The 53630-nt window shown below is 58.3% G+C and carries 45 protein-coding genes and 1 riboswitch (1 of these 46 cut by a window edge); of the genes, 22 read left to right on the forward strand and 23 right to left on the reverse strand.

The window, feature by feature from the left end; all coding sequences use genetic code 11:
* Together glyQ and glyS are read left to right on the forward strand one after the other, a co-directional pair.
* A protein-coding gene (glyQ, locus tag F3J36_RS22595) for a glycine--tRNA ligase subunit alpha (protein ID WP_021506863.1) crosses the window boundary here: on the forward strand, positions 1-296 show its end. The gene continues 616 nt to the left of window position 1, outside the view; the window shows 296 of its 912 coding nt (coding positions 617-912); its start codon lies off the left edge, out of view; its stop codon occupies positions 294-296.
* 9 nt (positions 297-305) lie between these two features.
* A complete protein-coding gene (gene glyS / locus F3J36_RS22600; RefSeq protein ID WP_058781907.1) occupies positions 306-2375 on the forward strand; it encodes a glycine--tRNA ligase subunit beta in 2070 nt (689 codons plus the stop codon).
* A gap of 53 nt (positions 2376-2428) precedes the next feature.
* On the opposite strand, the gene selB is transcribed toward glyS, so the two are convergent.
* From selB to fdnG, 7 genes are all read right to left on the reverse strand, one after another.
* Positions 2429-4282, reverse strand: a complete 1854-nt coding sequence (gene selB, locus F3J36_RS22605) for a selenocysteine-specific translation elongation factor (protein ID WP_166720640.1) — start codon at positions 4280-4282, stop codon at positions 2429-2431.
* Positions 4279-5658, reverse strand: a complete 1380-nt coding sequence (gene selA / locus F3J36_RS22610; protein ID WP_166720641.1) for an L-seryl-tRNA(Sec) selenium transferase — start codon at positions 5656-5658, stop codon at positions 4279-4281. The genes selB and selA overlap by 4 nt, the downstream gene beginning before the upstream one ends.
* Before the next feature lie 8 nt (positions 5659-5666).
* The gene (locus F3J36_RS22615) at positions 5667-6278 is read right to left on the reverse strand and encodes a glutathione S-transferase (RefSeq protein WP_021506859.1); all 612 of its coding nucleotides are present in this window, start codon (positions 6276-6278) and stop codon (positions 5667-5669) included.
* A 131-nt stretch (positions 6279-6409) separates the two neighbouring features.
* Positions 6410-7336 (reverse strand): formate dehydrogenase accessory protein FdhE, encoded by a 927-nt coding sequence (gene fdhE, locus F3J36_RS22620; protein ID WP_166720642.1) that lies wholly within the window; start codon positions 7334-7336, stop codon positions 6410-6412.
* Complete coding sequence (fdoI, locus tag F3J36_RS22625; protein WP_031279592.1) at positions 7336-7977, reverse strand: formate dehydrogenase cytochrome b556 subunit; 642 nt, start codon at positions 7975-7977, stop codon at positions 7336-7338. Before fdoI ends, fdhE begins: the two co-directional genes overlap by 1 nt.
* A complete protein-coding gene (fdxH, locus tag F3J36_RS22630) occupies positions 7977-8876 on the reverse strand; it encodes a formate dehydrogenase subunit beta (RefSeq protein WP_021506856.1) in 900 nt (299 codons plus the stop codon). The genes fdoI and fdxH overlap by 1 nt, the downstream gene beginning before the upstream one ends.
* Before the next feature lie 12 nt (positions 8877-8888).
* Positions 8889-11936 (reverse strand): formate dehydrogenase-N subunit alpha, encoded by a 3048-nt coding sequence (gene fdnG, locus F3J36_RS22635; protein ID WP_081049407.1) that lies wholly within the window; start codon positions 11934-11936, stop codon positions 8889-8891.
* A gap of 143 nt (positions 11937-12079) precedes the next feature.
* Between fdnG and fdhD the strand changes: the two genes are divergently transcribed.
* Together fdhD and F3J36_RS22645 are read left to right on the forward strand one after the other, a co-directional pair.
* Positions 12080-12910 carry a formate dehydrogenase accessory sulfurtransferase FdhD gene (gene fdhD / locus F3J36_RS22640; protein WP_088516186.1) on the forward strand — a complete coding sequence of 277 codons (831 nt, stop codon included), beginning with the start codon at positions 12080-12082 and terminating at the stop codon, positions 12908-12910.
* 204 nt (positions 12911-13114) lie between these two features.
* The gene (locus tag F3J36_RS22645) at positions 13115-14230 is read left to right on the forward strand and encodes a glycosyltransferase family 9 protein (RefSeq protein WP_166720643.1); all 1116 of its coding nucleotides are present in this window, start codon (positions 13115-13117) and stop codon (positions 14228-14230) included.
* 51 nt (positions 14231-14281) lie between these two features.
* Here F3J36_RS22645 and F3J36_RS22650 read toward each other — a convergent pair whose 3' ends face one another.
* Positions 14282-15055, reverse strand: a complete 774-nt coding sequence (locus F3J36_RS22650) for a DeoR/GlpR family DNA-binding transcription regulator (protein WP_088516188.1) — start codon at positions 15053-15055, stop codon at positions 14282-14284.
* Positions 15056-15228: 173 nt separating this feature from the next.
* Here F3J36_RS22650 and F3J36_RS22655 point away from each other — a divergent pair, with 173 nt between their 5' ends.
* On the forward strand, positions 15229-16569 hold the full coding sequence (locus F3J36_RS22655; RefSeq protein WP_166720644.1) for an aspartate aminotransferase family protein: 1341 nt from the start codon (positions 15229-15231) through the stop codon (positions 16567-16569).
* 92 nt (positions 16570-16661) lie between these two features.
* Here the strand turns inward: F3J36_RS22655 and alsE are convergent, their stop codons facing one another.
* The 4 genes from alsE to F3J36_RS22675 are packed head-to-tail and all read right to left on the reverse strand — an operon-like array spanning position 16662 to position 19416.
* Positions 16662-17342, reverse strand: coding sequence for a D-allulose 6-phosphate 3-epimerase (gene alsE / locus F3J36_RS22660; protein ID WP_021506849.1), 681 nt, complete (start codon positions 17340-17342; stop codon positions 16662-16664).
* Positions 17343-17391: 49 nt separating this feature from the next.
* Positions 17392-18654 (reverse strand): PTS ascorbate transporter subunit IIC, encoded by a 1263-nt coding sequence (locus F3J36_RS22665; protein WP_058758148.1) that lies wholly within the window; start codon positions 18652-18654, stop codon positions 17392-17394.
* A 35-nt stretch (positions 18655-18689) separates the two neighbouring features.
* On the reverse strand, positions 18690-18956 hold the full coding sequence (locus tag F3J36_RS22670; protein ID WP_021313417.1) for a PTS sugar transporter subunit IIB: 267 nt from the start codon (positions 18954-18956) through the stop codon (positions 18690-18692).
* 19 nt (positions 18957-18975) lie between these two features.
* Positions 18976-19416: a PTS sugar transporter subunit IIA gene (locus F3J36_RS22675; protein ID WP_021506847.1), complete on the reverse strand. Its 441-nt coding sequence runs from the start codon at positions 19414-19416 to the stop codon at positions 18976-18978.
* Between the two features lie 312 nt (positions 19417-19728).
* Here F3J36_RS22675 and F3J36_RS22680 point away from each other — a divergent pair, with 312 nt between their 5' ends.
* From F3J36_RS22680 to F3J36_RS22690, 3 genes are all read left to right on the forward strand, one after another.
* A complete protein-coding gene (locus F3J36_RS22680; protein WP_021506846.1) occupies positions 19729-20754 on the forward strand; it encodes a LacI family DNA-binding transcriptional regulator in 1026 nt (341 codons plus the stop codon).
* A 158-nt stretch (positions 20755-20912) separates the two neighbouring features.
* A complete protein-coding gene (gene sodA / locus F3J36_RS22685; RefSeq protein WP_021506845.1) occupies positions 20913-21530 on the forward strand; it encodes a superoxide dismutase [Mn] in 618 nt (205 codons plus the stop codon).
* A gap of 177 nt (positions 21531-21707) precedes the next feature.
* Complete coding sequence (locus F3J36_RS22690; RefSeq protein ID WP_166720645.1) at positions 21708-22670, forward strand: VirK/YbjX family protein; 963 nt, start codon at positions 21708-21710, stop codon at positions 22668-22670.
* A gap of 6 nt (positions 22671-22676) precedes the next feature.
* Here F3J36_RS22690 and F3J36_RS22695 read toward each other — a convergent pair whose 3' ends face one another.
* The 6 genes from F3J36_RS22695 to priA all read right to left on the reverse strand — a co-directional run bounded on the left by F3J36_RS22695 (position 22677) and on the right by priA (position 29665).
* Positions 22677-23039: a YibL family ribosome-associated protein gene (locus F3J36_RS22695; RefSeq protein WP_021506843.1), complete on the reverse strand. Its 363-nt coding sequence runs from the start codon at positions 23037-23039 to the stop codon at positions 22677-22679.
* 148 nt (positions 23040-23187) lie between these two features.
* Positions 23188-24522, reverse strand: a complete 1335-nt coding sequence (gene hslU / locus F3J36_RS22700) for an HslU--HslV peptidase ATPase subunit (RefSeq protein ID WP_021506842.1) — start codon at positions 24520-24522, stop codon at positions 23188-23190.
* Positions 24523-24533: 11 nt separating this feature from the next.
* Positions 24534-25064: an ATP-dependent protease subunit HslV gene (gene hslV / locus F3J36_RS22705; RefSeq protein ID WP_031279590.1), complete on the reverse strand. Its 531-nt coding sequence runs from the start codon at positions 25062-25064 to the stop codon at positions 24534-24536.
* A 142-nt stretch (positions 25065-25206) separates the two neighbouring features.
* Positions 25207-26109: a cell division protein FtsN gene (gene ftsN, locus F3J36_RS22710; RefSeq protein WP_072209006.1), complete on the reverse strand. Its 903-nt coding sequence runs from the start codon at positions 26107-26109 to the stop codon at positions 25207-25209.
* Positions 26110-26262: 153 nt separating this feature from the next.
* Positions 26263-27300 (reverse strand): DNA-binding transcriptional regulator CytR, encoded by a 1038-nt coding sequence (gene cytR, locus F3J36_RS22715; RefSeq protein ID WP_166720646.1) that lies wholly within the window; start codon positions 27298-27300, stop codon positions 26263-26265.
* A gap of 166 nt (positions 27301-27466) precedes the next feature.
* Positions 27467-29665: a primosomal protein N' gene (gene priA / locus F3J36_RS22720; RefSeq protein WP_058770775.1), complete on the reverse strand. Its 2199-nt coding sequence runs from the start codon at positions 29663-29665 to the stop codon at positions 27467-27469.
* A 276-nt stretch (positions 29666-29941) separates the two neighbouring features.
* On the opposite strand from priA, the gene rpmE reads away from it, so the two are divergent.
* Entirely contained in the window at positions 29942-30157 is a 216-nt protein-coding gene (rpmE, locus tag F3J36_RS22725; RefSeq protein WP_021506837.1) for a 50S ribosomal protein L31, read from the forward strand.
* A 77-nt stretch (positions 30158-30234) separates the two neighbouring features.
* Here rpmE and metJ read toward each other — a convergent pair whose 3' ends face one another.
* Positions 30235-30552, reverse strand: coding sequence for a met regulon transcriptional regulator MetJ (gene metJ, locus F3J36_RS22730; protein WP_007885403.1), 318 nt, complete (start codon positions 30550-30552; stop codon positions 30235-30237).
* Between the two features lie 279 nt (positions 30553-30831).
* Here metJ and metB point away from each other — a divergent pair, with 279 nt between their 5' ends.
* The 3 genes from metB to metF all read left to right on the forward strand — a co-directional run bounded on the left by metB (position 30832) and on the right by metF (position 35538).
* On the forward strand, positions 30832-31992 hold the full coding sequence (gene metB / locus F3J36_RS22735; RefSeq protein WP_021506836.1) for a cystathionine gamma-synthase: 1161 nt from the start codon (positions 30832-30834) through the stop codon (positions 31990-31992).
* 2 nt (positions 31993-31994) lie between these two features.
* Positions 31995-34427 carry a bifunctional aspartate kinase/homoserine dehydrogenase II gene (locus tag F3J36_RS22740; RefSeq protein ID WP_166720647.1) on the forward strand — a complete coding sequence of 811 codons (2433 nt, stop codon included), beginning with the start codon at positions 31995-31997 and terminating at the stop codon, positions 34425-34427.
* Positions 34428-34641: 214 nt separating this feature from the next.
* Positions 34642-35538 carry a methylenetetrahydrofolate reductase gene (metF, locus tag F3J36_RS22745; protein WP_021506834.1) on the forward strand — a complete coding sequence of 299 codons (897 nt, stop codon included), beginning with the start codon at positions 34642-34644 and terminating at the stop codon, positions 35536-35538.
* A gap of 67 nt (positions 35539-35605) precedes the next feature.
* On the opposite strand, the gene ppc is transcribed toward metF, so the two are convergent.
* Positions 35606-38257, reverse strand: coding sequence for a phosphoenolpyruvate carboxylase (ppc, locus tag F3J36_RS22750; RefSeq protein WP_031279588.1), 2652 nt, complete (start codon positions 38255-38257; stop codon positions 35606-35608).
* A gap of 249 nt (positions 38258-38506) precedes the next feature.
* The gene (gene argE, locus F3J36_RS22755) at positions 38507-39655 is read right to left on the reverse strand and encodes an acetylornithine deacetylase (RefSeq protein WP_021506832.1); all 1149 of its coding nucleotides are present in this window, start codon (positions 39653-39655) and stop codon (positions 38507-38509) included.
* 167 nt (positions 39656-39822) lie between these two features.
* Between argE and argC the strand changes: the two genes are divergently transcribed.
* The 6 genes from argC (at position 39823) to oxyR (ending at position 46497) form a co-directional block, all read left to right on the forward strand.
* Complete coding sequence (argC, locus tag F3J36_RS22760; RefSeq protein ID WP_058758139.1) at positions 39823-40827, forward strand: N-acetyl-gamma-glutamyl-phosphate reductase; 1005 nt, start codon at positions 39823-39825, stop codon at positions 40825-40827.
* 18 nt (positions 40828-40845) lie between these two features.
* Complete coding sequence (gene argB / locus F3J36_RS22765; RefSeq protein WP_021506830.1) at positions 40846-41622, forward strand: acetylglutamate kinase; 777 nt, start codon at positions 40846-40848, stop codon at positions 41620-41622.
* A 14-nt stretch (positions 41623-41636) separates the two neighbouring features.
* Positions 41637-42854, forward strand: coding sequence for an argininosuccinate synthase (locus tag F3J36_RS22770; protein ID WP_021506829.1), 1218 nt, complete (start codon positions 41637-41639; stop codon positions 42852-42854).
* Positions 42855-42929: 75 nt separating this feature from the next.
* The gene (gene argH, locus F3J36_RS22775) at positions 42930-44309 is read left to right on the forward strand and encodes an argininosuccinate lyase (protein WP_104094280.1); all 1380 of its coding nucleotides are present in this window, start codon (positions 42930-42932) and stop codon (positions 44307-44309) included.
* 100 nt (positions 44310-44409) lie between these two features.
* The gene (locus F3J36_RS22780) at positions 44410-45285 is read left to right on the forward strand and encodes an Ig-like domain-containing protein (RefSeq protein ID WP_166720648.1); all 876 of its coding nucleotides are present in this window, start codon (positions 44410-44412) and stop codon (positions 45283-45285) included.
* Between the two features lie 294 nt (positions 45286-45579).
* The gene (gene oxyR, locus F3J36_RS22785; protein ID WP_021506826.1) at positions 45580-46497 is read left to right on the forward strand and encodes a DNA-binding transcriptional regulator OxyR; all 918 of its coding nucleotides are present in this window, start codon (positions 45580-45582) and stop codon (positions 46495-46497) included.
* Here the strand turns inward: oxyR and sthA are convergent.
* Entirely contained in the window at positions 46480-47880 is a 1401-nt protein-coding gene (sthA, locus tag F3J36_RS22790) for a Si-specific NAD(P)(+) transhydrogenase (RefSeq protein ID WP_021506825.1), read from the reverse strand. The genes oxyR and sthA overlap by 18 nt on opposite strands.
* 193 nt (positions 47881-48073) lie before the next feature.
* On the opposite strand from sthA, the gene fabR reads away from it, so the two are divergent.
* Both fabR and F3J36_RS22800 read left to right on the forward strand, forming a co-directional pair.
* Positions 48074-48718, forward strand: coding sequence for an HTH-type transcriptional repressor FabR (gene fabR, locus F3J36_RS22795; RefSeq protein WP_031279587.1), 645 nt, complete (start codon positions 48074-48076; stop codon positions 48716-48718).
* Between the two features lie 18 nt (positions 48719-48736).
* Positions 48737-49093, forward strand: coding sequence for a YijD family membrane protein (locus F3J36_RS22800; RefSeq protein ID WP_021506823.1), 357 nt, complete (start codon positions 48737-48739; stop codon positions 49091-49093).
* Positions 49094-49127: 34 nt separating this feature from the next.
* On the opposite strand, the gene trmA is transcribed toward F3J36_RS22800, so the two are convergent.
* Positions 49128-50231, reverse strand: coding sequence for a tRNA (uridine(54)-C5)-methyltransferase TrmA (gene trmA, locus F3J36_RS22805; RefSeq protein ID WP_058775573.1), 1104 nt, complete (start codon positions 50229-50231; stop codon positions 49128-49130).
* Positions 50232-50343: 112 nt separating this feature from the next.
* A riboswitch (cobalamin riboswitch) is annotated at positions 50344-50525 on the forward strand.
* A gap of 68 nt (positions 50526-50593) precedes the next feature.
* Here trmA and btuB point away from each other — a divergent pair.
* A complete protein-coding gene (gene btuB / locus F3J36_RS22810) occupies positions 50594-52474 on the forward strand; it encodes a TonB-dependent vitamin B12 receptor BtuB (protein WP_150059713.1) in 1881 nt (626 codons plus the stop codon).
* The gene (gene murI, locus F3J36_RS22815; protein WP_141496793.1) at positions 52419-53270 is read left to right on the forward strand and encodes a glutamate racemase; all 852 of its coding nucleotides are present in this window, start codon (positions 52419-52421) and stop codon (positions 53268-53270) included. Before btuB ends, murI begins: the two co-directional genes overlap by 56 nt.
* The last annotated feature ends 360 nt before the right edge of the window (positions 53271-53630 follow it).

The raw sequence follows: 53630 nt of genomic DNA on the forward strand, positions 1-53630 counted from the left end.
AGTCGACCTATAACTTTGAGTACGCCGACGTCGATTTCCTGTTCAGCTGCTTCGAGCAGTATGAAAAAGAGGCACAGCAGCTGCTGGCGCTGGAAAAACCGCTGCCGCTGCCGGCTTATGAGCGCATTCTCAAAGCCGCGCACAGCTTCAACCTGCTTGATGCGCGCAAAGCGATCTCGGTAACCGAGCGCCAGCGCTATATCCTGCGTATTCGCACCCTGACGAAAGCCGTGGCGGAAGCCTATTATGCCTCCCGCGAGGCGCTCGGCTTCCCTATGTGCAACCGTAATAAGTAAGAGGCAGCCATGACCGATAAAACTTTCCTGGTGGAAATTGGCACCGAAGAGTTGCCTCCGAAAGCCCTGCGCAGCCTGGCAGAAGCCTTTGCTGCGCACTTTACCGCTGAGCTCGACAGCGCCGGTCTGGCGCATGGCGACGTCAGCTGGTTTGCGGCACCGCGCCGTCTGGCGCTGAAGGTGGCACAGCTGGCGGCCGCGCAGCCCGATCGCGAAGTAGAAAAGCGTGGCCCGGCCGTCGCTGCGGCGTTTGATGCCGAAGGCAAGCCGACTAAAGCGGCAGAAGGCTGGGCACGTGGCAACGGCATCACCGTAGAGCAGGCTGAGCGTCTCAGCACTGATAAAGGCGAGTGGCTGGTGCATCGTGCTGCGGTAAAAGGCGAAAGCGCGCAGGCGCTGCTGCCGGCGATGGTCGCGACCGCGCTGAGCAAGCTGCCGATTCCAAAACTGATGCGCTGGGGCGCCAGCGACGTGCAGTTCGTGCGTCCGGTGCACACCGTGACGCTGCTGCTGGGTGATGAGCTGATTCCGGCCACCATCCTCGGTATTCAGTCCGATCGCGTTATTCGCGGCCATCGCTTCATGGGCGAGCCGGAGTTGACGCTGGACAATGCCGATCAGTATCCGCAGCTGCTGCAGGAGCGCGGTAAAGTGATCGCCGATTACGCCACGCGTAAAGCCAAAATCAAAGCCGATGCCGAAGCCGCCGCGCAGCAGCTGGGTGGTAAAGCCGACCTGAGCGACAGCCTGCTGGAAGAGGTGGCTTCGCTGGTGGAGTGGCCGGTGGTACTGACGGCGAAGTTTGAAGAGAAGTTCCTCGCGGTACCGGCTGAAGCGCTGGTGTACACCATGAAAGGGGATCAGAAATACTTCCCGGTTTACGCCGAAGACGGCCAACTGCTGCCCAACTTCATCTTCGTCACTAACATTGAATCGCGCGATCCGCAGCAGATCATTGCCGGTAATGAAAAAGTGGTGCGTCCGCGTCTGGCCGATGCCGAGTTCTTCTTCAACACCGACCGCAAAAAGCGTCTGGAAGATAACCTGCCGCGTCTGGAAACCGTGCTGTTCCAGAAAGAGCTGGGTACGCTGCGTGACAAAACCGACCGTATTCAGGCGCTGGCCGGCTGGATTGCCGCGCAGATTGGCGCTGATGTCAATCACGCCACGCGCGCTGGCCTGCTGTCGAAGTGCGACCTGATGACCAATATGGTGTTCGAGTTCACTGACACCCAGGGTGTGATGGGCATGCACTACGCGCGCCACGATGGTGAAGCGGAAGATGTGGCGGTCGCACTTAACGAGCAGTACCAGCCGCGTTTCGCCGGTGACGATCTGCCGTCCAGCCCGGTGGCCTGTGCCGTGGCGATTGCCGACAAAATGGATACCCTGGCCGGTATCTTCGGCATCGGACAGCATCCGAAAGGCGATAAAGACCCGTTTGCGCTGCGTCGTGCCGCGCTGGGCGTGCTGCGTATCATCGTTGAGAAGAACCTGCCGCTCGATCTGCAAACCCTGACGGAAGAAGCGGTGCGCCTGTACGGTAGCAAGCTGAGCAACGCCAACGTGGTTGATGATGTCATCGACTTCATGCTGGGCCGTTTCCGCGCCTGGTATCAGGAAGAGGGCCACAGCGTTGACACCATTCAGGCGGTGCTGGCGCGTCGTCCAACCCGTCCGGCCGATTTCGATGCACGTATGAAGGCGGTTTCGCACTTCCGTACGCTGGAAGCGGCTTCGGCGCTGGCGGCGGCTAACAAGCGCGTGTCGAATATCCTGGCGAAAGCCACCGAAACCCTGAACGACAGCGTGCAGGCATCCCTGCTGAAAGAGAACGCTGAAATTCAGCTGGCGACCTTTGTCACCGCGCTGGGCGACAAGCTGCAGCCGTACTTTGCGGAAGGCCGCTATCAGGATGCCCTGGTGGAGCTGGCACAACTGCGCGAAGCGGTGGATAACTTCTTCGACAACGTCATGGTGAATGCCGATGACGAAGCGGTGCGTATCAATCGCCTGACGCTGCTGGCGCAACTGCGCGAGCTGTTCCTGCAGGTGGCGGACATTTCGCTGCTGCAGTAAGCGATGGGCAGAAGTGAACCGAAGGGACGAGCAATCGTCCCTTTTTTTTTGTTTCAGGCGGCAGAAGGAGTGAACAGGCGCGCGTCGCGCAGCAGGTGATCGTTACCGCGACGGCGGGTAAAGCCGCTGCGGTCAAAGAATTCCAGAATCTGCACCGCGACTTTGCGGCCGGTACCCAGCTGGTTGCGGAAGTCGGCGGCGCTGGTGCTGCCTCCGGCGGCCGCGCGCTGACGAATCAGATCGGCGAAGATCTGGATCTGCGCGCTGCGGTAGTAGCGATCGCGCACGATCGCTGTGATATGGCCGAGACGCGCCGCGGTGAGCAATAAACCGCGAATCTGCTCTTCATCCTGCTGCAGCGCATCGGCAATGTCGCGCACCCACAGCGGCTGGTCGCTGAATAGCGGCTCGACCTGCTGCCACAGCGTGGCTTCCTGCGGATTAAAGCGCGGCGCGAAGTCGGGCAGGTGCAGCCAGCCCTGTTTCTGCCGCAACTCGCCTTGTGCCAGCATCTGGTCGATTAATCCCGGCACCAGCGGTACCGGCGCATGCGGCAGCGCCACACGGCGCAGGCGATCGTGGCCGATGCCCGGCAGCTCCGGATGCTGCTGGTGGAAGGCGCTCAGCGCTTCCCGTAAACGCTGCTGCCAGGCGCTGGCCATGGTGTCGCTCATCAGGCTGGTCCCCAGCCGTACCGGATTCAGCGGCAGCAGCAGCGAGTCCAGCGCCGGCGCAGTGAGCTGGCGCGCCCAGCCGAGCTCGTCATACGCGGCCGGTTGATACGCCAGATGCGCCTGCAGGCTGGCGCTGTCATCGCGCGCCGCGGCCAGTTGCTGCAGCCACTGCAGATAGTCCGGCTGGCGTTTACCGCGCTTTTTGCTGTCGCACAGCAGTACGCGTCCGCCGCCCAGCGTGTGCTGCGCATTGCTGTCGCGAATAATGATCCGATCGTTTTCCGCCAGCCACAGCGGCTGGTTGAGCACCAGTTCAGCCACATCGTCCGTGAGCTGCGTTAAGCGCCCGGTGACGTGGCTGGCCGCGTGATGCAGATGCACCGGCTGTGAGGCCGTTTTCAGCGGTTGCAGCAGGCGCAGTGCAACGATCAGCCGCTGCGTGCCGGCGGGACGCGGCTGCGCCAGCAGCCAGTCGCCGCGCGTAATCTGTGCTTTCTCTACGTCACCGACGATATTCAGCGCGATGCGCTCGCCCGCCTGGGCGCGCGTCACTGGCTGGTTCTGCGCATGCAGCGCCCGCACGCGCAGCGGCAGGTTCAGGCTGCTGAGCCACAGCGTGTCGCCCACCCTGACTTCACCGCTCAGCGCGGTGCCGGTGACCACCAGCCCGGTGCCTTTCAGCGTGAAAGCGCGGTCGATGGCGAGCCGGAAACGGCGGCCAGGCTCAAACGCCGGTGCGTTCAGGCTGCTGAGGTGCTGGCGCAGCGTTTCAATGCCCTGCAGCGTATGGCTGCTGGTAACAAATTGCGCTGCCGCTGGCCAGCCGAGCTGCTGCGTGAGCTGCGCGACCTGCTGCTGCACCTCCGCGATGCGTGCGGCATCGACGCGGTCGGCTTTGGTCAGCGCCACGCTCAGCGGCGGCTGTCCGGCGAGGTTCAGCAGTTGTAAATGCTCACGGGTCTGCGGCATCACGCCATCGTCACAGGCCACCACCAGCAGCGCATGATGAATGCCGCCGATGCCGGCCAGCATGTTGGCGAGAAATTTTTCATGGCCAGGCACATCAATGAAGCCCAGCGTGCGGCCATCGGGCTGCGGCCAGTAGGCATAACCGAGATCGATGGTCATGCCGCGCCGTTTCTCTTCCGGCAGGCGATCGGCATCCACACCGGTCAGGGCCTGCAACAGCGCAGTTTTACCGTGATCGACATGTCCGGCCGTGGCAATAATCATGGTACTAAAGTCCGTATCAGGGCGGCTTCGTCATCAAGGCAGCGTAAATCCAGCCACAGTTTGCCCTCCTGCAGGCGGCCGATCACCGGGCGTGCCAGCTGGCGCCAGCGCTGCGCCAGGGCGTTGAGCTGGCTGCCGTGACCGTCGCGTGGCGTGAAGGTGATAGCAAAGCTGGGCAGACGTTCGACCGGCAGCGAACCGCTGCCAATTTGCGAGGAACAGGCAGCGATCGCCAGCGAAAAATCGGCGCTGAAGGCGTGCTCCAGCGCCGGCATCAGACGTTCAGCCTGTTGCAGAATATCGTGCGCGCTGCGCGTCAGCAGGCGCAGTGTCGGCAGCGCCTCGTGCAGGGTTTCCGGCTGACGGTAGAGCTGCAGCGTCGCTTCCAGCGCCGCCAGCGTCATTTTATCGACGCGCAGTGCACGCTTCAGCGGATGCTGTTGCAGCTGGTCAATCAGCGCTTTTTTGCCGACGATAATCCCGGCCTGCGGGCCACCCAGCAGTTTGTCACCGGAGAAACTCACCAGACTCACGCCGGCCGCGATCAGCTGCTGCGGCATCGGTTCAGGCGGCAATCCGTACGCCGTCATATCCACCAGCGAACCGCTGCCGAGATCGCTGATCACCGGCAGGCCGTGCGCGTCGCCTAACTGCACCAGCTCGGCTTCAGACACGGCATGGGTAAAGCCCTGAATCTGGTAATTACTGGTATGTACCTTCATCAGCAGGCCGCTATCCTCACCGATGGCGCCGCGATAATCCTTCAGATGGGTGCGATTGGTGGTGCCGACCTCCACCAATCGGCAGCCTGCCTGGCGCATCACGTCAGGGATACGGAATGCGCCGCCGATCTCCACCAGTTCGCCGCGCGACATAATCACGTCGCGGCCCGCTGCCAGGCTGGCCAGCATCAGCAGCACCGCAGCGGCGTTGTTATTGACGATACAGGCAGCTTCGGCACCGGTTAGCTCGCACAGCAGTGCACTGACTGCGCGATCGCGATGGCCGCGCGCCGCGTCGTCCAGCGCATACTCCAGCGTTACCGGCTGGCGCAAACAGGCGCTGACCGCCGCGATTGCGCGATCGCTGACCTGCGCGCGCCCGAGATTGGTGTGCAGCACGGTGCCGGTCAGGTTAAACACCGGGCGCAACGCGCTTTGCTGCTGTTGCTGCGCGCGGCGTAGCGCTTCATCCGGCCAGCTGGCGTGCCAGTGCGGTAACGATTGATGTTGCTGAATGTGGTCGCGCGCCTCCTGCTGCATGCCGCGCAGCTGACGCGTGATAAAGGCGGTACCGGATTGTGCCAGCAGCGGCTGTAGCGCCGGATCGCGCAGCAGGCTGTCGATGGCAGGGAGCTGACTGTAGAGGGCTTTCATCACATCACTTAGTGGGTGGGCGGAACCGTACGGGCAAAGCTTTCCCGCTCGAACAGCGTTTCTGCCAGTTTAACCAGCGCCGGGCGATTGACGCACCAGTTGGGCAGCACGCGGCGAAAATTGAGATAGCCCAGGGTGCAGCCGGTAGCGATATCGGCGAGGTTGAGCGTGCCGCTGTTGAGCAACTCGCCCTGCGCGGCGGCGGTTTCCAGCGCGTCGAGGCCGCGTGCAATTTTCTCGCGATTACGCAACAGCACCTCTTCCGATTGCCGATCGCCGGGACGCATCTGTTCGCGCACGATCATCACCGCCGCATCATTGATGCCGTCGGCCAGCTTCTCCAGCTGGCGGATCTGCAGGGCGCGCAGTGCGTCGTCGGGCAGCAGGGCAGGCGCATCGCCACGCAGTTCAATCACCTGAGCAATGATCGAGGAGTCAAACCAGGTCAGCTGCTGGTCATCAATGAAGGCCGGCACTTTACCCAGCGGATTGTACTGCGGGACGTGGCTGTCAGGCTCCCACGGAGAGTGGTTGACGAATTCAAACACCAGGCCCTTTTCCAGCAGGATCACTGAGATTTTGCGCACAAACGGGCTGGTATAGCTGCCAATCAGTTTCATCAGATGTCTCCGTTGCGATAAATGCCAGGCTCCACATTGTAGCGGCGCGATTTATCGCGCAGGGTTTGACGGTGCAAAACCGCGCGATAAATCGCGCCGCTACAAATCGCAGAATGATTAAATTTACTGCATCAATCCCCGGGAAACATAAACGGATTCAGGCTGCTGCGCGCGAATCCTTCCTGCTCCATGCGGGCATCCAGCACCAGCGAGGCGAGATCGTCGGCCACCGGTTCCAGCGCCGGATCTTTCTCCTGGTATAGCATCTTCAGATAGGTACCGCAGTCGCCGCAGCTTTCGGCTTTCACGGCAGCCTGCTCGCTGTCCAGCGACCAGTAATGCAGATCGCGCGTTTGCTCGCAGTTCGAGCACTTGCTGCGCACCACGTACCACTCGCTTTCGCACAGATTACAGTGCAGATAGCGCAGACCCTGCTGGCCAACGTCCATGTGCACCACGCTGGCGACCGGCACGCTGGCACACACCGGGCAGAACTGACGGTGCTCGCCATATTCGGCCCGCGCTTTGCCGGGGATCATCGCCGCCATCTGCGCCCAGTAAATTGACAGCGACGCCCAGATGAACGGGGCTTTATCACTGCTGACCTGGGCGAATTCGCCCTCCAGCAGCGCGCTGGCAAGGGTTTCCAGCTCGGTGGACGAGGCCTTCTCCAGATTCTCCAGCACCGCCAGCGCCTGGCCGCTCATCTCTGGCTTCAGCTCGGCGATCAGCGAATGCAGCAGCCGCTGCCAGTGCACATCGCGCGGGTAAGTGTGGATATCCAGCGGCGGTTTGCCCTGCTGCGCGCTCTCTGCCAGCCGCTGATGCAGATCGATCTGCAGCGGATGGTCATACAGCACGATTTCCTGGGCCTGCGCGATCACCGCGGCAAAACGCAGGTAGTCGCCCAGCGGATTTTTCGCCGCCAGATCACGCAACCGCGCCGCACGGCGGCTGTAGAGATTTTTCAGCCGGGGGAAAAGTAACGGCGGAACTTGCTCCGCCGTGTTCTTTTCGCTCTTCTCCAGCTGCTCCTGCGGGATGATGCGAATACTCATCAGGGACGTTTTTCCTGTTGTGTTTGGCGTTGGCGCTGCTCGCGATACCAGCGTGGGTGATGTTTCTTCGCCCACGCGGCCGGTACCCAGCCCTCAACCATGGCGGTAATGGTGCCTTTCACCCACAGGGCGGCATAAATATGCACCATAATCGTCATGATCAGTGCCACAGCCGAGACCGAATGCACCACCAGCGCGGCGCGAATCAGCGGAATGGTGAAGTACCCGGCGAACCAGGGGCGCCAGATGACAATTCCGCTCGCCAGCAGCAAGACTAAGCTGATGATAGCAGCCCAGAACACACACTTCTGCCCGAAGTTGTATTTCCCGGTATCGCCCACCTCTTCATTACGCACGATTTTGCGGATATTTTTCGCCCATACCAGATCGTCGCGCTGGATAAGATTGTGCTTCCAGTAGCGTAAGAACATGATAATAAAGGCTGCAAACATCACCACGCCGACGAACGGGTGCAGAATACGCGCCAGTTGTGGCGTGCCGAGCACGTGCATCAGCCAGTTAAACGACGGGAAAAAGAAACCCAGTCCGCTGAGCGCGGCAAACACAAAACAGAACGCGACAATCCAGTGATTGATGCGTTCCGGCGCGCTGTAGCGCACCAGACGATCGCGCTTTTTCATCATTCGCGCTCCTCTTTTTCATGCAGGTTTTCGTCGTCGTCCTCTTCCACCCGGTTCGGACCGACACCAACGTAGTGGAACACCGCGGCGGCGAAGGTGGCGGCAAAGCCGATAGCAGCCAGCGGTTTCCAGACGCCTTTCCAGAAGGTGACCGCCGGGCTGATGCTCGGGTTGGCCGGCAGGCCGTGATACAGCTGCGGTTTGTCGGCGTGGTGCAGCACGTACATGACGTGCGTGCCGCCGACGCCAGCCGGATCGTACAGCCCGGCGTTGGCATAGCCGCGCGTGTTCAGCTCAGCGACGCGATCGGCAGCCAGCTGCTGCATATCGCTTTTGCTGCCGAAGTGAATCGCCCCGGTCGGACAGGTTTTCACGCACGCCGGTTCCTGACCGACGTTAACGCGATCGACGCACAGCGTGCACTTATACACGCGGTTGTCGTCTTTATTCAGCCGCGGCACGTCAAACGGACAGCCGGCGATGCAGTAGCCGCAGCCAATGCACTGTTCCGACTGAAAATCGACGATCCCGTTCGCGTACTGAATAATCGCGCCTTCAGACGGGCAGGCTTTCAGACAGCCGGGATCGGCACAGTGCATGCAGCCATCCTTGCGGATCAGCCACTCCAGCTTGCCGTTCTCCTCGACTTCCGAGAAACGCATCACCGTCCAGGATTTGGCGGTCAAATCCGCCGGGTTGTCATACACCCCGACGTTATGACCGACCTCGTCGCGAATGTCGTTCCACTCTGAACACGCAACCTGACACGCCTTACAGCCGATGCAGGTGGTGACGTCGATCAGTTTCGCCACTTCCTGCTGATGGTCACGCGCCTGCGGGGCAGGCGTGAAACCATTGGTGGCGGAGCGGCGGATAATGTCTTGCGATTGATAAGCCATATTCGTTCTCCGTTACACCTTCTCGACGTTAACCAGGAATGCCTTAAACTCCGGCGTTTGCGTGTTGGCGTCACCGACAAATGGCGTCAGGGTATTGGCGATAAAGCCTTTTTTCGCCACGCCCTGATAGCCCCAGTGAATCGGGATGCCAATGGTATCGACAGTTTTGCCATCGACGTTGAGCGGACGCAGGCGCTTGGTGACCACCGCTTTGGCTTTGATATAGCCGCGGTTGGAGCTCACCTTCACCGTATCGCCCTGGGCGATGCCGAGCTTGTTCGCCAGCTTCTCGCCAATCTCCACAAACTGTTCCGGCTGCGCGATGGCGTTAAGCAACGCGTGTTTGGTCCAGTAGTGGAAATGCTCGGTCAGACGATACGTGGTGCCGACATACGGGAACTGCTCCGCTTTGCCCATCGCCGCCAGATCGTCTTTGAACACGCGCGCGGCCGGGTTGGAGACCACGTCAGGGTGCAGCGGGTTGGTGCCGAGCGGCGTTTCAAACGGCTCGTAGTGCTCCGGGAACGGTCCTTCTGCCATTTTGTCGATGGCGAACAGGCGGCCCATGCCTTCCGGCTGCATGATAAACGGCCCGACGTTACTGCCCGGCGCGGCCGTGCTGTAGTCCGGAATATCCATACCGCCCCACTTGCTGCCATCCCATTTGAGGATCTGGCGTTTCGGATCCCACGGGTTGCCCTGCGGGTCGGCGGAGGCGCGGTTATACAGGATGCGGCGGTTCAGCGGCCACGCCCAGCTCCAGTTCAGCGTATTGCCCAGCCCGCTCGGATCGGTGTTATCGCGGCGCGCCATCTGGTTACCGTCCGGCGTCCAGCTACCGGCGAAAATCCAGCAGCCGCTGCTGGTGCTGCCGTCATCTTTCAGATGGGCAAAGGTGCTGAGCTGCTGGCCTTTTTTCACCAGCAGCGTGCCTTTGTCATCGTAGATATCCGCCAGCGCCTTGCCGTTGCTCTCCATCGCCACCTCTTCCGAGGCCGGATTGTCGGGCGTCAGGTAGTTCCAGGTCATGTTAAGCACCGGCTCTGGCTGTGCACCGCCTTCGCGCGCATACATCTCACGCAGACGCAGATAGATACCGGAGAGAATTTCACCGTCGTTGAGCGCTTCGCCCGGCGCATCCTGACCTTTCCAGTGCCACTGCAGCCAGCGGCCGGAGTTGACGATTGAGCCGTTCTCCTCGGCAAAGCAGGTCGACGGCAGACGGAACACTTCGGTCTGAATCTGCGCCGGATCGACATCGTTAAACTCGCCGTGGTTTTGCCAGAAGGTCGAGGTTTCGGTGTTGAGCGGGTCGATGGTGACGAGGAACTTCAGCTTCGACAGCGAATCAATCACTTTGCGCTTGTTCGGGAACGACGCCACCGGGTTAAAGCCCTGGCACAGATAGCCGTTGACCTTGCCCTGCGACATCATCTCAAAGTACTGCAGCACGTCGTAGCCTTTGTCCCACTTCGGCAGCCAGTCAAAGCCCCAGCTGTTCTCCGCCTGCGCTTTATCGCCAAAGAAGGCTTTCATCATGCTGACGAAGAATTTCGGGTAGTTGCCCCAGTAATTCACCTGGCCCGGCAGCGTCGGCTTCGGCGTGTTCGCCGCCAGATAGCTGGTGAGATCGGTCTGTTTTTCCGACGGCAGCGTCATATAGCCCGGCAGGCTTTGCGACAGCAGACCGAGATCGGTCAGACCCTGAATATTGGAGTGTCCGCGCAGCGCATTGACGCCGCCGCCGGCCATCCCCATATTGCCCAGCAGCAGCTGAATCATCGCCATGGTGCGAATGTTCTGCGCCCCGACCGAGTGCTGTGTCCAGCCCAGCGCATACAGGAACGAGGTGGTGCGGTCGCGCGCGCTGGTTTCGCCAATCAGCTCACAGACGTGCAGGAAATCCGCTTTTGGCGTGCCGCAGATGCGCTCGACCATTTCCGGCGTATAACGGCTGACGTGCTGCTTCAGCAGATTCCAGACGCAGCGCGGATGGCTCAGGCTATCATCGCGTTTGGCAAAGCCGTCGTCGCCCAGCTCGTAGTTCCAGCTGGTTTTGTCATATTTGCGATTGGCTTCGTCGTAGCCGCTGAACAGGCCATCGTCGAAATGGTAATCCTCCCGCACGATCAGGCTGGCATTGGTGTACGCCTGCACATATTCATGCTGGATTTTGTCATTCTGCAGCAGCCACAGCAGCACACCCGACAGGAAGGCAATGTCGGTGCCGGGGCGGATAGGCGTGTAAAAGTCTGCCACCGATGCCGTGCGCGTGAAGCGCGGATCGATAACAATCAGTTTGGCTTTGTTGTGAATTTTGGCTTCCATCGCCCAGCGGAAACCGACCGGATGCGCCTCAGCAGCGTTTCCGCCCATCACCACAACCAGATTGGCATTACGGATGTCGACCCAGTGGTTGGTCATCGCACCGCGACCAAATGTTGGAGCAAGACTTGCTACCGTTGGTCCGTGTCAGACGCGTGCCTGGTTGTCGACCGCCAGCATACCGAGCGATCGGGTAAATTTTTGCGTTAAGTAGCCGGTTTCATTGCTGGAGGCCGAAGCGCACAGCATGCCGGTGGAGAGCCAGCGGTTTACCGTCACGCCGGCGGCGTTCTGCGCGATAAAGTTGGCGTCGCGATCGGCTTTCATCAGCTGTGCGATGCGCGTAAAGGCGTCATCCCAGCTGATGCGCTGCCATTTGTCGGAGCCTGGTGCACGGTATTCCGGATATTTCAGACGGCTGTCGCTGTGGACAAAATCAAGCAGGCCCGCGCCTTTCGGACAGAGCGCGCCGCGGCTCACCGGATGGTCCGGATCCCCTTCGATGTGGAAAATGGTCTCTTTGGCGTTCTTTGCGCCATCGCCGAGGCTGTACATTAACAGGCCACAGCCGACTGAGCAGTAAGTGCAGGTATTACGGGTTTCGCGGGCACGCAGCAACTTATACTGCCGTGTTTCCGCCAGCGCGGCTTCCGGCGTAAAGCCGAGCAGTGCTGCCGTGGTTCCTGCCATACCGCCAGCGCAGATCTTGAAGAATTTTCTTCGGCTGACGTTCATGGGTAATCCTTGAGTCGACATTGCTGTAATAATTTTTTTGCGCTGGATGGAGCCGGGGTTCAGAATGGCTCCACGCAGGATTGCGTCAAAAGCGACCTGATATTACCACTACTTTAATGTGGTTGTTATGCGAGACGAGAGAAGTGAAAGCGAAACAGCAAAAAAGTAACCAGAATGTGAATGAGATCGCAGGACTGAGCCAGACCACCGTATGGCAGCGCCACACGATTACCGAAGCGGAAAGCGACTGGCTGGCGCAGGAAGTGCCGGTGGCGCTGGTCTACAACGGCATTTCACACGTGGTGATGATGGCGACGCCGGATAATCTGCAGGCTTTTGCGCTCGGTTTTTCGCTCTCCGAAGGCATTATTGAGCAACCCGGCGAGATCTATGGCATGGATGTGGTGCCGGGCTGCAATGGGTTCGAAGTGCAGATCGAACTCTCCAGCCGGCGTTTTATGGCGCTGAAGGCGCAGCGTCGCGCCATGGCGGGCCGCACCGGTTGCGGCGTGTGCGGGGTGGAGCAGCTGGATCAAATCGGCAAGCCGGTGCAGCCGCTGCCGTTTACGCAGACCTTCGATCTGGCCTGCCTCGATAACGGGCTGGCACAGCTGCGCGATTTCCAGCCCATCGGCAATCTGACCGGTTGTACGCACGCCGCCGCGTGGATGTCGCCGCAGGGTGAACTGCAGGGCGGCTGCGAAGACGTGGGGCGCCACGTGGCGCTGGATAAGCTGCTGGGTCAGCGCAGCCAGCAGCACTGGCAGCAGGGCGCGGTGCTGGTTTCCAGCCGCGCCAGCTATGAGATGGTGCAAAAATCTGCCATGTGCGGCGTAGAGATCCTGTTTGCCGTCTCGGCCGCTACCCAGCTGGCCGTTGAGGTGGCCGAGCGCTGTAACCTGACGTTGGTCGGTTTTTCTAAACCGGGACGCGCCACGGTGTACAGCCATCCGCAGCGTCTGATCAACGGTTGATGAGCGGTACATGCCGGGAATTTTATCGTTCGCGGCGTGTAGCGTACCGGGAGGTGTCAGGCAATCTTTTATTACGCTGCGCTTTTCTGGTTAGCCTGCTAAATAATATGCATGCAATAGTTTTTAATGTGACATTATTTTTGATAGGAATGAAGAAGTTGATGCGCTATCATTAACGTCTCAATCAATAATAATATATCCATTATGGCTTTAATTAAAAAGCTGCGGCAGCTGAATCGCAGGCGTAATTATTTAAAGAAAGAGATTAAATATTCTCTTGATCTTTATTTTGCAGCAAGGAAATGGAAAAAGTCTTCAGGCCACAAACAGAATAGACAGGATATCAAATCCATTCTGCTGGTTCGCAATGAAGGTAAAATCGGCGATGCCATCGTTTCTACGTGTTTTCTCAGAGCGCTGTTTGAAGCCGGGTATCGTGTAGATATTCTGGCGGTAAAGGAGAATGAGAGCCTTTTCCGACATAACCCGTATATTCACAACATCTATCTCTCGGAGAGTTTCAGCGATTGTCACCAGCGCGATAAATATGACACCGCCATCGGGAGTGAGGTCGTTACCCTCCTGAGAGACAATGCTTACGATTTATTGATCGATACGGCTATCTGGCAAACCGCGCTGTACATGCCCAAAATGATTGCCGATATCAATCCTAAAATGACGCTGGGTTTCAACAAGCCTGGCTGGCTTAAACCTTACGATATCAACATTCAGTTCGATCACCTTAATAACCACGTTAAAAATATCTATCGTGCGGTTCTTGACTATCTTCAGGTTGAGACGGTTGATGGGCTGAATTATGAAATATTTTACCCTGAGCGAATTGATGCCGAAATTCACCAGTCCGGCATGTTTTCCGCTGATGAGCACAATATATTAATCAATATTTATGCCAGTCATGCCGATCGTGACCTCTCTGAGCAGCAGCTGAATGAGCTAATCGGGGCGATTGTCAGGCACAATGCGGCCACCAATATCGTGGTGCTCGATCACAAAGGCGCGCTGGAACAGGCGTCGCTGCACCCCGCGAAGTTATACCGCGTTCCCTCGCTGTATCACGCTTTCGCTGCGGTTAAGAAAAGTGATTGCGTGATTACTCCCGATACCGCCGTGGTGCATATCTCGGCGGCTTATAACAAAGCCCTGGTTGGCATCTATCAGGACTCCCTGAAAAATAATCAGCTGTGGTCGCCTGGCTACAGTAACGGCCATCAGATATTTTCCAATGAGTTTGTTTTTAAAAATGACGGACGGTTGGTTGAGAAAATAAGCCAAAAAATCCACACGCTGGTTCAGCCATAATCGATGAGGTCACCGTGCCGACAGTACGGTGACCGTGCATCGGGCAGTTCCTTACACCACCTGCACCGCTAACGCCTGCTGCAGAGCGCTGAGCGCACCGGGCTTTGCCGCGCCGCCGTCGCAAATCAACAGATCGATATCGCCGACAGGGGCGTACTGGGTACGGCTGATCACGCCGAGTTTGCTGTGATCCGCCAGCAGCAGGGTGCGGCTGGCCTGCTGTACCATGGCGTGCGCGATGGCGGCTTCATGCGGATGGAAACTGCTGGCGCCGTTTCGGGCGTCGATGCCGACCGGTGACAGCAGCGCCACGTCGGCGCGATATCGATAAATTTCCCCCACCGTCATTTCTCCCCGCGTCTGCTGCGCGCCGGCCATCATCATGCCGCCCAGCAGCAGCACCTGGTTATTCAGGGTTTCATGCTCTTCGGCCGCGCTAAGCGCCAGTGCCGCCTGCAGACTGTTGGTGATGATGGTCAGGCCGGACATGGTGCGCAGCTCTTCAGCCAGCAGCGTGGTGGTGGTGCCGGCATCGAGGAACAGCGTCTGGCCGGGTTGCAGATGTTGTACCGCCGCGGCGGCAATCGCGCGTTTCTCTCTGGCCTGTGCGTTACGGCGCACCTGCAGCGGTGGCTCCGGCGGGCTCTCCAGCGCCACCAGACCGCCATGTACGCGGCGCGCCAGCCCCTGCGCCTCAAGCGAAATGATATCGCGCCGTGCCGTTTCCCGCGAAATGCCCAGCTCTTTGATGATGCGTTCAGTGCTGAGCTGATGTTGCGTGCTCAGCAGCGCGCGGATGCGATGTAAACGGGTTTCCTGCAGCATGACGTTTCCCTGTGGCAGAGCGAAGCTGGGCCTAAGCTTACCTGAGTGTCATCGTGGCGTCATGTGTATTTGGTTGTATTTGTGTATTTGGTTGCATTTTTCACTAAAGCAGGCATGATGTTCGCAGAGATCAGGCTGCAAACACCCCTTTCACCTTCGCAACGGGAGTTACCATGGTTACACGTTCCACCATCATGGATACCAACAGTTTTCGCGCCGAACACGCCGACGCGCTGGATCCGGCCACCCGCACTCTGACGGACAAGCGCAGCAAAGTGCTGGGCGAATCGTATCGTCTGTTTTATCGCAAGCCGGTGCATCTGGTGCGCGGCGAAGGGCAGTATTTATGGGATGCGGCGGGTAATAAATATCTGGATGTGTATAACAATGTGGCGAGCATCGGCCACTGCCATCCGGCGGTCATTGAGGCGGTGAATCAGCAGATGAAGATGCTGAACACGCACACGCGTTATCTGCACGAGCGCATTCTTGACTACAGCGAAGCGTTGCTGGCGACCACGCCGGAAGCTATCGACCGCGCCATGTATATGTGTACCGGCTCAGAAGCCAACGATTTAGCGATTCGCGTGGCGCGCGCCTGGAGCGGCGGCACCGGCATTATTGTCTCGCAGGAGGCGTACCACGGTACCAGTGATTTGACCTCTGGCGCTTCACCGGCGCTGGGTAGCGGTCAGCCGCTGGCACCGACCACTCGTCTGGTGCCACCGCCGGATGCTTATCGCGTCGATGCGCCCGACCTCGGGGCATGGTTCGCCGATCAGATTCAGCAGCAGATTGATGACATGAAAGCGCACGGCATTAAATTCGCCGGTTTCCTCGCCGACTCGATCTTCTCCTCCGACGGCGTGCTGCCTAATCCGCGCGGATTCCTGCAGCAAGCGGTGGATGTGGTGCATGCTAACGGCGGCATTTTTATCGCTGATGAAGTGCAGCCCGGCTTTGCCCGCACTGGCGATGCCTTCTGGGGCTTCGCCCGTCACGGCGTGGTGCCGGATGTGGTCACCACCGGTAAGCCGATGGGCAACGGTATTCCGGTTTCCGGCCTGCTGGCGAAAAGCGACGTGCTGGCCGCGTTCAGCGAAGAGATCCCTTATTTCAATACCTTCGGCGGCAACCCGGTGGCGATGGCCGCTGCGCAGGCGGTGCTGACGGTGATTCAGGAAGAGGGGCTGCAGGAGCATAGCCGCGTGGTCGGCGCGCAGCTGCTGGCGGAGCTGCAGAAGCTGATGGATCGCCATGACTGCATTGGTGATGTGCGCGGTGCCGGGCTGTTTATTGGGTTTGAGCTGGTGCAGGACCGCAGCAGTAAGACGCCGGACAAAGCGCTGGCGCTGGATTTGATCGAGAAGCTGCGCGACCACCATGTGCTGACGTCGGTGGCCGGGCCGTACGGCAACGTGCTGAAACTGCGTCCGCCGCTGGCGTTCCAGAGCGGTGATATCGACTGGCTGGTGGGAGCGCTGGATAAGTCGCTGACCGAGCTGGGGCGTTAATTATTCAGATATCAGGTCGCCATGAATGGCGACCCTTCAGCATAATGTGCCAGATGCGCGTTGATGCGCATCTGGCAGGGCGTGAAAGGAGATCACGCCGCGGCAGTTTCCTGGGCAAAAATCTGCTCCATCTTCTGCCACGCCTGCGCCACGTCATCGTCGAGATTGAACAGGCCGGAGGTGCCGACAATAAACACGTCGACGCCCGAGGCGGCAATCTGCTTAAAGGTGCGCGCATTGCACGACCCATCGATTTCGGTCAGATAGTGATACCCGTGCGTTTCCCGCATGGCGATCAGCTGGCGAATTTTGTTCAGCGTTTCCGGAATAAATTTCTGTCCGGCGAAACCGGGATCGACTGACATCACCGTCACTTTATCCAGCAGATGCGCATATTCACGAATGCTGTCGGCTGGCGTCGCCGGATTCAGCACCACGCCGCAGCGACGACCAGCCTCTTTAATTTGCGTCAGCAGGCGAAAAATTTTGTTATTCGCCGTCTCCGGATGGAAACTGATAATATCCGCGCCGGCGTCAATGCACATCGGAATAATATCTTCCGGGTGGTTCACCATTAAATGCACATCAATCGGCACATCGGTAATTTTACGCAGGTTCTCAATAAAGAACGGCGACAGCGTAATATTCTTAACATAGCTGCCATCCATAATATCGACATGATAGAACGAGGCGCTGGCGTTCATCGCTTCGATCTGCTCGCGGAAGCGGGTCAAATCCATGCACATCAGGGACGGTGAAAAGCGGGCGTTCATGCTGATTTCCTCATTACGCAAACAGCGCCCGCAGGCGCTGTCTGTGACATCAATGGAAGAACGAAATAATATGGCCGAGCACAATGCCGACGATACCGAAGTCCGCATCACCAAAGGTGGTGGACGCGAAGCCAAGGTCACCCATCAGCGGCAGCAGAATGGCAGGCAGGAAGGAGATCAGCAGCCCCTGAACAAAGGAACCGATGATGGCACCGCGCCGTCCGCCGGTGATGTTGCCGTAGACGCCAGCGGTCGCGCCGCAGAAGAAGTGCGGCACCAGGCCCGGTACAATTACGCTCAGACCGAACAGCGGACACAGGAACATGCTGATCAGCCCGGCGGCGAAGCTGCACAGGAAGCCGATGATCACGGCGTTCGGCGCGAACGGGAAGACTGTCGGGCAATCCAGCGCCGGTTTTGCGTTCGGCACCAGTTTATCGGCGATGCCTTTGAACGCCGGGACGATCTCGGCAATCACCATGCGTACACCGGCAAGAATGATGTAAACACCCGCAGCAAAGGTGATTGACTGGATAATGGCAAAGACGATGAAGTTCTGGCCGCCGCTCACCTGGCTTTCGGTAAACTCTTTACCGGCGACCAGCACCAGCGCGACAAACAGAATCATCATGGTCAGCGAAATTGCCACGGACGAGTCGCGCAGGAAGTTGAGGGTTTTCGGTACTTTCAGCTCTTCAATTGACGGGCTGCCTTTGCCCACCGCTTTGCCGACCAGCGCCGACAGCAGGTAGCCGGTGGAGCCAAAGTGGCCCAGCGCCAGGTCGTCTGAGTTGGTGATTTTGCGGGTGAACGGCTGCAGAATCGCCGGACATACCACCATCATGGTGCCGAGAATCAGCGAGCCGATCAGCACCAGCCAGAAGCCGTGCACGCCGCCCACCGACAGGATCACCGCCAGCATGGCCGACATATACAGCGTATGGTGCCCGGTCAGGAAGATGTATTTCAGCGGCGTGATGCGCGCCAGCACAATATTCACCAGCATACCGAACACCATGATCATTGCGGTTTCGGTACCGTAGTTTTTCTGTGCCAGCGCGGCCATCGCATCGGTATTTGGCACCACGCCCTGAATATTGAACGAGTGCTCGAATAGCTGGCTGAAGATGGTCAGGGTGGCCGCAATTAAGTTGGCCCCGGCGATAAGAATAACAAAACCCATGATGGTTTTTAGCGTACCGGAAATCACATCGGATACCGGTTTCTTTTGCAGTAATAAACCAATCAGGGAAAAAAGGCCGACAAGTATAGCGGGTGTTCCAAGAACATCCTTAATTATAAACTGCAGCATAAATTACTCCGTGTGAGTAAATTTCGTCGGGTCAATTACAGGTTGTCGGCGAGAATTTCTTTAATTCTGGCGTTATCCAGTAAATTGCTCAGGCCAAATACCTGTGCGCTGTGGCTCGACAGCTGGTCAGCGATATCTTTAGCGCTGATGATAATATCGGCCTGCTCAGATTTGGCAGAGGTTAAATCGGTATGACCCACTTCAGCCTCTTTACCCAGCTCCTTAATAATTTTCTTCACGTTCATTTCCACAATGAAGCTGCTGCCTAAACCGTTTCCACACACAATCAGTACTTTTTTCATTTTCAGGTTTCTCTGGTGATTAATCTTTAATGACAGCTTCAATCGCTGGCAGGGTCGATGCCGACAGCAATTGCTGCAGGCGGGATTCGTCGCTGAACACCTCAGCCAGCGCGGTGATCATCTGAATATGATCGTCGCCAGACAGGGCGCACAGCATAATAACGACAAACACCGGGTCGTTTTCATCGGCGGCAAAATTCACACCTTGTTTTACGTGCAGCAGCGACAGGCCGTTTTTGCGCGCACCCTGTTCCGGACGCGCATGCGGCATCGCCAGACCCGGCGCCAGCACATAATAGGGCCCCAGCTCAGCGTGCGACGTAAAGATCGCATCCAGATAAGCCGGGGTAATTGCCCCCTCCGCCAGCAGCGGCTCGGCCGATAAACGCACCGCTTCCTGCCAGTCGCTAACGTCGTCTATTACCCGGATATGTTGCGGTGTCAGCCATTGAGTGAGCATCACTAATTCCTGTTTATTCGTCGATGCGGTGCACTGTAGGTGATTTTATCGCCTGGGTTCTGTGATGTTGCTCGCAAAAGTTAGCGCTAACACGAATGATGTTAAAAACTGTGTTAGCGATAACATTTTTGCGCGCGCGGTTTGTCACGCTGAGGCCGGGGTGACATGCTCAGGCCAGCGAAAATCACGCAGCCAATGAGACATGCCCGATTCTGTGGTTTTTAACATGGCACCAATTTGCTTTTGGTTTTAAGCTGCGTGCGGATAAATCGAGCGCTACCCGGAACCAGCAGGGTAGAGACAGGAGAACGCATGACAGAAAAACGACGGCGCAGTACCGGCAAAAGCACGCTGGCCGATGTTGCCCGTTTGGTCGGTGTCAGCGCCATGACGGCGTCGCGCGCTTTGCGTATGCCGGAGAAAGTGTCGCCCGAAATTCGCGCAAGGATCGACGCGGCCGTCGCGGAACTGGCCTATGTGCCCAACGTGCAGGCGCGTAACCTGGCGTCAGCCTCGTCGCGGCTGATAACCATGGTGGTACCTTCTTTTGCTACGCCGGGCAGCGCGATTGTGTCAGAGGCGCTGCAGGAGGTGCTGCGGCCGCAGGGCTATAACATGATGCTGGCCGAAGCCAATCACTCGGCGGCGGAGGAGAGCGAGCTGATCGAGATGCTGCTCTCCTACAACCCGGCCGCGATGGTGCACTTCAATTTCGACAATGCCGCCGAAGCGCAGCGCCTGCTGAGCAACTCCGGCCTTCCGGTGATGGACATCGGCGGCGTGCATCAGGATTCTGCCGGCATCAGCATCGGCGTGGACTATGCGAAAGCCATTCGCCAGCTGGTAAACAGCCTGGTGGAGCGCGGCTATCGCCATCCCGGCCTGCTGTGCACACAAACACACAGCACTATTTTCCGTCAGCTGCTTAATGGCTGGCACAGCGGGATGCTGGCGCTGAATCTGGCACCGCACCGCGTAGTGACCTCACCAAAAATGCCCACCTTTGCCGCCGGCCACAGCCTGCTGGCAGAGATCCGTCTCACCTGGCCGGAACTGGACGTCCTGATCTGTACCAGCGATGAAGTGGCGTGCGGCGCCATCATGGCCTGTCACGCGGCCGGCGTCTCGGTGCCCAGCCAACTGGCGATTGCCAGCATAGGCGGTGGCCCGCTGGCGGCGGTATGTTCGCCGCCGCTGACCAGCATTGTGCTGCCGTACGAGGAGATGGGGCGCATGGCCGGTAAACGCCTGCTGGCGGCGCTCAACGGCGACGAGCCGCCTGCCATCAATGAGCTGCCGGTGCAGCTTAAGCTGCGCGCCAGTACGCACAAGGTGTAGCCGTGTGTGCGCACCTTTTGCCAGATTGATCAAATCCTTATCATTACTAAGGCATTGATAACCCTTTTCCGGATCATGATTTTAACTATAATGATCCGACTGCTTATGCGGCACACCAGCTAGGTTGTGCTGCCAAACACTAAATGGAGAGGAAGAACATGAGTTATTCACTGCCATCCCTGCCGTACGCCTACGACGCACTGGAACCGCACTTCGACAAGCAGACGATGGAAATCCATCACACTAAACATCACCAGACCTACGTTAACAACGCCAACGCGGCGCTGGAAGGTACCGAATTCGCAAACCTGCCGGTTGATGAACTGATCACCAAACTGGATCAGCTGCCAGCAGACAAAAAAGGCCCACTGCGTAACAACGCTGGCGGCCACGCTAACCACAGCCTGTTCTGGAAAGGCCTGAAAACCGGCACTACGCTGCAGGGCGACCTGAAAGCGGCAATCGAAAAAGATTTCGGTAGCGTTGAGAAATTCCAGGAAGAGTTCGAGAAAGCGGCCGCGACCCGTTTTGGCTCTGGCTGGGCGTGGCTGGTGAAAAAAGGCGACAAGCTGGCGGTCGTTTCAACCGCTAACCAGGACAACCCGCTGATGGGCGAAGCCATCGCTGGCGTGTCTGGTTTCCCAATCATCGGTCTGGATGTGTGGGAGCACGCTTACTATCTGAAGTATCAGAACAAGCGCCCTGACTACATCAAAGCGTTCTGGAACGTGGTGAACTGGGACGAAGCAGCGGCACGTTTCGCCTCGGCAAAATAAGTTCTGGCTTACGCTATGTGAATAACCGGTGCCTGCGTGCACCGGTTTTTTTATCGCCATCCTAAACCGCAGCTCAACAAACACCACATCATGGCCAGGCTAAAGTGGTTATTAACGCGCCGTTGATAATTTGGGGCATACAGTAGCCTTCAGTTATCTCGCGACGTAAAAATAATCATGTCTATTATTACACATTCTGAGCCGGACTCCGTTTCGTCGGCTGCGCTGTTTATACCTTTAGTCAGTGGAAAGCTGCGGCCAAATAAGCTGTGGAATAGCCAGCAATTTCGCCTGAAATTTGCCTTAAGGTCAGCGGTATTTCCACTGACCACCTTTAATTATCTCCATCAGCTGGCCAAACTCTCTTTTCTGCCGCAGCTGTTAAACAGCCAGGGCTTACTGCCGGCTAAGCCGCATCGTCCCTATTTGCGCGCCGGTTTCAGCGTGGCGCAGCGTGCGCAGGCGATTCTCGATCATTATCAATTAATGGATCGGCTGGCGAATAATCAGCTGCGCCAGTTGCTGCTGAGCCCGAGCGGTAATCTCCTTGCCCGTTTCGACGGCAAAAACGAGGAGCAATTTGCGCTATATTGCTGCTCCGGCCATTACGACCGGGAAGGGGAAATTACGCTGCTGCTTAATTATCAGGATATGACGCTGGCCTCGCTGTCATTCTCTATTATTCAGGAACAGCAGCAGCGCACGCTATTAATTGGGGGCTTGCAGGGGCCGCGGAAACATATTTCCAGTGACGTTATTCGCGATGCCACCAAAGCCGCGCACGGCGTATTTCCTAAGCGTCTGCTGATGGAAGCGGTATTTATTCTGGCGGCACAGTGCGGCGTACAGGCCATTACCGCCGTCGGCGATACCACCCATGTTTTCCGCAGCCTGCGCTACCGTCACAGCAAAGGTGATAAATTCTTTGCCAGCTATAGCGAGTTCTGGCTGTCACTGGGCGGGGAAATGCGGGGTGATGAGCTGTTTACGCTGCCGCTGAGCATGGCACGTAAAGATCTGGAAGAGATTGCCAGCAAGAAGCGCGCGGAGTATCGCCGCCGCTATGCCTTGCTGGATACGCTGGCGCAGCAGGTGCTGCAGGCTGCCGGGGCAGAACGCGACGTGGTCCACGCCGCGTAACGGCAATCAGAACGGCTGCTTTGCGTAGCCGGTCATCACCTTCAGCCCCATCTCGCGTCCCAGCGCGGTCATCGGGTGTACCACCACCAGGCCGCGCACGCTTTTCTTCAGCGCACCCATGTTCGCCTGCTCTTTTTTGGTGATTTCACGGCTGAACGGCAGCTTTTTCAGCTGCTGGGCTTCTTTGCTCAGCTTCTCTTCGCGCACGTTGCGCAGACGCTCAATTTCCTGCACCAGCGTCTCTTTCTCTTTCAGCAGCGCGCCAAGCTTTTCGGCATCGCCCGCTTCCAGCAGCTGCGGTTCTTTGCGATTCAGCGCGTCCAGCTGGTCGCTGAGACGTTTAATCTCGGCTTTTTCTTGTTCTTTCATTGGGAAAACTCATTAAGGAAAACAGGCAAAGGATACATCAAATCCGCCCGCTTTTGCAGCGCAGCGACAACAGAGGCAACGGGATAATCGGGTGCAGCTGGCGGGCGGGCAAAAAAATACCCAGCGCAAGGCTGGGTATTGACTGGAATTACAGAATGAAGCGGCTGAGATCTTCGTCGGCCACCAGTTCATCCAGATGCTGACCAACGTATTCGGCATCAATGGTGATCGATTCGCCGTGGCGATCGCTGGCGTCGTAGGAGATATCTTCCATCAGACGCTCCAGCACGGTGTGCAGACGACGTGCACCGATGTTCTCGGTGGTTTCGTTCACCTGCCACGCCGCTTCGGCGATGCGACGGATGCCGTCTTCAGTGAATTCAACGTTAACGCCTTCGGTGCCCATCAGCGCTTTGTACTGCACGGTCACGGACGCGTTCGGCTCGGTCAGGATGCGTTCGAAATCATTGACCGTCAGCGCCTGCAGCTCAACGCGAATCGGCAGACGACCCTGCAGCTCCGGAATCAGATCCGACGGGCTGGCCACCTGGAACGCACCGGAGGCGATAAACAGGATATGGTCAGTTTTGACCATGCCGTGTTTGGTGGACACGGTGCAGCCTTCCACCAGCGGCAGCAGATCGCGCTGCACGCCTTCACGTGACACATCCGGGCCCGACGACTGGCCGCCGCGCTTACAGATTTTGTCGATTTCATCGATGAACACGATACCGTGCTGTTCAACCGCGTCGATGGCGTCCTGCTTCAGCTCTTCCGGATTCACCAGCTTGGCCGCTTCTTCTTCAATCAGCAGCTTCATCGCATCTTTGATTTTCAGCTTACGCGGTTTCTGCTTCTGGCCGCCGAGGTTCTGGAACATCGACTGCAGCTGGCTGGTCATCTCTTCCATGCCCGGAGGCGCCATGATTTCAACGCCCATCGGTGCAGCAGCCAGATCGATCTCAATCTCTTTGTCATCCAGCTGGCCTTCGCGCAGTTTTTTGCGGAACGACTGGCGCGCAGCGGACGGCTCAGCGCTCTGCTCCGGCTGCCCCCAGTTGTTTTTCGCTGGCGGGATCAGCACATCCAGAATGCGATCTTCTGCCATCTCTTCAGCGCGGTATTTGTTTTTCTCGATCGCCTGGCTGCGCACCATCTTAATGGCGGAGTCCGTCAGATCGCGAATAATCGAATCCACTTCTTTCCCGACATAGCCCACTTCGGTGAATTTAGTGGCTTCAACTTTGATGAACGGCGCATTGGCCAGCTTCGCCAGACGGCGGGCGATTTCGGTTTTACCGACGCCGGTCGGGCCGATCATCAGGATATTTTTTGGGGTCACTTCATGGCGCAGCTCTTCGTCAAGCTGCATGCGGCGCCAGCGGTTACGCAGCGCAATGGCGACCGCTTTTTTGGCGCCGTCCTGGCCGATGATGAAGCGGTTAAGCTCGCTGACAATCTCGCGTGGAGTCATCTCAGACATGGTTTTGGTCCTTACGCCTTAGACGGTAATTCTTCGTAGTTAATGTTGTGGTTGGTGTAGATGCAGATATCACCGGCGATATTCAGCGCTTTGGCTACGATATCGTGCGCACCCATCTCCGTGTTCTCCAGCAGCGCGCGGGCGGCTGCCTGGGCGTAAGGCCCGCCGGAACCGATGGCAATCAGGTCATTTTCCGGCTGAATCACGTCACCGTTACCGCTGATGATCAGTGAGGAGTTCTCATCGGCAACCGCCAGCAGCGCTTCAAGGCGGCGCAGCATCCGGTCAGTACGCCAGTCTTTCGCCAGTTCGACTGCGGCTTTCACCAGATGGCCCTGATGCATCTCCAGTTTGCGTTCGAACAGTTCAAACAGGGTAAAGGCATCTGCGGTGCCGCCAGCAAAGCCCGCGATCACTTTGTCGTTGTAAAGACGACGCACCTTTTTAACATTGCCTTTCATTACGGTATTGCCGAGCGTCGCCTGGCCATCACCGCCGATCACGACCCGGCCGTTGCGTCGTACACTTACTATTGTTGTCACGGGCAGACCCCTTGTTGCAGTGGAAAAAAGACACCGCGCAGCGGGCGCGGCGTATCATGCAACCAGATATGGGGTAATCCTGTGGGGTTTCAACCCCCGGCAATATCTGATGCTGCAAATTGCCGGGGGCGAGCAGGGAGGGTTAAGGCAGGGCGAGCGGAATACAGCTGCTGTGGCCGGAGCTGTGCAGGCGCTTCACGGTGCTGTCTGCGCTGCTGCGGTCTTTAAACGGCCCAATCACCACGCGATTCCAGCCGCCGCCAGTCGTGATGCGGCTTTCGAAACCTTCAAACGCCAGACCGGCGCGTACCGATTCCGCCTGATCGGTACCTTTAAACGAGCCACACTGCACCATCCAGCGCTGGGTGCTCGCTTTCTCTTCCGTTTTGGCTTTGGCGCTCTCCTGCGGCTTCGCCGGCTCGCGAGTGATCGGCGCGGCCTGTTGCTGCTGCTGGCGTGCCGCCTGCTGCTGCAATTCCTGCTGGCGCTGCTGCTGCAACTGTTGCTGACGCTGCTGCTGCTGTAACTGCTGCTGCTGACGCTGCAACTGCTGTTGTTGCTGTTGTGCCTGCTGCTGACGCTGCAGCGTTTGCTGGCGCTGAGCCGGGGTTTGTTCGTTCCACGGCACTTCATTCAGCTGGGTTGGCTGCTGGCGCATATCGGCCTGCATCTGCTCCAGCAGCTGACGCTGTTCGTCGGTCAGCTGGGTTTGCGACTTGATCTCGCCACCGGCAGACGGCTCGGTGGGCGACGGCACGGTCACCTGACGATTTTCCAGCTCTTTGATGTATTTCCAGCGCTCTTCCGGCTTCGGCGGCAGGCCATTACCGTTGGCTTTATGATTCGGAATCACCGGTGTTTCTTCTTTTTTGTGATGCGAGATGAACCATAAACCACCGGCAAAGGTCACCAGCACTGCCACGGCCAGTACTATCATCAGCTTTGAAGTGCCGGAGCCGCCTTTGCTTTTCTTGCTGCGGCCTGCGGGTTTTTTGCGACGCGTCCCTGTTGAACGCCCGCGGCCTACGTAATCTCTCTGTGCCACTTTCGTTCTGATACCCTTCAAAAAAATGCCACTGGGCGTATAAATGGGGTGTTAATTTTGCCCGGCAAGGAATGCGTCATGTTACTCAAGGGCTGGAACTTTGACCAGCACAGTCTGCCTTCAGAATCTGCTGAAAATGCAGGGTTCCCGCATTCATTTTTCGCGTTTTGCTGCCGGTGCAGTACTGCCGCGGACGCGGAGTTCGGCGTCGAGCAGGCGTGAACCGTTGTTGACCCGTTTGCCCTGCAGCTCATCCAGCAGCAGCAGCATCGCTTCGCGGCCAATGGCAAAACGCGGCTGTGCCACGGTGGTCAGGGGCGGATCGTAGTATTGCGCCAGCTCGATATCATCGAAGCCGACCACCGACAGATCCTGCGGAATACGCATTCCCAGCTTGCGCGCCTGGTTCATCGCGCCCAGCGCCATGAGATCGCTATGGCAGAACAGGGCTTTCGGCGGCTGCCGCAGGCTCATCAGCTGCTTCAGCGCGCTGGCACCGGCTTCAAAGGTAAAGTCGCCGTGCACAATCAGCGTGGGATCGATGGCGATATTGCTGCGGCGCAGCGCCTGGATGTAGCCCTGCAGCCGATACTGGCTGAGCGGGATATGTTCCGGTCCGGTGATGCAGGCGATCTGCCGATGGCCCAGCTGTAACAGGTGATTCACCGCTTCAAAGGCCGCGGTCAGGTTATCGATATGCACCGTGGGCAGCGCCATCTCCGGCGCGAACTCGTTGCCCATCACCATGGGCGGCAGATTGCGCTGATCTTCAATGCCGGCGTCAAACGGCAGCTGCGAACCCAGCAGTACCATGCCGTCAATCTGGCGCGTCAGCATCAGGTTAAGGAAGGTTTTCTCCTGCTGATCCTGATGCGCGCAGTCACCAATCAGCACCAGATAGCCTTCCTGCGCGGCGGTCACTTCCACGCCGCGGATAATCTCGCTGAAGAAAGGGTCACAGATGTCCGGCACAATCACCAGAATAGTTTGCGTGTCGCCGCGTTTGGCGTTGCGCGCCAGACCGTGCGGCGCATAGCCGACGGCCTGCACCGCCTGTTCCACTTTCTGCCGGGTCGCGGCGGAGACTTTTTCCGGATTCATCAGCGCGCGCGAAACCGTGGCGGTGGAGACGCCAGCCTGCTCGGCCACATCTTTCATGGTGGCTGCCGATGAGGGTTGCTTCTGATCCAACGTTAACTCCTGACGCGGTACAGCGCATAGATATTCACACATAGCCGGCCCAGTGCCGGGACGGGCACTATTGTTAACCCAACGCCGTGTGAGGTTGTTACTTAATTTGCATAAAAATTGTGACTTGTGCGACTTTTTTCGATCTGGCTCGCAGATGTGGCGCGGCTTAACTCTCGGTGGGGTCGATATCCAGTGTCCATTTGACTTTGCGCGCGGCGGGCAGGGTGGTGACCAGCGGCAGTGAACTGCTCAGCAGCTGCTGCAGCCGCTTGCGCGATGGATGCTGTAGCAGCAGTTGCCAGCGCCAGCGTCCGCTGCGCTTCGGTGCCAGCGCCGGCACCGGCCCCATCAGCCACATCGCCTCATCTTTGAGCGGGCTGGCTTCCAGCAGGTTACGCAGCTGAGTAAGGAACTCCGCCGCCTGCGCATTATCCAGATCTTCCGCGCGAAACAGTGCGTGGCTGGTCCACGGCGGCAGCTGCACCGACTGGCGCTCCAGCAGCGTCTGATCGGCAAACGCAAAATAGCCGCGATGCAGCAGCGTTTGCAGCAGTGGATGTTCCGGGTGGTGCGTCTGTAGTAACACTTCGCCCTGCTTACCGGCGCGGCCGGCGCGGCCGGCGACCTGCGTGTAGAGCTGGGCAAAGCGCTCGGCGGCCCGGAAATCGGCGGAAAACAGCGCGCCATCGACATCCAGCAGCGATACCAGCGTCACGTCAGGGAAGTGATGGCCTTTGGCCAGCATCTGCGTGCCGACCAGGATGCGCGCCCCGCCGCGATGCACATCGGCCAGATGCTGTTCCAGCGCGCCTTTGCGGCTGGTGGTATCGCGATCGATGCGCGACACCGGTACGCCAGGAAACAGCGTGCTGAGCTGCTGCTCCAGCTGTTCCGTGCCCACGCCGACCGGCAGCAGATGGGTAGAACCGCAGCCCGGACACTGATGCGGCAGCGGACGCTGGCTGTCGCAGTGGTGACAGCGCAGCTGACGATGCTGCTGATGCAGCGTGTAATAACTGTCGCAGCGCTGGCACTCCGCCAGCCAGCCGCAGTCGTGGCACATCAGCGCCGGCGAAAAGCCGCGGCGATTGAGAAACAGCAGAACCTGATTATCCGCCTGCAGGTGCTGGCGCATCTTGCCCAGCAGCGCCGGCGCGAGACCGCCTTTCAGCTGCTGCCCCTTGAGATCGATTAGCTGCTGCAGCGCCGGTTTGGCGTTACCGGCGCGTTTGGTCAGGTTGAGCTGGCGATATTTGCCGACACGCACGTTGTGCAGCGTCTCCAGCGCCGGCGTCGCCGAGCCCATCACAATCGGCACATCTTCTTCGTGAGCGCGGAATACCGCCAAATCGCGCGCCTGGTAGCGCCAGCCCTCCTGCTGTTTGTAGGAGCTGTCGTGTTCTTCATCAATGATGATCACGCCCGGCCGCGCCAGCGGTGTGAACAGCGCGGATCGTGTGCCGATGACGATGGCGGTCTCGCCGCTGCGCGCGCGCAGCCATACCGCCAGACGCTCGCTGTCATTGAGCGCCGAGTGCAGCACATCAATCGGCGCATCGAAGCGTTCACGAAAGCGGGCGATGGTTTGCGGCGTCAGGCCAATTTCCGGCACCAGCACCAGCGCCTGTTTGCCGCGCGCCAGCACATTCTCCAGCACGCTGAGATAGACCTCGGTTTTACCCGATCCGGTAATGCCTGCCAGCAGCCACGCGGCGTAATGTTCGTCCTCGCTGCGAATGGCGCCCACCGCCATCGCCTGATCGGTATTCAGCCGCAGCCGTTCACCTTTCACCGCGAAACTGGTGCGCCAGTCGTGCTGCTGTGGCGCATGTTCGCGCAGGTCGCACAGGCCTTTGGCACGCAGTGCCTGCAGCGCGGCATCGGTAAAATCCTGCTCGCCGATCTGATGCCGATACAGCGGCCGCTGACGCAACGCCGCCAGCGCCTGCTGCTGTTTCGGCGCGCGCTTCAGGCTTTCCAGCGCCACTTCGCGCCCGGCTTCGTTCACTACCCACTGCCACAGCGGCGCTTCCTGGGCCGGCTTGCCCTGACGCAGCAGCACCGGCAGCGCATGGCTGAGCACTTCGCCGAGCGGAGAGTGATAGTAGCCGGCGGCCCAGTTGAGGATGCGCCACAGCGCGGGTGAGAACAGCGAGCGGTCGTCGAGCAACGCATCAATCTGCTTCAGCTGGGCAAGGGGGAGATCGCTGGTGGCGCGCGTGCTAACCACGATGCCCGTCATTTTCCGGTTGCCGAACGGTACGCTCACGCGCGCGCCGGCCACCGGCTGCGGCGCATCGGCGGGCAGCAGGTAGTCAAACAGGCGAGGCAGCGGAACGGGCAGGGCAACCTGAACAACGGGCATGTCGATCTCTATCCGGTTCTGTAAAAAGGAGAAGTAGTGTACACGCTGGCGTCACCCCCGTCATACTTCAGCGCGCGGCGGCGCTGGCGGCCAGCGTTTATCCGGCATGGCAGAGCGCGGCGCATTGCACGGATTTGATCAATGCGCTCATTTTCTGTATACTATGCCGCCTTTGATGAGATGACTCGTCAAAGATACACCATTTATTAACCGCGTGTGGTGCTGTGCAGGTTCGCCTGGCACGGAGAGCGACACGGCCTTTTATGAGGTTCTCCCATGAAACAAGGTATTCACCCGAAATACGAAGCTGTGACCATCACCTGCTCTTGCGGCAACGTGATCAACACCCGTTCAACCATGACTGGTACCCTGAACCTGGACGTGTGCGGCAAATGCCACCCGTTCTACACCGGTAAGCAGCGTGTTGTTGACTCTGGTGGTCGTGTTGATCGCTTCAACAAGCGTTTCAGCATCCCAGGCAGCAAGAAATAAGATTATTTGCCGGCGAATCTTCACGATTCGGTTGCAAGAAAAAACCCAGCCTCGGCTGGGTTTTTTTATTTCTGGCCTCAGTATTCCCAGCTGTCGGGATCGATGCCCATCTCACGCATAATCTGTTTTGCTTCTTCCGGAATCTCGTCGCTGCGCTCTTTACGCAGATCAACATCATTCGGCAGCGGTTGCCCGGTGAAGGCATGCAAAAAGGCTTCGCACAGCAGTTCGCTGTTGGTGGCGTGACGCAGATTGTTCACCTGACGGCGGGTACGCTCATCCGTTAAAATCTTCAGCACTTTCAGCGGGATAGAAACTGTAATCTTCTTAACCTGCTCGCTCTTCTTACCGTGTTCAGCGTAAGGGCTGATATATTCGCCGTTCCATTCAGCCATGGGTTACCTTAATCAATAAAAAGTTGAATATGGGGAAATCCGTTGATTATGCCCGATCTTTCGATGCCTGACCGCTTAAACTGCCGGTTTTATGCTTACACATCGCGTTTCACAGGAAAGCGCGCTGAACACCAGGCGATGACGCGTAATTTTAGCGGGTATTGCGGCTTTGCTCAATCTATACGCAAAGACATTTAGATGTCCAGATGTATTGACGTCCAGTTGCGGAATGTTATTCTGTTGCCACTTTTTTATTACACTTCAGGAACAGTAAGCACCATGACGCGTAAACAGGCAACCATCGCAGTACGCAGCGGTTTGAATGATGACGAGCAATATGGCTGCGTTGTCCCACCGATTCACCTCTCCAGCACCTATAACTTCCTCGATTTCAACGAGCCGCGCGCGCATGACTATTCACGCCGCGGTAACCCGACGCGCGATGTCGTCCAGCGCGCGCTGGCTGAGCTGGAAGGCGGCGCGGGCGCGGTGCTGACCAACACCGGGATGTCGGCGATTCATCTGGTGACGACGGTGTTCCTGAAGCCAGGCGATCTGCTGGTGGCGCCGCACGACTGCTACGGCGGCAGCTATCGTCTGTTTGACAGCCTGAGCAAGCGTGGCGCTTACCGCGTGAAGTTTGTCGATCAGGGCGATGAAGCGGCGCTGGCGGCGGCGCTGGCGGAAAAGCCAAAGCTGGTGCTGGTCGAAAGCCCAAGCAATCCGCTGCTGCGCGTGGTGGACATTGCGGCCATCTGCGCCGCCGCGCGTGCTGCCGGGGCGGTGAGCGTAGTGGACAACACCTTCCTCAGCCCGGCGCTGCAGAACCCGCTGGCTCTGGGGGCCGATCTGGTGATCCACTCCTGCACCAAATATCTCAATGGTCACTCGGACGTGGTGGCCGGTGCGGTCATCGCTAAAGATCCGGCGCTGGTCACGGAACTCGCCTGGTGGGCGAATAACATTGGCGTCACCGGCGCGGCGTTTGACAGCTATCTGCTGCTGCGCGGCCTGCGCACCCTGGCACCGCGCATGGCGGCGGCGCAGCGTAACGCCCTGGCGATTGTTGATTACCTGAAGCAACAACCGCTGGTGAAAAAGCTGTATCATCCGTCTCTGCCAGAGAACGCCGGCCACCAGTTTGCCGCGCGTCAGCAGCGCGGTTTTGGCGCCATGCTCAGTTTTGAACTCGACGCCGATGAGGCGCGGCTGCGCCGCTTCCTGAAAGCGCTGCAGCTGTTTACGCTGGCGGAGTCGCTGGGCGGCGTGGAAAGTCTGATTTCGCACACCGCCACCATGACGCACGCCGGCATGTCGGCGGACGCGCGTGCCGCAGCGGGCATTTCCGACTCGCTGCTGCGTATTTCTGTCGGAATTGAAGATCACGAAGATTTAATCGCCGACCTGGATAATGCATTCAGGATCGCAGCCGAGGGGTAACCATGACGATTTCAGCAGGCGCGGGAACGCCGATCAAGCAGTTGCATAAATTTGGTGGCAGTAGCCTGGCCGACGCGCGCTGTTATCAGCGCGTCGCCGGTATCATGGCCGATTACAGCCAGCCGGGCGACTTAATGGTGGTCTCTGCCGCAGGCAGCACCACTAACCAGCTGATCAGCTGGCTCAAGCTGAGCCAGAGCGATCGCTTATCGGCCCATCAGGTGCAACAGGCGTTACGCCGTTTTCACCGCGAGTTGATCGCTGCACTGCTGCCTGCTGAATATGCAGAAACCCTGACCGCAGCCTTCATCCGCGATCTTGAACGCCTGGCGGCGCTGCTCGACGGCGCCATCACCGATGCGGTGTACGCCGAAGTGGTCGGCCACGGCGAAATCTGGTCGGCGCGCCTGATGGCGGCGGTGCTCAGCCAGCGCGATATCGAAGCGGCGTGGCTGGACGCACGCGACTTCCTGCGTGCCGAACGTGCGGCACAGCCGCAGGTAGATGAAGGCAAATCCTGGCCGCTGCTGCAGGCGCTGCTGGCGCAGCATCCGCATAAGCGTCTGGTGGTGACGGGTTTTATCAGCCGCAGCGAAGCGGGCGAAACCGTACTGCTCGGCCGTAACGGCTCTGACTACTCGGCAACGCAGATTGGCGCGCTGGCGGGCGTGAACCGCGTCACCATCTGGAGCGACGTCGCTGGCGTTTACAGCGCGGACCCGCGCAAGGTCTCCGATGCCTGCCTGCTGCCGCTGCTGCGGCTGGATGAGGCCAGCGAGCTGGCCCGACTGGCGGCGCCGGTGCTGCACACGCGTACGCTGCAGCCGGTCTCCAACAGCGACATCGATTTACAGCTGCGCTGCAGCTATCAGCCGGAGCAGGGCTCAACGCGCATTGAGCGCGTGCTGGCATCCGGCACCGGCGCGCGCATTGTCACCAGTCACGACGATGTCTGCCTGGTTGAGATTCAGATTCCCGATAGCCACGATTTTGCCACCCAGCAGAAAGAGATCGATCTGCTGCTGAAGCGCGCGCAGCTGCGTCCGCTGGCGATGGGTATCCATCCGGATCGTCGCCTGCTGCAGCTGTGTTACACCTCGGAAGTGGTCAATAGTGCCTTTAACCTGCTGCAGGACGCGGCGCTGCCTGGTCATCTGCAGCTGCGCGACGGTCTGGCGCTGGTGGCGCTGGTCGGTGCTGGCGTGACGCGTAATCCGCTGCACAGCCATCGCTTCTGGCAGCAAATCAAAGACCAGCCGGTCGAATTCGTCTGGCAGTCAGAAGATCACATCAGCCTGGTGGCGGTGCTGCGCGTCGGACCGACCCAGCATCTGATTCAGGGACTGCACCAGTCGCTGTTCCGCGCCGAGAAGCGCATCGGCCTGATCCTGTTTGGCAAAGGCAATATCGGTTCACGCTGGCTGGAGCTGTTCGCGCGCGAGCAGGAGACGCTGTCGGCGCGTACCGGGTTTGAATTTGTGCTGGCGGGCGTGGCGGACAGTAGCCGCAGCCTGCTGAGCTATGACGGTCTCGACGCCAGCCGGGCGCTGGCCTTCTTTGATGATGAAGCCGAAGCGCGCGACGAAGAGTCGCTGTTCCTGTGGATGCGCGCGCACCCGTTTGACGATCTGGTGGTGCTGGACGTCACCGCCAGTGATTCGCTGGCGCAGCAGTATCACGATTTTGCCAGCCACGGCTTCCACGTCATCAGCGCCAACAAAGTGGCCGGCGCTGCCAGCGGCCAGAGCTGGCGTCAGGTACGCGATGCCTTTGCCAAAACTGGTCGCCACTGGCTGTATAACGCGACCGTGGGTGCCGGATTGCCGGTCAATCATACGGTGCGCGACCTGCGTGAAAGCGGCGACAGCATTCTGGCGATCAGCGGTATCTTCTCCGGCACGCTGTCGTGGCTGTTCCTGCAGTTTGACGGCACGGTGCCGTTCAGCGAGCTGGTCGATCAGGCGTGGCAGCAGGGCTTAACCGAGCCCGACCCGCGCGTCGATCTCTCCGGTCAGGATGTGATGCGCAAACTGGTGATTCTGGCGCGCGAAGCCGGTTACGACATCGAACCGGATCAGGTGCGGGTTGAATCGCTGGTGCCGTCACAGTGCGAAGGCGAATCCATTGACCACTTCTTTGAAAACGCCGACGAGCTGAACGAGCAGATGCTGCAGCGCTTCGAAGCCGCACAGGAGATGGGGCTGGTGCTGCGCTACGTGGCGCGTTTCGATGCCAACGGTAAAGCGCGCGTCGGCGTGGAAGCGGTGCGTCCGGAGCATCCGCTGGCGGCGCTGCTGCCGTGCGATAACGTGTTTGCCATTGAAAGCCGCTGGTATCGCGACAATCCGCTGGTGATCCGCGGGCCGGGCGCCGGCCGGGATGTCACCGCCGGTGCGCTACAGTCTGATATCAATCGTCTCGCCCAACTGCTGTAAACCTGCTGCGCAGACGGCGTCCGCTGTCTGCGTTTTTTCCTCTGCTTCCCCGTCAGGTGAATCCCTTTCACTTTGGTTGAATATTTGTCACGCCCGGCAAGCAATTTTATGTTGACGCTAAGCTGAAGATCGTTCATTTTGTGCATCTGGACGTCTAAACGTATGGATGTTCGCGGTTCGCAAATTAATCGATATGTGATGATGAGGTAACAGGATGAGTTTCTTTCATGCCAATCAGCGCGAAGCGCTGAACCAGAGCCTGGCTGAGCTGAACGGGCAAATTAATGTCTCTTTTGAGTTTTTCCCGCCCCGCACCAGCGAAATGGAAGCAACCCTGTGGAACTCCATCGACCGCCTGAGCAGCCTGAAACCCAAATTCGTCTCGGTAACTTACGGAGCCAACTCCGGCGAGCGCGACCGCACTCACAGCATCATCAAAGGCATTAAAGAGCGCACCGGACTGGAAGCGGCACCGCATCTCACCTGTATTGATGCGACGCGCGATGAACTGCGCGCCATTGCGCGAGACTACTGGAATAACGGCATTCGCCATATCGTGGCGCTGCGCGGCGATTTACCACCGGGCGGCGGCAAACCAGACATGTACGGCAGCGATCTGGTGTCGCTGCTGAAAGAGGTCGGTGATTTCGACATCTCGGTAGCGGCCTATCCCGAAGTGCATCCGGAAGCGAAGAGTGCGCAGGCGGATCTGATCAACCTGAAGCGAAAAATTGATGCTGGCGCCAGTCGCGCGATTACCCAGTTTTTCTTCGACGTGGAGAGCTATCTGCGCTTTCGCGATCGTTGCGTGGCCACCGGTATCGACGTGGAGATTGTGCCGGGCATTCTGCCGGTCTCCAACTTTAAACAGCTGCAGCGTTTCGCCACCATGACCAACGTGCGCGTACCGGGCTGGATGAACGCCATGTTTGACGGGCTGGATGATGATGCGGAGACGCGCAAAATGGTCGGTGCCAACATCGCCATGGACATGGTGAAAATCCTGTCGCGCGAAGGGGTGAAGGACTTTCACTTCTACACGCTGAACCGCGCCGAGATGAGCTACGCTATCTGCCACACGCTGGGTGTTCGCCCGACGCTGGCGGCATAAGCGTGAAAGGATAAAAAAGAGAAGGGGGCCTCAGGGCCCCCTTCTTGCTGTGATGCGCCGCCAGCCGTTAGCCGGTGTTACGCATGCCGGCCGCGACGCCAGCGATAGTGACCATCAGCGCCTGTTCTACGCGCGCATCAGGTTCATCGCCGCGCTCTTCCTGCGCACGCGCACGCTGCAGCAGTTCCGCCTGCAGCACGTTGAGCGGATCGGTGTAGACGTTACGCAGCGCGATGGATTCGGCGATCCACGGCTGGTCCGCCATCAGATGCGCATCGTTCGCGATGGTCAGCACCGCTTTGATGTCGGCATCGAGCTGATCGCGCAGCTGTTTGCCGAGCGGCCACAGCGATTTATCCACCAGACGCTGATCGTAATACTCCGCCAGCCACAGGTCAGCCTTCGAGAACACCATCTCCAGCATGCCGAGGCGCGTGGCGAAGAACGGCCATTCGCTGCACATGGTTTCCAGCTGATCCTGATGGCCTTCGTCCATCGCTTTCTGCAGCGCCGCGCCGGCACCCAGCCACGCGGGCAGCATCAGGCGGTTCTGCGTCCAGGCGAAGATCCACGGAATGGCGCGCAGCGACTCTACGCCGCCGGTCGGACGCCGTTTCGCCGGGCGCGATCCGAGCGGCAGTTTACCCAGCTCCTGCTCTGGCGTCGCCGAGCGGAAGTAGGGAACGAAATCCGGATTTTCACGCACATAGCCGCGGTACATGGCGCACGAATAGGCTGACAGGCCGTTCATGATCTCCTGCCATTCGCGTTTTGGCTCTGGCGGTGGCAGCAGGTTGGCTTCCAGAATCGCCCCGGTGTAAAGCGACAGGCTGGCGATGGTGACTTCCGGCAGGCCATATTTGAAGCGAATCATTTCGCCCTGTTCGGTCACGCGCAGGCCGCCTTTCAGGCTGCCCGGCGGCTGTGACAGCAGGGCTGCATGCGCCGGTGCGCCACCGCGGCCAATCGAACCGCCGCGTCCGTGGAACAGCGTCAGGGTAATGCCGGCTTTGTCGCAGGTTTTAATCAGCGCATCCTGGGCCTGATACTGTGCCCAGCTGGCTGCCATCACGCCGGCATCTTTTGCCGAGTCGGAATAGCCAATCATCACCATCTGCTTGCCGTTGATGAAGCCGCGATACCAGTCGATATTCAGCAGCTGGCTCATCACGTCATTGGCGTTGTTGAGGTCGTCGAGGGTTTCAAACAGCGGCGCCACCGGCATTGCGTAAGGGATGCCGGCCTCTTTCAGCAGCAGATGCACCGCCAGCACGTCAGACGGCGTTTTGGCCATCGAAATCACATAGGCGGCAATCGAGCCCTGCGGCGCTTCTGCCGCCACTTTGCAGGTATCCAGCACTTCACGCGTGTTGTCGCTGGGCTCCCACTGCCGCGGCAGCAGCGGCCGCTTGGAATTCAGTTCACGGATCAGGAACGCCTGCTTGTCGGCTTCTGACCAGCTTTCATAGTCGCCCAGTCCGAGATAGCGCGTCACTTCGGCAATCGCTTCGGTGTGGCGGGTGCTCTCCTGACGGATATCGATGCGCACCAGCGGCACGCCGAAGCACTTCACGCGGCGCAGCGTATCCAGCAGCTGGCCGTTGGCGATGATGCCCATGCCGCACTGCTGCAGCGACTGGTAAATAGCAAACAGCGGCTGCCACAGTTGATCGTTAGAGACCAGCAGATCGGCCGGACGCGGCAGGCGCTCACCCTTCAGGCGGCGCTCCAGATAGCTCTGGGTGCTCATCAGCTGGCTGCGGATACGCTTCAGAATCACACGATACGGCTCCAGCGCCTCCGCATCGCCACACAATTCGCGCACTTCGTCGCTGCACTCGGACATCGACAGCTCGGACACCAGCACGCCGATGTCGCGCAGGAACAGGTCGGCGGCTTTCCAGCGGCTTAGCTGCATCACGTGGCGGGTAATCGGTGCGGTGACGTTCGGGTTACCGTCACGGTCGCCGCCCATCCACGAGGTAAATTTGATTGGTACGAAATCCACCGGCAGCTGGATGCCGAAGCTCTCTTCCACCTGCTGGTTCAGCTCGCGCAGAAACGCCGGCACGCCTTCCCACAGGCTGTTCTCCACCACCGCGAAGCCCCATTTGGCTTCATCTACCGGCGTCGGGCGATATTTACGGATCTCATCGGTGTGCCACGCCTGCGCTACCAGCTGACGCAGACGGCGCATAACCTGGTTGCGTTCGTAGTCGGTGATGTCGCTGTGGTCGAGCTGTTGCAGACAGCTGTTCACTTCGCCCAGCTTGTGGATCAGCGTGCGGCGGGTAATTTCGGTCGGGTGGGCGGTGAGCACCAGCTCCAGCGACAGCTCCTCAATCGCCTGGCGGATGGCCGGCTCGCTGAGATCGCTCTGCTGCTTCAGGCGCTCGAAGGTCTTTTTCAGCAGCTCCGGATGGTTAGCACCGTCGCCGCTGCGCGAAATGGTTTGATACTGCTCTGCCACGTTGGTGAGGTTAAGGAACTGGCTGAACGCGCGTGCCACCGGCAGCAGCTCGTCGTTAGACAGGTTTTGCAGCGTGGAGAGCAGTTCCTTACGATGAGTGTCATTTCCTGCACGGGATGACTTAGAGAGCTTGCGGATGGTCTCCACCCGATCGAGGATGTTCTCTCCCAGTGCATCCTTTATCGTATCCCCGAGCAGTTTGCCGAGCATACTGACATTACTTCGCATTGCGGAATATTGTTCGTTCATGTGACCCTGACACCCTTATCGTCTTAAATATAAAACCTCTATACCCAACGGGCATAACATCGTCTTTTATCTAGCCACGGTTCTTCCTGTTCGTCAATTGACTTAAATTGCCGGTATCGTGCTGCTAACTATCGGAAATTCATCGAATTTAATTGACAGGAGGTGGGATAAGTTATTCTTATTATCAAATCCCGGATAATGACGGGGCAATTTGCTGATTTCGCAGTGAAATGCCCCATCTTTTAATCATCAATGGCAAAAATGCTGCACAACCTGAGTGATAAGCGCATGAGTCGGCTTAATAAATGCGGTATCAATAAACTCGTCTGGCTGATGCGCCTGATTGATGGATCCAGGCCCTAACACCAGCGTCGGGCACAACTGCTGGATAAACGGCGCTTCGGTGCAGTAATTCACCACTTCTGTCGGCACGCCCAGCAGCTTCTCCACCACTTTGACCAGTTCATGATCGGCCGGGCATTCGTAACCGGGAATCGGCGGATGCAGCTCACCGACAGTCAGACGGCCCGGCCAGCGCGCGCTCACCGGTGCCAGCGCTTCATTGAGTAAACCGTCGAGATCGCTCAGCGTCAGTCCCGGCAGCGGACGGATATCCATATGCAGCTCACAGCAGGCGCAGATGCGGTTCGCCGCGTCGCCGCCGTGGATATGGCCAAAGTTCATGGTCGGATACGGAATGGCGAAGCCGTCATGGTGATAGCGCTCTTTCAGCGTATTACGCAGCTGCATCAGCTGAGTAATGGATTCATGCATCAGCTCGATAGCGTTCACGCCGCGCGCCGGATCGCTGGAATGACCGGACTGACCCTGAATACGGATGGCGTGCGACAAATGGCCTTTGTGGGCGCGCACCGGTTTCAGCGACGTCGGTTCGCCGATGATGGCGCAGTCCGGCCGCAGCTGGGTCGATTCAGAGAAGTATTTCGCGCCGGCCATGGTGGTTTCTTCATCGGCGGTGGCGAGGATGTACAGCGGTTTGCTGAGCTTCGTCACGTCAACGTCACGCAGCGCATCAAGAATAAAGGCAAAGAAGCCTTTCATGTCGGCGGTGCCTAAGCCGTACAGCTTGTTGTCATGTTCGGTCAGGGTGAAGGGATCGCGCGTCCAGCGGCCATCGTCGTACGGCACGGTGTCGGTATGGCCCGCCAGCAGCAGGCCACCTGCGCCGCTGCCGCTGCGCGCCAGCAGGTTGAATTTGTGGCGTGTACCCGGCACCGGCTGGACTTCCACGCTGAAGCCGAGATCGCGGAACCAGCCCGCCAGCAAATTGATTAAAGTTTCATTGCTCTGATCCAGCGCGCTGTCGGTGGCGCTGATCGACGGTGTTGCAATCAGCTGGCGGTAGAGTTCGATAAAAGGTGGAATTTTTGTCTTCACTGTTGACGGTCCCTGGGTTAGGATGTATCAATATTAATGCATTAATAGTGAATAAAAATACATTAACGTCGTCTGCATGTGAACTGAAAAAAGCTGCAAACGGCATCGTGGGCAACGGGGCAATGCCGCGACCCGATACGTGTGACTGTAATAAGGTATACAGCCTGATGTTGAATACGCTGATCGTTGGTGCCAGTGGTTATGCTGGCGTAGAGCTTGCCACCTACCTGAATCGCCACCCGCATATGAACATAACCGCTTTGGCGGTTTCAGCGCAAAGCCCGGATGCCGGAAAGTTACTCTCCGATCTCCATCCGCAGCTGAAAGGCAGGGTCGATTTGCCATTGCAGCCGCTGGGTGATGCCGCAGAGTGGGCCGGCAAGGTCGATGTGGTGTTCCTCGCCACCGCACACGAAGTCAGCCACGATCTGGCCCCGGAATTCCTGAAAGCCGGCTGCGTGGTGTTCGACCTCTCAGGTGCGTTCCGCGTTAACGACGACGGCTTTTATCAACAGTATTACGGTTTCAGCCATCAGCACCAGGCGTGGCTCGACAAAGCCGTTTACGGCCTGGCCGAATGGAACCACGAGCAAATTAAAGACGCGCAGCTGGTGGCGGTGCCGGGTTGCTATCCGACCGCCGCGCAGCTGGCGCTTAAGCCGCTGATTAAGGCTGGCCTGCTTAATCCGGCTCAGTGGCCGGTCATCAATGCCACCAGTGGCGTCAGCGGTGCCGGGCGTAAAGCCAGCGTCACCACCAGCTTCTGTGAAGTCAGCCTGCAGCCGTACGGTCTCTTCAATCACCGTCACCATCCGGAGATTGTGGCCCATCTCGGCACGCCGGTGATCTTCACGCCGCATCTCGGTAATTTCCCGCGCGGCATTCTGGAAACCATCACCTGCCGTCTGAACGCCGGTGTGAGCCAGCAGGATGTGGCGGCGGCGTACCACAGCGCCTACCACGACAAACCACTGGTGCGGCTGTACGACAAAGGCGTACCGGCGCTGAAAGGGGTGGTTGGCCTGCCGTTCTGCGATATCGGCTTTGCCGTGCAGGGCGAGCACCTGATTGTTGTCGCAGCGGAAGACAACCTGCTGAAAGGCGCCTCCTCACAGGCGGTGCAGTGTCTCAATATTCGTTTCGGCTTCCCCGAAACGCTGTCTCTGATTTAACGGACGGATAACCTGACCATGAGCAATCCTCTAATCATTAAGCTGGGCGGCGTACTGCTGGATAGCGAAGAAGCGCTGGCGCGTCTGTTTGATGCCCTGCTGGCGTACCGCACGCAGTATCAGCGTCCGCTGATCATCGTCCACGGCGGTGGCTGCCTGGTGGACGAGCTGATGAAGAAACTGGCGCTGCCGGTGAAAAAGAAGAACGGTTTGCGCGTGACGCCAGCCGATCAGATCGACATTATTACCGGTGCGCTGGCCGGCACCGCCAACAAAACGCTGCTGGCATGGGCGAAGAAGTACGGCATTGGCGCAGTGGGTTTATGCCTCGGCGATGCCGGCCTGGTGAACGTGGCGCAGTTCGATGAGGAGCTGGGGCATGTCGGCAACGCCACGCCGGGTAATCCGCAGCTGCTCAATACGCTGCTGGATGCAGGCTATATGCCGGTGATCAGCTCGATTGGCATCACCGACGGCGGCGAACTGATGAACGTCAACGCCGACCAGGCCGCGACCGCGCTGGCGGCGACGATCGGTGCCGATCTGGTGCTGCTGTCGGACGTCAGCGGTATTCTTGACGGCAAAGGTCAGCGCATCGCCGAGATGACCGCAGCCAAAGCCGAGCAGCTGATTGCCCAGGGCATTATTACCGATGGCATGATTGTGAAAGTGCATGCGGCGCTCGACGCGGCGCGTACGCTGGGCCGCCCGGTGGATATCGCCAGCTGGCGTCATGCTGAACAGCTGCCAACCCTTTTCAACGGCGTGTCGATTGGCACCCGGATTCTCGCATAATCAAGGATTACGACATGAGCACGCAAAACATCAAAAAAATCGTTCTGGCTTACTCGGGCGGTCTGGATACCTCGGCCATCATTCCCTGGCTGAAAGAGAACTACGGTGGTTGTGAAGTGGTGGCGTTCGTGGCCAACATTGGTCAGGATCCGGCCGATCTGGAAGGCGTAGAGAAGAAAGCGCTGCAGTCGGGCGCGTCTGAGTGCCACGTGGTCGATCTGCGTGAAGAGTTTATCAGCGAATACGTTTACCCGGTGCTGCAGACCGGTGCGCTGTACGAAGGCACCTATCTGCTGGGCACCTCAATGGCGCGTCCTATCATCGCCAAAGCGCAGGTTGAACTGGCGCTGAAAGTGGGCGCAGACGCACTGTGCCACGGCGCAACCGGTAAAGGCAACGATCAGGTGCGTTTCGAAACCACCTATACCGCGCTGGCACCGCAGCTTAAAGTGGTGGCGCCATGGCGTGAGTGGAACCTGCGTTCACGTGAAGCACTGCTGGATTACCTGAAAGAGCGCAATATCCCGACCACCGCGTCGCTGGAAAAAATCTACAGCCGTGATGAGAACGCCTGGCACATCTCGACCGAAGGTGGCGTGCTGGAGAGCCCGTGGAACGCGCCAAACAAAGATTGCTGGGTGTGGACCGTCGATCCGCTGGAAGCGCCGGATCAGCCAGAAAACGTCACCGTCAGCGTGGAGAAAGGCCAGGTTGTCGCGGTGAACGGTGAGAAACTGAGCCCGTTCCAGTGTCTGGAAAAACTCAATGCGCTGGGAGCGAAACACGGCGTGGGCCGGATTGATATCGTGGAAAACCGTCTGGTGGGCATTAAATCACGCGGCTGCTACGAAACCCCTGGCGGCACCATCATGGTCAACGCGCTGCGTGCGGTTGAGCAGCTGGTACTGGATCGCGACAGCTTCAAATGGCGTGAGCAGCTGGGTCAGGAGATGTCTTACGTGGTGTATGACGGCCGCTGGTTCGCACCGCTGCGTCAGTCAATCCAGGCCGCTGCCGCATCGCTGGCAGAGCTGGTGAACGGTGAAGTGGTACTGCAGCTGTATAAAGGCCAGGCCACGGCGATCCAGAAAAAATCGGCGAACAGCCTGTACTCAGAAGAGTTTGCCACCTTCGGCGAAGACGAAGTGTACGATCACCGTCACGCGGGCGGCTTTATCCGTCTGTTCTCGCTCTCTTCACGCATTCGCGCGCTGAACGAGCAGAAGAAGTAATACCGGCGGCAGGCGACACATTTTGCAGGGGCGGCTTAGGGCCGCCCTTTGTTTAACAGATTCAGGAGCAAACAGATGGCACTTTGGGGCGGACGTTTTTCGCAGGCGGCAGATCAACGGTTTAAACAGTTCAACGACTCACTGCGGTTTGACTATCGCCTGGCGGAGCAGGACATCATCGGTTCGGTGGCCTGGTCAAAAGCGCTGGTAACGGTAAACGTGCTGAGCAGTGAAGAGCAGCAGCAGCTGGAAGCCGCGCTGAATGCGCTGCTGGAAGAGGTTCGCGCCAACCCGCAGCAGATTCTGCAGAGCGATGCCGAGGATATTCACAGCTGGGTGGAAGGCAAGCTGATCGACAAAGTCGGCGCGCTGGGCAAAAAGCTGCACACCGGGCGCAGCCGTAACGACCAGGTGGCGACCGATCTCAAACTGTGGTGTAAAACGCAGGTGGCACTGCTGCTGGAAGCCACGCGCGAGCTGCAGTCGGCGCTGGTGGCCACGGCTGAAGCCAATCAGGATGCCGTGATGCCGGGCTACACCCACCTGCAGCGGGCGCAGCCGGTGACGTTTGCCCACTGGTGTCTGGCCTACGTTGAGATGCTGGCGCGCGACGAGAGCCGTCTGCAGGATACGCTGAAGCGGCTGGATGTCAGCCCGCTGGGCTGTGGCGCGCTGGCCGGCACTGCTTATGAGATCGACCGTGAGCAGCTGGCCGGCTGGCTCGGCTTCGCTTCTGCCACGCGTAACAGCCTGGATACCGTGTCAGACCGCGATCACGTGCTGGAGCTGCTGTCTGATGCCTCGATTGGCATGGTGCACCTGTCGCGCTTCGCTGAAGACATGATCTTCTTCAACACCGGTGAAGCCGGCTTTATTGAGCTGTCCGATAAAGTGACGTCGGGCTCATCGCTGATGCCGCAGAAGAAAAATCCGGACGCGCTGGAGCTGATCCGCGGCAAGTGCGGTCGTGTGCAGGGCGCGCTGACCGGCATGATGATGACGCTGAAAGGGCTGCCGCTGGCGTACAACAAAGATATGCAGGAAGACAAAGAAGGGCTGTTCGATGCGCTTGATACCTGGCTTGACTGCCTGCATATGTCAGCGCTGGTGCTGGATGGCATTCAGGTGAAGCGTCCGCGCTGTCAGGAAGCCGCCGAGCAGGGTTACGCCAACTCGACCGAACTGGCCGATTATCTGGTAGCCAAAGGCGTGCCGTTCCGCGAAGCGCACCATATCGTCGGCGAAACCGTGGTGGAAGCGATCAAACAAGGCGTCGCGCTGGAAGCATTAAGTCTGGCGCAGTTTAAGCAGTTTAGCGCGGCGATCGGGGAAGATGTTTATCCGGTGCTGTCGCTGCAGTCTTGTCTCGATAAGCGTAACGCGCGCGGCGGCGTGGCACCACAGCAGGTGGCGCTGGCGATCGGCGAAGCGAAGCAGCGCTTAAACCTGGCCTAATGCGCGCCAGGAAATTTCTTTCGCAAAAAAGAGACAATTCTTGATCGGCCTGGCGTGAAGAGTTCTTAAAGTGTGCTCGCAGTTAATTTGGAGAACATAAATGAGCACTTCACGCTTTGGCTACCCTTTCTTTCCTCTGGAGCCGGCCGTTGAAAACCAGGTTCCTGTCACCTTCGATTCCGCCTCGGTGAATGACGGCGGTTTTATTGTCGATGGCGAGATCACCCGCGATACGCGCCCTGCGCTGAACGGCTATGCCGGCCGTGGCGTCACGCTTGAGTGTTACCATAACGGCGAGTTCGTGGGCAGCACGCTCAGCGATGCTCAGACCGGTTACTTCAGTTTTACGCTGCCTGCCGCGCTGGCGGGCGGGAGTCATCAGTTCATGGCACAGGTGGCGGCAATGCCGCAGAGCATAAGCGCGCCCTTCACGCTTATCGTCGAAGACGCCGGTTTTGTACCGGTCACGCTAACCGCCATGCACAGCGGCACGCAGTTTATCTGGCCGGAAGAGAGCACTACGCAAACCCAGCCGACCTTTTCCGGTAAAGGCCAGCCCGGCAGCCGGGTTGAGCTGTTTGATAACGATGAGCCGCTCGGCAGTGCGCTGGTCGATAGCGATCACAAATGGACCTTTACGCCGTCTCATGCGCTGGCCGCTGGCGAGCATCAGATCGTGGTGACATGCGGCGCAGGGAATGTCAGTGCGCCGGTCAGCCTGATCGTCGCGGATGATATTACGGGAGATGTGGCCCGGCCGGAGGCACTCAGTGGCCTGCATCTGCACGACCTGCTGGCCAGCGTGCCGGTTAACCTGTTCCAGGACGCGGAGCTTAACCCGGCCACGCAGCAGTATGAGCTGGTGCTGAATAATGACGATCTGCAGCAGGAGCTGACGCAGTCCGGTATCGTTGGCCACTCCCTGGTGCTGACGGAGCAGGATTTGCAGCAGTTGCTGGGTGATGTGCCACTGTGATGCAGAGGCAAAAAAAAGCGGGCTTTAAGTAGCCCGCCAACCTCTAGCTTCGGAATTACATATAGTTATAGGCACATCATCAAAGGGCTGGCACTCCCGGCCAACTCAGTGATTTCGTGAGCAGGTTGCAGGTGCTGCTCCAGATTGTTGTTGTTGCGTGTCTGCGTTAGCCGCTTTAACAATCTGTGGTCTTAATCAGATGGCCGGTATTATTCCTGTTCACCGCTTGATAGGGCTAATCGTTCATTGCTATTCTATCTATCGCCACGGGCTATCGTGGTTTGGAGGCTATCAATGAACATTCGTGATCTGGAATATCTGGTTTCGCTGGCGGAACATCGCCACTTTCGTCGTGCCGCTGATGCCTGTCATGTCAGCCAGCCGACCCTGAGCGGGCAGATTCGCAAGCTGGAAGATGAACTGGGTGTGATGCTGCTGGAACGGACCAGCCGTAAGGTGCTGTTTACTCAGGCTGGACTGCTGCTGGTGGATCAGGCGCGAACCGTGCTGCGTGAAGTGAAGGTACTGAAGGAGATGGCCAGCCAGCAGGGCGAAACCATGTCCGGGCCGCTGCACATTGGTCTGATTCCGACCACCGGTCCCTATCTGCTGCCGCATATTATTCCGATGCTGCATCAGACCTTCCCGAAACTCGAGATGTATCTGCACGAGGCGCAAACGCAGCAGCTGCTGGCGCAGCTCGACAGCGGTAAGCTCGACTGCGCGATTCTGGCGCTGGTAAAAGAGAGCGAAGCTTTTATTGAAGTGCCGCTGTTTGATGAGCCGATGAAGCTGGCGATCTACCAGGATCATCCGTGGCACGATCGCGATCGCGTGCCGATGTCGGATCTGGCTGGTGAGAAACTGCTGATGCTGGAAGATGGTCACTGTCTGCGCGATCAGGCGATGGGCTTCTGCTTCGAAGCCGGCGCTGATGAAGATACCCATTTCCGCGCGACCAGCCTGGAAACGCTGCGCAACATGGTAGCAGCCGGCAGCGGTATCACTTTGCTGCCGTCGCTGGCGGTACCGAATGAGCGCGTACGTGATGGCGTGTGCTATCTGCCGTGTTACAAACCGGTGCCGCAGCGCACCATCGCGCTGGTGTATCGTCCGGGATCGCCTCTGCGCAGCCGCTATGAGCAGCTGGCAGAAGCAATTAAAACCCACATGCAGGGTTACCTGGACCGTTCGTTAAAACAGGCGGTTTAAGCCGTTTAACGCCGCCACGCGGTAGGCTTCGGCCATGGTGGGGTAGTTGAAGGTGGTGTTCACGAAATACTCAATCGTGTTACCGCCGTTCTTCTGCTCCATGATGGCCTGGCCGATGTGAATGATCTCCGCCGCACGCTCGCCAAAGCAGTGAATACCCAGAATCTCTTTGGTTTCGCGGTGGAACAGGATCTTCAGGCTGCCGACGTGCATGCCGACAATCTGCGCGCGCGCCAGATGCTTAAACTGTGCACGGCCCACTTCATACGGCACTTTCATCGCCGTCAGCTGCTGTTCGGTTTTGCCGACGGAGCTGATTTCCGGAATGGTGTAAATCCCGGTCGGGATATCTTCAATCAGGTGCGCGGTGGCTTCCCCTTTAATGATCGCCTGCGCGGCAATGCGGCCCTGATCGTAAGCGGCAGAGGCCAGGCTCGGGTAACCAATCACGTCGCCCACCGCATAAATGTGCGGCTGCGCAGTCTGATACATACTGTTCACTTTCAGCAGTCCACGGCCATCGGCTTCCAGCCCGACGTTTTCCAGCGCCAGTGAATCGGTATTACCGGTACGGCCGTTAGCGTACAGCAGGCAATCGGCTTTGACCTTTTTGCCGGACTTGAGGTGCATGATGACGCCATCGCTGACACCTTCAATCTTCTCAAACTCTTCGTTGTGACGAATCACCACGCCGCTGTTCCAGAAGTGATAAGAGAGCGAATCAGACATCTCCTGATCGAGGAACGCCAGCAGGCGATCGCGGGTGTTGATCAGGTCAACCTTGACGTTAAGACCGCGGAAAATCGACGCATATTCACAGCCAATCACGCCCGCACCATAAATGATGACGTGGCCGGGTTCATGATGCAGGTTGAGGATGGAGTCAGAATCGTAAATGCGCGGGTGGGTAAAATCGACGTCCGCCGGATGATACGGGCGGGAACCACAGGCGATGACAAACTTCTCTGCGGTTAAGCGCTCGCGCGTGCCGTCTGGCTGTTCCACTTCGATGGTGTTGGCATCAACAAAATGGGCGTCGCCCTGATAAAGCTCACAGCGGTTACGCTCGTAAAAGCCCTGACGCATGGCAGTCTGCTGGCTGATGACGTTCTCAGTATGATTCAGAATGTCGGCGAACGAGGAGCGCAGGAGTCGGGTGTGATCGCTATAAAGAGGGTTTTGATTGAACTCGATGATACGGCTGACAGCGTGACGCAGAGCTTTGGAAGGGATGGTTCCCCAGTGAGTACAACCGCCGCCGATGTTGTGGTAGCGTTCGATCACTGCAATGCGCGCTCCCTGCTTCACCAGCCCCATCGCCGCACCTTCGCCGCCCGGACCGGAGCCAATCACAATGGCATCGTAATCGTAAGACTTTTGCATACCAGTACGTCCTATGTTTCTATACATTTTTACAACGAGATTCTAACATCTCGCCGCGCACATCTGAATTCTAACAGCGTAAATTGGCAAAGTTTGACAATCAGTGAGGTTAACAGGCGGTCACAAACTTTGCGCCGCTGTACGCTGAAAAGTTTGTTATAGTGCCTGCCTGATTACTCACAAGGCCGGGAAAATGGGCGTTCGAGCGCAACAAAAAGAACGTACACGACGTTCACTGATTGAAGCGGCATTCAGTCAGTTAAGTGCAGAAAGGAGTTTTGCCAGCCTGAGTTTACGCGAAGTGGCACGCGAAGCCGGCATTGCACCGACCTCGTTTTACCGTCACTTTCGCGATGTGGATGAGCTCGGCCTGACGATGGTCGATGAAAGTGGCCTGATGCTGCGCCAGCTGATGCGCCAGGCGCGCCAGCGCATTGCCAAAGGCGGCAGCATCATTAAAACCTCGGTCGCCACGTTTATGGAGTTCATCGGGAACAATCCCAACGCTTTTCGTCTCTTACTACGCGAGCGCTCCGGCACCTCAGCGGCTTTTCGTGCGGCGGTCGCGCGGGAGATTCAGCACTTTATCGCTGAACTGGCCGACTACCTTGAGCTGGAAAACCGCATGCCGCGCAGCTTTACCGAAGCGCAGGCGGAAGCGATGGTGACGATTGTGTTCAGCGCCGGCGCGGAAGCGCTGGATGTGGATATCGAACAGCGGCGCAAACTGGAAGAGCGTCTGGTGCTGCAGCTGCGAATGATCGCCAAAGGCGCGTATTACTGGTATCGCCGGGAGCAAGAGCGCCTGGCGGTTACCCTGGAAACCCCCGAAGAGTAATGTGATAAGGATAATGAAATGATTGAGCAAAACCCTCGCGATAAAGGAACGCTGTTACTGGCTTTTATCACCGGTTTAGCTATCAACGGCTCCTTTTCGGTGCTGTTCAGCACCTTTGTTCCCTTTTCGATTTTCCCGCTGATCGCCCTTGGCCTTGCCGCGTGGTGTCTGCATCAGCGCTATCTCAACCGCAATATGCCGGACGGCATGCCTTCGCTGGCGGCGGCATTTTTTCTGTTGGGGATTCTGGTGTACAGCGCGCTGGTGCGTGCCGAATATCCGGATATCGGGTCTAACTTCATCCCGACCATTCTGATGGTGGCGCTGGTGTTCTGGATCGCCATGCGCTTCCGCCGCAGCAAGAACAAGCACTGAAAACAATCACGGGAACCGCAGGGTTCCCGTTTTTTTAGGCTTTGCGCGTAAGTAACACACCGCATTCCATATGGTGGGTGTAAGGGAACTGGTCAAACAGCGCCAGCCGCGTGACGGTATGCGTGGCACTCAGTACGCTGAGATTGTCACACAGCGTCTGCGGATTACAGGAAATATAGAGAATGCGCGGATAGGCCTGCACCATCTTCACCGTCTCGTCATCCAACCCGCTGCGCGGCGGATCGACAAAGATGGTCTCGCACTGATAGCTGTTGAGATCGATGCCTTCCAGACGGTTGAAGCTGCGCACGCCGTTCATCGCCTGGGTAAACTCTTCGGCTGCCATACGAATAATTTGCACGTTGTCGATGTGGTTGGCCGCAATGTTGTACTGCGCCGAAGCCACCGACGGTTTGGCGATTTCCGTCGCCAGTACGCGACGGAAGTTACGCGCCAGCGCCAGCGAAAAGTTGCCATTACCACAGTACAGCTCCAGCAGATCGCCGCGCGAATCTTGCGTCACGTCCAGCGCCCACTCCAGCATCTGAATATTCATCGCCGCATTCGGCTGGGTGAAGCTGTTCTCCACCTGACGATAGATCATCTCCTGGCCGGCTACCGGCAGGCGCTCATCGACGTAATCGCGATCGAGGCAGATTTTGGTTTTCGTGGCACGGCCAATCAGCTGCACATCAAACCCTTCTGCACGCAGGCTATCGCGCAGCGCAGTCGCGGCTTCGGTCCAGTCGGCTTCCAGCTTGCGGTGATACAGCAGTGAAATCACGATCTGGTTGCTGAGGGTGGAGAGATAATCGATCTGGAACAGTTTGAAACGCAGCGCGCGATTATCGCGGATCGCGGCGATCAACTTTGGCATCAGCGTGTTGATTAACTGGCTGGCCGCCGGAAACTGATCGACGCGGATACGCTGTTTGGTCTCTTGATCGAAGATGATGTGATAGAGATCGTCACCGTCGTGCCAGATGCGGAATTCGGCGCGCATACGATAGTGGCTGACCGGCGAGCGGAACACCTCCACGTCGGGCGCTGCGTAGGGGGCCATCATCGCCTGTAAGCGGCTGACTTTTTCCGCCAGTTGCGCGTCGTATTGTTCAATCGGGAGTTGTTCGGGTGTCATCTTCAATCCTGGTGTTAAGCCTGCCTGCCGGGCGATTGTAGGCATTCACCTGCTGATGTCCAGTCCCGGACAGTGCAGGAAGGCTGGCAGTCTGGATTTCCGGCCTTCTTAAACGTAGACTGCGGCTGCCGGCCTCCTTGAGTTAAAAGGGAATCCAGTGTGAATCTGGAGCTGACGCGCAGCGGTAAAAGAATGTCGTGGTGATCGCAATCGCAGACACTGTCCTCGCGGATGGGAAGTCTTCACCACTTATGATTCCCAGCCCGAAGACCTGCCGGTGTGACGTCGCAACTTCTGAGATCATCGCGTGCTATCGATCCCGGACCTGCGGCATCCTGCTTCGTCTTTTGGATGCTATAACAATGAAAACAACACACGCTTCGCTGTTTGCCTTTAGTGCAACGGCGTTGTCGCTCTGGGCGCAATCTGGCTACGCGCAGCAGAATGATGATACGCAAATCGTTACCGCCAACCGGTTTTTGCAGCCGGTCTCCTCCGTTCTCGCGCCGACGACAGTCGTGACCCGTGATGATATCGATCGCTGGCAGGCTAAAAGCCTGACGGACGTCATGCGTCGCCTGCCTGGCGTGGACATCGCGCAAAACGGTGGCCTCGGCCAGCTGAGTTCGCTGTTTGTGCGCGGTACTAACTCCAGCCACGTACTTATACTCATTGACGGTATCCGGCTAAACCAGGCGGGTGTGTCCGGATCGTCTGATTTAAGCCAGATTCCGCTTTCTCTGGTCCAGCGCATCGAATATGTGCGCGGTGCGCGCTCGGCGGTGTATGGCTCCGATGCAATTGGCGGCGTGGTGAACATCATCACCGGTCGTGATAAGCCGGGCACGACGCTGAGCGCGGGCGTGGGCTCGAAAGGCTATCAAAACTATGAAGGTTCTACCCAGCAGCAGCTGGGCGCAGCCACGACGCTGACCATGGCGGGCAACTACACCTATACGCGCGGCTATGATGTGGTGGCAAACCTGCCGGATGTGTATGGCGATCCGGCGCAGAAAGATCGCGATGGCTTCATGAATAAGACGCTGTATGGCGCGCTGGAGCATCAGTTCAGTGACGGGCTGAGCGGCTTTGTCCGCGGCTACGGTTTTGACAACCGCACGGCCTACGACGGCACCTACAGCTACGATAACAGTTTCAACATCAATGGATTAAACGATACCCGTCAGCTCTACAGCCAGACCTGGGACAGCGGCCTGCGTTACAGCAACGACATTTATTCGACGCAGCTGATCGCCAGCTACAGCCGCAGCAAAGACTATAACTATGATCCGCGTACAGGCCGCTACGGCCCGTCGACCACGCTGGATGACAGCAAGCAGTACAATGTGCAGTGGGGCAATACGTTGCAGGTGGCGCAGGGCAGCGTAAGCGCGGGCGTGGACTGGCAGAAACAGACCACGGAACCCGGCACCGCTTACGTGGCTGACAGCACCGAACTGCGTAACACCGGCATCTATGCCACCACCCAGCAGCAGCTGGGCAGCGTAACGCTGGAAGGCGCGGTACGTGGGGACGACAACAGCCAGTTTGGCTGGCACGGCACCTGGCAGGGCGGGGCGTCGTGGGCGTTTGTCGATGGCTATAGCGTGTTTGCCAATTACGCGACGGCATATAAAGCGCCTCGTCTCGGCCAGTTGTATGGTTCTTATGGCAACAGCGACCTGAAGCCGGAAGAGAGTAAACAGTGGGAAGCGGGCTTCTCTGGCCTGACCGGGCCGGTAAACTGGCGCGTATCCGGTTATCGTAACGATATCGATAATCTGATTGATAGCGATCCCACCACCTATATCTATTACAACATCGATAAAGCGCGTATTAAGGGCGTAGAAGCCACGGCGTCGTTCGATACCGGTCCGCTTAGCCATCAGATTTCTTACGACTATGTCGATGCGCGCGATGCTGAAACCGATCAACCGTTGGTGCGCCGTGCGAAGCAGCAGGTGAAATACCAGCTCGACTGGACGATTTATGAGTTTGACTGGTCACTGACCTATCATTATCTCGGCGATCGCTATGATACGGATTACAACCACTCCTTTACCCCGCAGCGCGTCAAACTGGGCGGTGTAAGTTTATGGGATCTGGCAGTTTCGTATCCGGTCACATCACAGCTCACCGTTCGTGGTAGAATTGCCAACCTGTTCGATAAAGACTACGAGACAGTGTATGGCTATCAAACTCCAGGAACGGAGTACTATCTCAGCGCCAGCTACAGCTTCTGATCTGCGCCCCACCGTGCTGGTGTTTGACTCCGGCGTCGGTGGGCTCTCCGTCTATGATGAGGTCCGGCAAATGCTGCCGGGCCTGCACTATCTCTATGCCTTCGATAATGCCGGCTTCCCTTACGGTGAAAAAAGCGAAGAGTACATTGTTGAGCGGGTCGTGGCGGTGGTGGAGGCTATCGTGCAGCGCGTGCCGCTGGCGTTAGTGGTCATCGCCTGTAACTCCGCCAGTACTGTATCGCTGCCAGCATTGCGTCAGCGCTTTGAATTCCCGGTCGTTGGCGTCGTGCCAGCGATTAAACCGGCGGCCCGTCTGACGCGTAACGGCGTAGTCGGCCTGCTGGCCACGCGCGGCACGGTGAAACGACCTTACACCCATGAGCTGGTGGCGCAGTTTGCGCGCGAATGTAAAATCGAAATGCTGGGGTCGGCGGAACTGGTCGAACTGGCGGAAGCCAAACTGCACGGAGAAACGGTGTCGCTGGACGATGTGCGTCGCGCAGTACAACCGTGGCTGCGTATGAAAGAGCCGCCGGATACCGTGGTGCTGGGTTGTACCCATTTCCCGCTGTTACGTGAAGAGCTGCAGCAGGTGTTGCCTGATGGCACCCGGCTGGTGGATTCGGGCGCAGCCATTGCACGGCGCACCGCCTGGTTGTTAGAGCACGAAGCGCCTCAGGCGCGTTCCAGCGGACAGAATGTGGCATTTTGTACGCGTATGGATGACGAAGTGGTGCAATTATCACCGGTTTTGCAGCGTTATGGCTTCCCGCTGCTGGAAAAACTGGCGATTTGACGGGCTTTCGCCGAAAAAAACAGCACTCGAAAATTAATTTGCATTTAGCCCTTGTCAGCCCGAAAGAACTCCCTATAATGCGCCTCCACTGACACGGCACAACGGCTTACGAAGCGCCCTGTTAGTGAGGTGGCCCTTAACGGCAACCTTCAGAAAAGCAAAAATAAATGCTTGACTGAGAAAGCGGAAAGCGTAATATACGCATCCCGCGCCGCTTGAGAAATCGCGGCACTGCTCTTTAACAATTTATCAGACAATCTGTGTGGGCACTCGCAGGATTGATATCAGCGTCTCCGGACGTAAAAAATATCAAGTCTTTGCTGAGTGAACACGTAATTCATTACGAAGTTTAATTCACAG

The sequence above is a fragment of the Pantoea sp. Cy-640 genome (genome assembly GCF_011752635.1).
Classification (GTDB): domain Bacteria; phylum Pseudomonadota; class Gammaproteobacteria; order Enterobacterales; family Enterobacteriaceae; genus Pantoea; species Pantoea dispersa.

Coding starts and splice junctions, on each gene's coding strand:
- alsE (WP_021506849.1), bottom strand. CDS start 17,342: ATGAACGCCCGCTTTTCACCGTCCCTGATGTGCATGGATTTGACCCGC.
- glyS (WP_058781907.1), top strand. CDS start 306: ATGACCGATAAAACTTTCCTGGTGGAAATTGGCACCGAAGAGTTGCCT.
- oxyR (WP_021506826.1), top strand. CDS start 45,580: ATGAACATTCGTGATCTGGAATATCTGGTTTCGCTGGCGGAACATCGC.
- F3J36_RS22740 (WP_166720647.1), top strand. CDS start 31,995: ATGACGATTTCAGCAGGCGCGGGAACGCCGATCAAGCAGTTGCATAAA.
- F3J36_RS22695 (WP_021506843.1), bottom strand. CDS start 23,039: ATGAAAGAACAAGAAAAAGCCGAGATTAAACGTCTCAGCGACCAGCTG.
- murI (WP_141496793.1), top strand. CDS start 52,419: ATGGCTATCAAACTCCAGGAACGGAGTACTATCTCAGCGCCAGCTACA.
- F3J36_RS22780 (WP_166720648.1), top strand. CDS start 44,410: ATGAGCACTTCACGCTTTGGCTACCCTTTCTTTCCTCTGGAGCCGGCC.
- selB (WP_166720640.1), bottom strand. CDS start 4,282: ATGATTATTGCCACGGCCGGACATGTCGATCACGGTAAAACTGCGCTG.
- F3J36_RS22615 (WP_021506859.1), bottom strand. CDS start 6,278: ATGAAACTGATTGGCAGCTATACCAGCCCGTTTGTGCGCAAAATCTCA.
- F3J36_RS22645 (WP_166720643.1), top strand. CDS start 13,115: ATGGCTTTAATTAAAAAGCTGCGGCAGCTGAATCGCAGGCGTAATTAT.
- btuB (WP_150059713.1), top strand. CDS start 50,594: ATGAAAACAACACACGCTTCGCTGTTTGCCTTTAGTGCAACGGCGTTG.
- trmA (WP_058775573.1), bottom strand. CDS start 50,231: ATGACACCCGAACAACTCCCGATTGAACAATACGACGCGCAACTGGCG.
- hslU (WP_021506842.1), bottom strand. CDS start 24,522: ATGTCTGAGATGACTCCACGCGAGATTGTCAGCGAGCTTAACCGCTTC.
- rpmE (WP_021506837.1), top strand. CDS start 29,942: ATGAAACAAGGTATTCACCCGAAATACGAAGCTGTGACCATCACCTGC.
- ppc (WP_031279588.1), bottom strand. CDS start 38,257: ATGAACGAACAATATTCCGCAATGCGAAGTAATGTCAGTATGCTCGGC.
- priA (WP_058770775.1), bottom strand. CDS start 29,665: ATGCCCGTTGTTCAGGTTGCCCTGCCCGTTCCGCTGCCTCGCCTGTTT.
- F3J36_RS22680 (WP_021506846.1), top strand. CDS start 19,729: ATGACAGAAAAACGACGGCGCAGTACCGGCAAAAGCACGCTGGCCGAT.
- F3J36_RS22675 (WP_021506847.1), bottom strand. CDS start 19,416: ATGCTCACTCAATGGCTGACACCGCAACATATCCGGGTAATAGACGAC.
- F3J36_RS22650 (WP_088516188.1), bottom strand. CDS start 15,055: ATGCTGCAGGAAACCCGTTTACATCGCATCCGCGCGCTGCTGAGCACG.
- F3J36_RS22800 (WP_021506823.1), top strand. CDS start 48,737: ATGATTGAGCAAAACCCTCGCGATAAAGGAACGCTGTTACTGGCTTTT.
- fdoI (WP_031279592.1), bottom strand. CDS start 7,977: ATGAAAAAGCGCGATCGTCTGGTGCGCTACAGCGCGCCGGAACGCATC.
- F3J36_RS22670 (WP_021313417.1), bottom strand. CDS start 18,956: ATGAAAAAAGTACTGATTGTGTGTGGAAACGGTTTAGGCAGCAGCTTC.
- argB (WP_021506830.1), top strand. CDS start 40,846: ATGAGCAATCCTCTAATCATTAAGCTGGGCGGCGTACTGCTGGATAGC.
- argC (WP_058758139.1), top strand. CDS start 39,823: ATGTTGAATACGCTGATCGTTGGTGCCAGTGGTTATGCTGGCGTAGAG.
- fabR (WP_031279587.1), top strand. CDS start 48,074: ATGGGCGTTCGAGCGCAACAAAAAGAACGTACACGACGTTCACTGATT.
- F3J36_RS22690 (WP_166720645.1), top strand. CDS start 21,708: ATGTCTATTATTACACATTCTGAGCCGGACTCCGTTTCGTCGGCTGCG.
- fdxH (WP_021506856.1), bottom strand. CDS start 8,876: ATGGCTTATCAATCGCAAGACATTATCCGCCGCTCCGCCACCAATGGT.
- sodA (WP_021506845.1), top strand. CDS start 20,913: ATGAGTTATTCACTGCCATCCCTGCCGTACGCCTACGACGCACTGGAA.
- F3J36_RS22665 (WP_058758148.1), bottom strand. CDS start 18,654: ATGCTGCAGTTTATAATTAAGGATGTTCTTGGAACACCCGCTATACTT.
- selA (WP_166720641.1), bottom strand. CDS start 5,658: ATGAAAGCCCTCTACAGTCAGCTCCCTGCCATCGACAGCCTGCTGCGC.
- metJ (WP_007885403.1), bottom strand. CDS start 30,552: ATGGCTGAATGGAACGGCGAATATATCAGCCCTTACGCTGAACACGGT.
- argH (WP_104094280.1), top strand. CDS start 42,930: ATGGCACTTTGGGGCGGACGTTTTTCGCAGGCGGCAGATCAACGGTTT.
- sthA (WP_021506825.1), bottom strand. CDS start 47,880: ATGCAAAAGTCTTACGATTACGATGCCATTGTGATTGGCTCCGGTCCG.
- metF (WP_021506834.1), top strand. CDS start 34,642: ATGAGTTTCTTTCATGCCAATCAGCGCGAAGCGCTGAACCAGAGCCTG.
- F3J36_RS22770 (WP_021506829.1), top strand. CDS start 41,637: ATGAGCACGCAAAACATCAAAAAAATCGTTCTGGCTTACTCGGGCGGT.
- fdhE (WP_166720642.1), bottom strand. CDS start 7,336: ATGAGTATTCGCATCATCCCGCAGGAGCAGCTGGAGAAGAGCGAAAAG.
- metB (WP_021506836.1), top strand. CDS start 30,832: ATGACGCGTAAACAGGCAACCATCGCAGTACGCAGCGGTTTGAATGAT.
- F3J36_RS22655 (WP_166720644.1), top strand. CDS start 15,229: ATGGTTACACGTTCCACCATCATGGATACCAACAGTTTTCGCGCCGAA.